The sequence below is a fragment of the Massilia timonae CCUG 45783 genome (assembly GCF_000315425.1).
In the GTDB taxonomy this organism is placed as follows: Bacteria; Pseudomonadota; Gammaproteobacteria; order Burkholderiales; family Burkholderiaceae_D; genus Telluria; species Telluria timonae.
On the sequence record NZ_JH992922.1, the window covers coordinates 839438 to 894123 of the forward strand.

Sequence of the window (54686 nt, forward strand, 5' to 3'; positions counted from 1 at the left end):
GTTGCGATTTCTTTGGCAGAAGCGGTCTGGAATAATCGCAGGCGTTCCTCTGTCAGAAAAACGCTTTGCGAAAGAACATCTCCTGCAATACCGTCATAAACGACACGTTCTCGCGCGCGAATATTGGATACCGTCTCCAGATACCAGGCATGCTCATCGGTGCAATAACTGGTCAACAGATTTTTCGCCGCTTCCGCTGTGTAAAATGAGCCGGATTGCGGAATAATGTCATGCTTCAACCCGAATTCTTGCGTAAGCATGGTGGCAATGCGCGCATCTTCGTTTCCCCGTGGTGGGAAGTGGAGCGCAGTAATGCAGCGACCAGGCTTATGCCCTTGGCGGAGCAGTTCGAACAAGATATGTCGTGAATCGCGTCCTCCGCTCAATGGCACAGCGAAATTCGCATCGGAGGGAGCCCGCCGGGTCATCGAACGGCGGAAAAGTTCGTTATAGGTGTCGAGCGCAGATGTGCGAGATTCGCCACGGCTGGGGGCGCCACGGGCCCTGGTCGCGCGTTCAAGACGTAGTTCACCATCCCAACTCAGTGTCGCCGCCGGCGGCAGGGCGCGGATGTGGCGGAAAGGTGTATCGTCGCCGATAAAAAAGCCGAGCCTGAAGAATACGGATAGCGCCGTTTCATCCAGTTCGGGACTGGCACCGGCATTGAGAAGCTGATCAATGGACGACGATATCGCGAATTCCCCGTCGCGCGAGTAATAAAAAACCGGGAACATCCCGTAGCGGTCGTTGCGCGCAGTTAAGCACTTCCCATCCCAATTCCATTCGACGTAGATGCCATCGGGATTACCCGATTCTCGTGCGATCTGGTGCCCAAGGGCACAATGCGCTTTTCCCCGAACATCAAACCCTTCAGTCAGCCGTTTGACGTGGAAAAATGATTCGTTCATTCCAATATCCAATTCATGAAAAGATTGATGCACAAGTTCTATATCACAATCCGTTCAATGATCCAGTCTTGCGATGCCCGGTTGAGCCCGCTAAAGCAAGCTCATTGTTTCCGCGATGCTGCGTTTTTCAGATCATGTGCCTGATGCAAGAATCCACGCGTGTGATGGTAGTGGAAGCGCGCCTTGAACTTGGCTTCACTATCGCCACGCAACGTTGCCAAGGCAATTTGCAGTGCATGACGCATTTTTTTCGTATATAGCCAGCGCGGTACGCCAAATAATGTGGGGAAGTGCGTCATGTCGCCCGTTTCCAGACAAGTACCGCGTCCTCCTCGGAAAGCGCGGCCCAGGCAAAACTCCTCAGTTAACTGATGTGGACGAATAAAATGGTTGACTCGCGGATTGTTCGAGAACCAGGCTTTATGGCCTGCGGCGACGACACGTTTATTGAATTCCGTCTCGCTACCCATGATATAGTTACCGCGGTTTGGTCCTACATTCGGGTTGAACCGGTGCCCGGCTTCGAACACCCGGCGGCGAACTGCCATATTCGGTCCCCATATGGCGCCGGGCTGAATCGGGCCGTCGCTGAAGTTGGTGATCGCGAACGCCAGCCCAAGTGGAACGTGACGCAGCACCCAGTCAGGAGGTGGGGCGCCCCAATCGGGCAATATTGCACCACCAAACAGGTCATAGTCGGCGTTCTCCAGCATGCAAGCCTGCATCGCAACAAGCCAATCGGGCTCAGGCGTGGCGTCATCGTCTGTCATCACGAACAACTCGACGGCCGGACGACGTTGCAGCGCCAGCTCAACGCCACGGTTGAGTGCTGCGTTCTTGCCGCTTCGCTCCTGATGAACGTATTCGATCGGCAATAATTTTGCGTAAGATTCGACGATTGAACGGGTTTCGTCATCGCTCCCATCATCTACCACGATGGCCGACCACCCACCTACGGGTTGTGCGAGGTTCGCATATCCTTCAAACACTTTTGGCAACGTCTTGGCCCCGTTGCACGTTGCCATAATAATTATCATGGACAAGATTTATCTCCTATAGTCACCTAAATCTTCGCGAGTGTGTTGGCTGACCTGATAACAGTCAGCTACAAGTGTATCGAGGAGGGGCTGTTCGGCTTCAAGTCCAGAATGCGGCAAGTCTGTACATGTCAGGTAACAGGCAGCGCCGTGGTTGACTGCTACCCGTGGAACCTGCCAGTACTTCATGCAATACGCTTTTGCCTTACTCTCACGAAATTCATGGCGCCAGGCATATACAGTTTGGCATGACCATACACACAGGGTTCCCCTGACCATCGGTAAAAAATTGTCAACAATCTTAGCATTTTTCTGCCATGTCATCTTTCCAGGAGAAAATCATGACACCTGGCCACTCGTCTGCCCGATATCAAGTGAGCCCCTGTGATCGTGGTGCGGGACCGCCATGGCCACGCATGCGGACTGCCGGCAGGCTGCAACATAGCAGAATGACAATCGTACACTGAGATATACAGTTCCAGATCCGTACATCAATGGCGGCGGTCTCCTCAGATCTCGATCTGCGTGCCCAGCTCGATCACCCGGTTGCTGCGGATCTGGTAATAGTCGGCCGCGCTGCGCGCATTGCGCGACATCGCCACGTACAGGTGCTCGCGCCATGGCGCCATGCCGCCGCCCGGGCCCGAGATCACGGTCTGGCGCGCGATGAAGAACGAGGTTTCCATCATCTCGAACGACAGGCCGAGCGCGCCGCAGCGGTCGAGGATGTCCGGAATGTCGGCCTCGTCCTTGAAGCCATAGTGGATGTTCAGCTGGTAGCAGTTGTGGCCCAGGTCGACGATGTCGATCTGTTCCTCGAACGGCACCCATGGCTCCTCGCGCATGTGCACGGTCAGGAACACCACCCGTTCGTGCAGCACCTTGTTGTGCGACAGGTTGTGCAGCATCGCGTGCGGCACGCCGTCGCTTTCGCCGCGCAGGAAGATGGCGGTGCCCGGCACCCGCGTCGGCGGCGCCACGAACAGCGATTCCATGAAGGCTTCCAGCGGTATCGCATGCTTCTGCAGGTTCTCGAACACCAGAGCGCGTCCGCGCTTCCAGGTCAGCATCAGGGTCAGCAGCACGCCGCCCATCAGCAGCGGGAACCAGCCGCCGTGGAAGACCTTGGTGGTGGTGGCCGAGAACAGCAGCACATCGATGATCAGGAAGAAGCCGGTCGCGCCCAGGCAGACCCACAGCGGCATGCGCCAGCGGTAGCGGGTCACGAAGAAGGTCAGCACGGTGGTCATCATCATGGTCGCCGTGACCGCGATGCCGTAGGCGCCGGCCAGCTCGTCCGACGAGCCGAAGCCGACCACGGCGATCAGCACCACCGCCAGCTGCAGCCAGTTGACGGCCGGAATGTAGATCTGGCCGATCTCGCTTTCCGAGGTGTGCAGGATGCGCATGCGCGGCAGCAGGCCGAGCGCGATCGCCTGCTTGGTCATCGAATAGGTGCCGCTGATCGTGGCCTGCGAGGCGATCACCGCCGCCATGGTCGACAGGATCACCAGCGGGATCACGCTCCAGGTGCCGAGCTGGTGGTAGAACGGGTTTTCCACCGCGCCGGGATCGGCGATCAGCAGGCCGCCTTGCCCCAGGTAGTTCAGGGTCAGCGCCGGATAGGCGATCAGGAACCAGGCCATGCGGATCGGCTTGGCGCCGAAGTGCCCCATGTCGGCATACAGGGCCTCGGCGCCGGTGATCGCCAGCACCACCGCGCCCAGCGCGATAAAGGCCAGCAATTTATTGTCCAGCATGAAGTGCGCCGCATGCCAGGGGTTGAGCGCGTTCAGGATCTCGGGCGACTGGACGATGTTGACGATGCCCATCGCGGCCAGGGCCAGGAACCACACCAGCATCACCGGACCGAAGAAGCGGCCGATGCCGGCCGTGCCATGACGCTGCACGCTGTACAGGACCACCAGCACCACCACCGCCAGCGGCACTACGTAGTGCGACATGCCGGGCGCCGCCACCTCGAGGCCCTCGATCGCGCCGAGCACCGAAATCGCCGGCGTGATCACGCTGTCGCCATAGAACATGGTGGCGCCGATGACGCCGATGGCCAGCAGCGGGAAACTCCAGCGCGAGTGGCGCGGCACCGAGTTGGTCGCCAGCGCCATCAGGGCCATGATACCGCCCTCGCCGCGGTTGTGCGCGCGCAGCACCAGGCTCACGTACTTGAGCGAAACGATGACCGTGAGCGCCCAGAAGATCAGGGAGATGACGCCGAGGATGTTGGGAGTATTGAGAGGCAGGCCGTGGGTGTCGTCGAACACCGCGCGCAGCGTGTAGAGGGGGCTGGTGCCGATGTCGCCGTAGACGATGCCGACCGCAGCCAGGGTGAGTGCCGCCAGGCTGCTTTTCTTGCTATCTGATGTCAAGATTACACCATCGCTTTTGTATTGGTGCGGCGCACCATAAAATAGTGGCTGAAAAAAAGCAAGAATATTTCGTGGTGCATCATACACCCCTGCAAAAAGAGGCACCCTCCAGCAGCTGCGTACATATTCAGGGATAATGTCATCCCTGCAATCCAGCCCCCACTTCCATGCGTTCCGGAATCATCTACGCGGCCCTGGCCTTTCTCTGCTGGGGCCTGTTCCCCATTTATTTCCACGCGCTGGACGGCGTGCCGCCGCTGCAGATCCTGGCGCACCGCATGCTGTGGTCGCTCGGCTTCCTGCTGATCGTGCTGGTGCTGCGGCGTCAATGGAAATGGCTGAACGTGGTGCGCCAGCCGCGCGTGTTCTTCAGCTTCGTGCTGTCCGCCCTGCTGCTCAGCGCCAACTGGCTGGTGTATATCTGGTCGGTCACCAACCACCACGTGATCGAAGCCAGCCTCGGCTATTTCATCAATCCGCTGGTCAATATCATGCTGGGCTACCTGATCCTGAAGGAGCGCCTGCGCGCCGTCCAGTGGGTGGCGATCGCGATTGCCGCGCTGGGTGTGGCCTGGCTGACCTGGCAGACCGGCACGGTGCCCTGGATCGCGCTGTTCCTGGCATTCTCCTTCGGCGGCTACGGCCTGCTGCGCAAGACGGCGGCGCTCGGCGCGCTCGAGGGACTGTCGTTCGAGACCATCGTGCTGTTCCCGCTGGCGGCCGCCTACGTCATCTGGCTGACCGTGAATGGCCAGAACGTGTTCATCAATACCGACTCCGACACCACGCGCGTGCTGCTGGTGATGGCCGGCCCGCTCACCGCGATCCCGCTGCTGCTGTTCGCCAGCGGCGCGCGCAAGATCCCGCTGTCGGTCCTGGGCCTGCTGCAATACCTGTCGCCGACCCTGCAATTCCTGCTCGGCGTGTGGCTGTTCAAGGAAGCGTTTACCGCCGATCGCCTGGTCGGCTTCGTGCTGATCTGGAGCGCGCTGATCCTGTTCGCCGGCGAAGGCCTGCTGCGCCGGCCGCCGGCGCCGGCCAAGGGCTGATCCGGCGCAGTTCCTCGCAGTTCCTGTTATTAACCCGCAGGATTTCACCGGCATCGGCCAAGAAATCCTGTGTCGGGCACGGGGTTCTGTCGTATCCTGTGCACCTTAAACAACACCAGAGTTAAAGCATGGCCAATTACGTCTATACGATGAACCGCGTGGGCAAGATCGTCCCGCCGAAACGTCAAATTCTCAAGGACATCTCGCTGTCCTTCTTCCCGGGCGCCAAGATCGGCGTGCTGGGCCTGAACGGCTCGGGCAAGTCGACCCTGCTCAAGATCATGGCCGGCATCGACACCGACATCCAGGGCGAAGCACGCCCGATGCCGGGCCTGAACATCGGCTACCTGCCGCAGGAACCGCAGCTCGACCCGGAAAAAACCGTGCGTCAAGAAGTGGAATCCGGCCTCGGCGAAGCCTTCGAGGCGCAAGCCAAGCTCGAAGCCGTGTACGCCGCCTACGCCGACGAGGATGCCGACTTCGACGCCCTGGCCAAGGAACAGGAACGCCTGGAATCGATCATCGCCGCGGCCGACGGCGGCAACCTGAACCTGCAAATGGAAATGGCCGCCGACGCGCTGCGCCTGCCGCCATGGGACCAGAAAATCGGCGTGCTGTCGGGTGGCGAGAAGCGCCGCGTGGCGCTGTGCAAGCTGCTGCTGTCGAAACCCGACATGCTGCTGCTCGACGAACCGACCAACCACCTGGACGCCGAATCGGTCGAGTGGCTGGAGCAATTCCTGCTGCGCTTCCCGGGCACCGTGGTCGGCATCACCCACGACCGCTACTTCCTCGACAACGCCGCCGAATGGATCCTGGAACTGGACCGCGGCCATGGCATCCCATGGAAGGGCAATTACTCGTCGTGGCTCGACCAGAAGCAGGCGCGCCTGAAACAGGAAGAAGCGACCGAATCGGCGCGCCAGAAGGCGCTGCAGAAGGAACTCGAATGGTCGCGCCAGAATCCGAAGGCGCGCCAGGCCAAGTCGAAAGCCCGCCTGGCCCGCTTCAACGAACTCTCCGAATACGAATACCAGAAGCGCAACGAGACGCAGGAGATCTTCATCCCCGTGGCCGAGCGCCTGGGCAATGAAGTCATCGAGTTCAAGAACGTCTCGAAAGCCTTCGGCGACCGTCTGTTGATTGATAATTTGTCGTTCACCATCCCGCCAGGCGCGATCGTCGGCATCATCGGCCCCAACGGCGCCGGTAAGTCGACCCTGTTCAAGATGATCGCCGGCAAAGAGCAGCCGGACAGCGGCGAAGTCGTGATCGGCAAGACCGCCAAGGTGTCGCTGGTCGACCAGAGCCGCGACGAACTGGCCAACAACAAGACCGTGTTCGAAGACGTCTCCGGCGGCGCCGACATGCTCAGCGTGGGCCGCTTCGAAATGCCGTCGCGCGCCTACCTGGGCCGCTTCAACTTCAAGGGTTCTGACCAGCAAAAAGTCGTGGGCAATCTGTCGGGCGGTGAACGCGGCCGTCTGCACCTGGCCAAGACCCTGCTGCAAGGCGGCAACGTCCTGCTGCTGGACGAACCGTCGAACGACCTGGACGTCGAAACCCTGCGCGCACTGGAAGATGCACTGCTCGAGTTCGCCGGCAGCGTGATGGTGATCTCCCACGATCGCTGGTTCCTGGACCGCATCGCGACCCATATCCTGGCCTTCGAAGGCGATTCGCAGGTTACCTTCTTCGATGGCAACTATCAGGAATACGAAGCCGACAAGAAGAAACGCCTGGGCGAAGAAGGCGCCAAGCCGAAGCGTATCCGCTACAAGCCGCTGACCACCTGATCCGTGGACAGAATGCAAGCGCTTGTTTCGTAAGGGAAAATCCCGCCTTGGCGACCGTCATTGGCGGGCTTTTTACTAGCGGAAATGGAACGGGGTCCGAATGCAAAATATGTAAAACTGTTTGCGATGAGGACTACCGGAAGCTCGTCGACCGCAGCCGCTTCATACGCGCGGCGTCGGCCAGACCATGCTCGATTACCCTAACAGTTACCGCAATCTTTACCGCGATAACCGCGTCCCCGGCGGGACCTTCTTTTTCACGGTGCGCCTGCTCGACCGCGGCAGTCACCTGTTGACCGAACATATCTCCGCGTTCGGGGAAGCCATGCGGCTGGCGCGTACGCGCCGTCCTTTCCACGTCGATGCCTGGGCGGTCCTGCCCGATCACGCCCACGCCATCTGGACCCTGCCACCGGGCGACCACGACTGTTCCAGCCGCTGGCGGGCGGTCAAGATCGCCTTTTCCAAAGCGCTGCGCAAGACCGGCCAGCCCGGGGTGGACGACGGCGCGGTCTGGGAACGCCACTACCGCCACTACCGGGTCGGCCTGGACGACGATTACGCGGCGCTGGTCGACTATGTCCATACCGACGCCGTGCGCCATGGCCATTGCCTCGAGGCGCGTGAATGGCCGTGGTCGTCGCTGCACCGTTTCATCTCGGCCGGGCATGCGGCGCCCGAACCGTCGATCATCGTGCCGCCATGGGTGCAGCGGCCGCAGGGCCTGGCGCTGGCGCGGCTGTAATCGCCACGCCGCTTGCCCGGATGATTCGACCATGAAAAAAGGCCCCGAAGGGCCTTTTTGCTTGTGAAACGCTCGGCTTAGAACGAGTATTTCGCGCCGATGGTCAGTGCGTTCGGACGCACGCCGAAGTCGCGGGTGCCGCCGAAGCGTTCGTATTCGGCGATCACTGCCACGTCCTGGTTGATGTTGTACTGCACACCCAGGGCGCCGTAAGCGTTGTTGTCGCTGTCGCGACGGTTCAGCGAGGCGTTGACCGCTGCCAGTTCGTTCACGTCATGCGACACGCCCAGCTTGGCGTAGCCGACCAGCTTCTCGGTCAGCGGCGAGCTGAACTTGGCGGCGACGTAGGTCGAACGGCCATCGACCTGACCGCTGGCAGCCACTGGGCCCAGGGTGTAGTAGATGTCGGCGCTGCGGTAGTCGGTGTGGCCGACTTCGACTGCCCAGTTCGGGGTGAACTCGTAGCCGCCGAACAGCTTGGCCGATGCCTTGATGGTATCGATGTCGGCGGTGGTTGCACCTGGGACGCGGCTTTCATAATCGGTAGCCACCGCACCGACGCCGACGTAGGCGCGTGGGGTGAATTCTTGTGCCTGGACAGCCGAGACAGCGGCGGTGGTAGCGAGCAGTGCAACGATCAGCTTTTTCATCTCAATTCCTCTTCTTGTTCATCTGGCTCGCGATTCCCAACGAATCGCGATGTGACCAAGATAGCACTGCCGAAAGAGCAAGTCCGTGCCGATTCCGTAAGAACTGTAAGAAAGTGTAACTTAATGACCCGCCGGTTATTAATATTTCCGAGTGGATCGATGAGATTGCAGTCAGTTTAAACGATTTTCCTGAAAGTTAGGTTGACCCGCGCTTGTAACGCGCGTGTCATCTTATTGATGCCATGCAACCAATATTTCTGGGTTTCACCGCGCATCAGCAACAGACTGCCATCGGTCAATTCCAATCGGACAGTCTTTTTGTTGTATTTATGCTTCAGGATGAAGGTGCGGGCAGCGCCCAGGCTGAGCGAGGCGATGACCGGTTGCGGTCCCAGTTCCGGCTCGTCGTCGCTGTGCATGCCCATGCTGTCGCGCTCGTTACGGTAGAGATTCAGCAGGACGCTGTTGAAGCGGTGTCCACTCGCTGCCTCGACGGCCTGGCGCAATGTGTCGAGCAGGGGCGTGAACGGCGCCGGCTGCAGGCGCAGTCCGGAGTAGGTATAGGCCGCGTCGCCGTACCAGGCGCTCAGGCGCGGCTGCAGGTGACGCTTGCCGTACACCACTACCGTTTCCTCGCGCCAGTCGGTCTCGCGCAGCAGGCGCGCCATGACCTCGGCATTGGTCCAGGGCAGTGGCAGCTGGGGCATCCAGGCGAGCTCGCCGTCCTCGAGCGGGATAGGAGTCGGGACGGAGTCGGCAGCGAATAAATCCATCGTCAATATGTGCGCGAAATTCACGGTTATGATGGTGAGCTTTCCACCACGGCGCATTCTCGCATGGACAAACGCCATTTCCTCGGCGCCGCCGTCGTGGCTGGCGCAGCGCCGGCCTTCGCCAGCCGCAGTACGGGCACGGCCCCGGGGCCGACCGCAGGGCCGACACTGCTGACCATCACCGGCGCAATCACGCGCAGCAACCGCGGCGCCCTCGATCCGGCGCTCGACCAGATGATGGCCAAGCAGAAGCTGGCGTTCGACCGTGCCTATGCCCTCGATTTCGCAGCCCTGGCCGCCCTGCCGGCGCGCACCATCCGCCCGACCCTGGAATACGACGGCAAGCCGCACACCTTGCGCGGACCGCTGCTGCTCGAGGTGCTGGCCCAGGCCGGCGCGGAGCCGCGCGATGCCGCCAAGGTGCTGATGCGGGCGGTCGACGGCTATGCCGCCGTGCTGGAAATGCGACAGCTGCGAGCGTGGAATGTCATCGTCGCCACCCACCTGGATGGCAAGCCGATGCCGCTGGGCGGGCTGGGGCCGCTATGGGCCGTGTATGACGCCGACCGGGTGCCGGAGATGGCGGCGCTCCCGCTGGCGCAGCGTTTCGGCGCCTGCCCCTGGGCCCTGTATCACCTGGAAGTGATGGCCTGAGCGAGACGCCAGGGTGTCAGGCGTAGGCTTCGGCCAGGCTCATCACGCGCGGCGCCACCTTGATGCCGACATTGCCGAACAGGGCGTCGATGGCGGCCAGGTTGGCGCTGCATTCCTCCGCCTTCCAACCCTTGAACATATCGGTGCCGTCCTTCTGGAAATGCAGGTCGAGCACCTTGCCCTTGTCGCGGTGAACATAGTTTTGTTGATGGACATTCTGGAAACCCAGTTCGGCCAGGCCGGCAAGCACGGTGTGCGGCGGGTTTTCCGGGTCGGTGGCCAGGAAGACGCCAAAGGTTTTACCCGGCGGCTTGGCTGCGACGTCGACCTCATAGATCCCTGGCGCCTTGGTTACACTCGTGCTCTTCAGAAACAACATATTGTTCTCCTGGCGCGCCAGTGACCATCAGGACGAGACGCGCGATGCTAATTAGTAGTCAGTACTCAAGCATATTTCCATACGGGAACTTTGTCGATCTTTGTATTCGCTTTTTTCGCTTTAGCGCATCAATAAGCCGAAAACTGTGGCGCCGATTAACGCAGCGCAAGCCAGCATGCCCAGAATGAAGCCCGCTTCGCGCTTGGCCGGGTCGCGGTAGTAGCCGAGCGCATACATGATGCGGCCCAGGCACCACAGCAGGCCGCCAGCCGCCGCCCACAGGTCGCCCAGGAAGGTGGCGCACAGCCACAGCGGCACCAGCACCAGCGGCAGCATTTCCAGGGTGTTCATCTGAACGCGGTGGGCGCGCTGGAATGCCTCGGGACCCTCCATCGATGGCGCCGGCACCTTGTAGCGCACGCGGGCGTAGCCGGCGACGCCCCAGGTCCAGAAATAGACACCCAGCACGGCGAGTGTGGCCCAGGCGGTAAAGAACATCGCGTTTTCCTTATTGTGTCGAAGTCATGCAGCAGCGTGCTTGCGCCGCGCCAGATCCGCCGTCAATGGCACCAGCGCCTCGTACAGCCTGCCGGTCGCCTCGTCCCACTCGAGCAAGGCCTGCTGCTGGCGCGCCACGGTCGCGTGGTCGCCGCGCGCCACCGGCCCGCTCAGGGCCGCCGCTGGGCCGAGGCGGAATACGTTGGCCATGGTCTCGCTGGCGAGCGGACGCGCCAGTTCGCGCGCGATCGCCTCCGGCACCCCGGCCGCCTGCCAGGCGCGCAGCGCGGCGTCGAGCACCGTGGTCAGGTAATTCGACGCGAACACCGCCGCCGCATGGTAGACCGTCTTGGCCGCGGCATCGATGGGCACGAGGCGCGCGCCGATCGCCTCGAACGCCGGCGCCAGACGCGCCAGCGCTTTGGCCTCGCCCTCGATGCCGCAAAAGGTGCCGGCGAAGTCGCGCGCCACGGCGTCGGGATCGGCGAAGCTGCGGATCGGATGCACGCTGGCCACCAGCGCCCCCTGGTCCGCGAGCGCCTGCAATTCGCCCGACGCCTTGGCGCCGCTGCAGTGGAACACGACCGCGCCGCGGACGTCATGCGCCTGCGCCAGCGCCGCGGCCATCGGCGCGATCTGGTCGTCGTTCACGGCCAGCAGCCAGACGTCGGCAGGACGCAGCGCCGTCAGGTCGGCGCAAGCGCGGCCGGCTCCGATGAAACCGAGCGCCGCCCGGGCGCTGGCCGGCGAGCGGGTCAGCACGTCCTGCACCACGTGCGCGCCGCTGGCCGACAGCAGGCGTCCCAGCACCTTGCCGACATGGCCGGCGCCGACCAGGTTGAGGGTCGAGGCCACGTCAGAAACCCGCACCCGGCTTGGCCAGGTAGTCGAGTTCTTCGGGCGTCGAGGCGCGGCCCAGGATCGGGTTGCGGTGCGGGAAGCGGCCGAAGCGCGCGATCACGCCGCGGTGGCGGTGCGCATAGTCGAGCGACTGGCTGAAGCCTTCATGGCTGGCGGCCAGGTCGGTGAACAGCGCGACCGACTGCTCCTGGGTGCGCGCGTCTTCCGCGTGCTCGAACGGCATGTAGGCGAAGGAACGCTCCCACGGGCTCAGGGCCAGGTGCGCGCCCGACGCCACCAGCTGGCGCGCGGCGTTCAGCGCCAGCACGTCGCCGGCGAATGATTCCGGCGTGCCGCGGTAGGCGTTGCGGGTGAACTGGTCGAGCACCAGGATGCGCGCCAGCACGCCGCGCGGACCCTCCTCGTCCCATTCGCGCAGACCGCCGGCGATCGCGTGGTTGATCGCGGCGCCGAAGCGCTCGCGGATGACGGCGTCGAAGGCGTCGTCCTTGCGGAACCATGCGGCGCGCTGCTGGCCGTGGCCCGGGTCGGAAGACGGCAGGAACCAGAAATCGAGAACTTCTTGTGCGTCCATTGGAAAACCCCGTTTGGCATTGTTATTGGTGTTGCCTGAAGATGAAGATGCGTGGCGCTTCAATTGCGCGCGTGCGACAGCTGGAACGAATCGACGCCGTCGAAGGCGGCCAGTTCGCGCGCCAGTTCGGACAGCGGCGCGCCGGTCTTGCGCGACAGCGCCAGCGCCACGAAGCGCCATTCCTGGCGCCCTTCGTCGCTGCTGATGGTCAGCGAGCTGCCGGCGATCTCGTAGCCGCGCTCGAGCGCCACCTTGCGGATCGCGTCTTCGCGCGGCATGAATTCGGGCCGGAAGCGCATCCGCACCGCCACCGCGTGGCGCGACGGCAGGAAGGTCTCCAGGCGGTTCAGGTAGATCATGATCATCGCCGACAGGAAGGCCAGGCCCATCGCGGCGAGGTAGAAGCCGATGCCGATCAGGATGCCGATCGCCGACGAGGCCCAGATCGAGGCCGCCGTGGTCAGGCCGCTGATATTGAAGCCGTCGCGCATGATGACGCCGGCGCCGAGGAAGCCGATGCCGGTGACCACGCCCTGGATGATGCGGGTCGGATCGATCGGCGCCAGCAGGCCCGCATGGCCGCCGTACCACAGGTCCGGATAGCCGGCCAGGATGGTCAGCGCGGCCGAGGCCATGCACACCAGGCCATAGGTGCGCATGCCGGCGGCGCGCCCGTGATAGGCGCGCTCGTAGCCGACCAGGAGGCCGAGCAGCAGGGCCCCGACCAGGTGCAACAGGATCAGGCCATTGGTGAACAGCTCGTTCTTGGACCAGTAGGCCGCGAACAGGTTGGCTTCCGTCATGCGCGCATCGTGTTCATGGTCGGCCGGCGGTCAGGGTTTTTTCTTGACCAGCTGCTTCTCGAACGCCAGGTCGTTCTTGCTGATGCGCGGCTGCTCCTGCGGACCGAGACCCTTGACGAAGTTGACGAAATCGTCGAGCTCCATCGGCGGGCACAGCGGCGGGCTGCCGGGCGCCTCGGACAGGTAAAAATGGCCGTCGCCGGTGCGCGCCATCGAGTACAGATTGTTCCCGGTGCGCTGCTTCAGGCGCTCGACGGCGGTGCTGGCGCGGGTGGAACGCGAGCTGGCCATCAGATCGCCTCCGTGCGCAGCATCAGCCACTCGAATGCCGGGCCTTCGACGTGCGGCGTCAGGCGCGCGCGCACGGTCGCGTGGTAGTCGTTCAGCCACGCGATTTCGTCGGCGCGCAGCAGGCTGCGATCGATGGGGCGCGTATCGATCGGGCACAAGGTCAGGGTCTCGAAGCCAAGATATTCGCCGAACTCGGACGTCTCGACGTGCTGGTTCAGCACCAGGTTCTCGATGCGGATGCCCCAGCGTCCCGGACGATAGATGCCCGGCTCGATCGAGGTGATCATGCCCGGCTCCATCGCGGTATGCGGTTCCGGCGGCACCGCCGGCGAAATCGTCTGCGGGCCTTCGTGCACATTGAGGAAGTAGCCGACGCCGTGGCCGGTGCCGTGGCCGTAGTCGATGCCGGCGGCCCAGATCGGGGCGCGCGCGATCGCGTCCAGCATCGGCGCGCGGGTGCCGCGCGGGAAGCGCGCGGCCGACAGGTTGATCAGGCCTTTCAGCACCAGCGTGTAGTCGCGCTTCTGCGCGGCGCTTGGCGCGCCGACCGGGATCACGCGCGTGATGTCGGTGGTGCCGCCCAGGTACTGGCCGCCCGAATCGATCAGCAGCAGGCCGTCGCCTTCGATGACGGCGCAGGTGGCTTGTTCGGCGCGGTAGTGCATGATCGCGCCATTGCTGTTGAAGCCGGCGATGGTCGAGAAGCTGGCGCTCACGAAATGAGGACGGCGCGCGCGCGCGGCGGTGATGCGGGTGTCGATGTCGACTTCATTTAACGGCGCGCGGTTCGGGTCGGCCAGCAGCGGCTCGAGCGCGGCGAAGAATTCGCACAGCGCGGCGCCATCCTGTTCCATCGCGGCGCGCACGTTCACCGCCTCGCTTTCCAGCTTGCGCGACTTGGCGAAGGTGGTCGGGTTGATCGCCTCGACCACGTTCACGCCCTGCGCCACGGCGGCGCGCATGCCGGCGGTGACGCGGCGCGGATCGAGCAGCAGGGTCGCGCCTTCCGGCAGAGACTCAAGCGCGTGCACGGCATTGGCGTACGGCGCCAGGTGCACGTCGTCGGCTTCCAGGCGGGCGCGCACATCTTGCGGCACCTTGCCCTCGAGGACGAACAGGGTCGCGTCGCCGCGGCCGATCAGCGCATGCGCCAGGAACACCGGGTTGAAGCTGACGTCGGCGCCGCGCAGGTTGAACAGGTAGGCGATGTCGTCCAGCGTCGAGATGAAATGGAAGCCCGCGCCATGCGCTTCCATCGCGGCGCGCGTGGCGTGCAGCTTGTCGGCGCGGCTGACGGTGGCGTAGGGCGCGACGTGTTCGAACACGGGTTCGAGCGGCAGCGATGGACGCTCGCTCCAGACTTCGTCGAGCAGGTCGATGTCGGTGCGCAGGGTCACGCCCCTGGCGGCCAGGGCATCTTTCAACAGGCGCGCGCCGGCCAGGCCCAGCACGCGCGCATCGACGGCGGCGGTCTGGCCCGCGGCCAGGTTGGCGGCCAGCCAGTCGACGTGCAGCTGGCTCGCGGCGCCCGGGATCTTCATCAGCGCGATTTCGGAGCCGGCCAGCTCGGTCTCGGCCTGCGTGAAGTAGCGGCCATCGGTCCAGACGCCGGCGAAATTGGCGGTGGCGATGAAGGTGCCGACCGAGCCGGTGAAGCCGGACAGCCATTCGCGGCCCTTCCAGTGGCCGGGCAGGTATTCCGACAGATGCGGATCGCTCGACGGGACGATGTAGGCGTCGATGCCGTGGCGCGCCATGGCGGCGCGCAGTTGCGCGAGGCGGCCTGCACGTGCGGCCTGGAATTCGTTATGGGACATGGATAAGTGCGTCGGTCTGGTTTTCCAAGCCACGTATCATACGCCGCAATGCCGCCGAATGGCATTTCCGGGCCATGCATGCCAAGAGGAACGACCCTCCGCACCGGGATGGCGCATAATGGTCCGGCGTTTAATTGACTGTGATGACCATGCACGACTTCCACCACGAGCGCGCCCGCGCGCTATTGGCGAATGCCACCCAGATCGTCGAACCCGTCGAAGTGAATGCCGCCGTGCGGCGCGTCGCCGACGAACTCAATGCCCGTTTCAACGCCGAGGGCGCGGCCGAATTCCCGCTGGTGCTGGGCGTGATGGGCGGCGCGGTGGTGTTTACCGGCCACCTGCTGCCGCAACTGACCTTCCCGCTCGACTTCGACTACATCCACGTCAGCCGCTATGGCGACGAAGACCGCGGCGGCGAGATCGTGTGGAAGGTGATCCCGCGCCAGAACGTGGTCGGCCGCAAGATCGTGGTGGTCGACGACATCCTGGACGAAGGCGAGACCCTGGCCCACGTCAAGCAGCGCCTGCTCGACATGGGCGCCGCCGAAGTCATCGTCGTGGTGTTCGCCGACAAGGACCTGGGCCGCGCCAAGCCGATCCAGGCCGACCTGGTGGGCTTGACCCTGCCCAACAAGTTCGTGGTCGGCTTCGGCATGGACGTGTATGGCTACTGGCGCAACCTGCCGGGCCTGTGGACCATTCGTCAGGAAGACCTGAAGCAGGCGGATTGAGTCTTACAGCGCCAGCCGCGCCCGCGCGGCGTCGTACTCGCGCTTGAGCCGCCCGACCATCTCGGCCACCGTCGGCACGTCGTCCATCAGGCCTACGCCCTGGCCTGCGCCCCAGATGTCGCGCCAGGCCTTGGCCGCGCCCGAGCCGAAGCTCATCTTGCTCTTGTCCGATTGCGGCAGGTTGTCCGGATCCAGCCCGGCCGCCACGATCGATTTTTTCAGGTAGTTGCCGTGCACGCCGGTGAACAGGTTGGTGTACACCACGTCCGCCGCGCTCGATTCGACGATCGCGTCGCGGTAGCCGTCGCTGACGTTCGACTCCTTCGTGGCCAGCCAGCGCGAACCGATGTAGGCGAAGTCGGCGCCCATCGCCTGCGCCGCCAGGATCGCGTCGCCGGTCGCGATCGATCCGGACAGGGCAATCGGCCCCTTGAAGAACTTGCGCACCTCTCCCACCAGCGCGAACGGCGACAGCGCGCCGGCATGGCCGCCGGCGCCGGCCGCCACCAGGATCAGGCCATCGACGCCCGCCTCCAGCGCCTTCTCGGCGTGCCGGATCGAGACCACGTCGTGCAGCACGATGCCGCCATACGAGTGCACCGCATCCATCATCTCGCGCGGCGGCGCGCGCAGCGACGAAATGATGATCGGCACCTGGTGCTTGACGCACACCTCGACGTCGTGCGCCAGGCGGTCGTTCGATTGATGGACGATCTGGTTGACCGCGATCGGGCCCACTTTCGCGCCCGGATTGGCGGCCGCGTAGTCGGCCAGCTCGCGCTGCAGGTCGGTCAGCCAGGTGTCGAGCAATTCGGCCGGACGCGCGTTCAGGGCCGGGAAGGAACCGACGATGCCGGCCTTGCACTGGGCCGCCACCAGGGCGGGACCGCTGGCGATGAACATCGGCGAGGCGATGACGGGAAGGGACAGGTCTTGCAACGCGGCGGGCATCGGCATGAAAGGACTCTCGGTGTTGGGTATCGGGCCATTATAGCCCCAGAAAAAGAACGACCGTGCTAGATTTCTTCCTCTAAAGATCGAGCAACATCTCCCCCTCGATGCGCGCCGCGCCGGCGCGCACCAGCGCTGCGGCTGCCCATTGCGCCAACGCATCGGCATCCAGTCCGAGCACGGTCGGCCGCACCCGCTCGACCAGCGGAATCGATGCGAGCAGGCGCGGCAGCGTGGCCACGGCAATCTTCCCACGCTCCAGCAACAGGAACTTGAGCAGCACCTTGACCGCGTTGCGTGCATTGCGTGTCGGATCGGCCGCCAGGTAGTCGAGGCGCGCCCTGGCCCGCACCAGGGCCGCATCGACGTCGCCGAACACGGGCCCATGTCCGGGAATGACCACGCGCGGCGCCAGGCTGCCGATCAGCTCGAGCGTGGCCCCGACCTCGTCGAAGCCGGGCTCCCCGGCCAGCTCGGGGAAGATCACGCCGAAGCCGTCCTGCCACAGCGCGTCGCCGGACACCAGCACGCCTTCGTCTGCACAAAAGATGAGCAGCGCATGCGGATCATGGCCAGGCGCGGCCAATACCTGCCAGCGCAGGCCGCCCAACGATAAGGTGTCGCCCGGCGCCAGCACGCCGTCGAAGCCGAAACGCGGGCATTGCTGGCCGGTGGCGCGAAAACTCAGCGCCGCTTCGTCCCAGCGCGCGACCTTGTCGGCTTCCGGCGCGGGGATCGCGGTGTGGCAGCCGTAGGCGGCCTGCAGGGCCGCGTTGCCGCCGCAGTGGTCGGAGTGCAGGTGGGTGTTGAGCAGGCGGTCGAGCGGACGGCCGCGCAGCAGGTGGCGCACCAGCGCCAGCGTCTGCGGCGCATGGGTGACGTAGCCGCTGTCGATCAGGGCCGTGTCGTCAGGCCCGATCAACAGGACATTATTCGACGACAGCCAGTTGCGCTCGAGCACATGAATCGACGGCGGCAAACGCAGGTCCATGGCGCGCCCTTACTCGTCGAACAGCCCGGCTTCGCGGCGCCGGATCTCGGCCCAGATCGCGCGCTTCTCGTCCTCGCTGGCATTGCGCCAGGCGCGGATCTCGTCGATCGTGCGCATGCAGCCCTCGCACAAGCCGGTTGCCGGCACCATCTTGCAGATATTGATGCAGGGCGAAGGGACGGGAGTGTGCAGTTCTGGAGCCATTGCCTGATGCCTGAGCGGATATGTGTCGGAGGCGGCATTATCGCGCGTCCGGCAGTCCAGCGCCGTTTTTGCTTGTGAGTCACTATACTCGTCAATACGCACTGTCTTTGGAACAGTGTCGCATTGATTCATGTTGCTGCACGAGGTGACCCATGAACATTCGTTTCATCATCGCGAGCGCCCTGTTGGGCGTGTCCGCCACGGCGTCGAGCCAGGTGTTGTCGCCCGATGGCTACGGCAAGATCGGGTTCGGCCAGCGGCTCGACCAGGTCGAACGCACGCTGGGCCAGCGCGCCACGCCGCGGCCGCTCGATCCCTCCTGCCCCATCGTCCGCTTCAAGCGTTATCAACAGGTGAGCTTCATGGTCGAGAACGGGGTGATCGTGCGCGCCGACGCCAGGATGGTGGTGCGCAACAGTGCCGGCGTCACGTCGCGCATGTCGGCCAAGGATGCGTTGCGCCATGCTCCCGGGCTGCGCAGCGAACGCCACAAATACGACGAACAGGGCCAGTACCTTGTCTTGCCCAAAGGCGAGAACAAGGCGCTGATCTTCGAAGCCAGCAAGGGGAAACTGACGACCATGCGCGCCGGCATCAAGCCGGCTGTCGACTACGTGGAGATGTGTGGGTAAACAGTCGCAGAAATACTGCAACAACAGCCGCTCGGCAACGTTTGACAGGTTGGTGTAAGCTCGTGGCGTGAAATTGTGCACTGCACAAAAGGAATACCATGAAACTCAACCGACTACTGATGAGGCAGCTAAGCGGGGCCGTCCGATCGCTGTTGCGATCGGGACCGGCCACGCCTGGCGCCGCCGTGCAGCAGGCCATGAAGAACGCGGCAGCCGTGCAGCGCGTGGCCGAGCGCCAGATGCGCGACTTCGTCATGCCTGCCCCTGCCCCTGCCCGTGCCCCTGCTCCCGCTCCTGCGCCGCCGGCGCGCGAGCCATTGACCGGCAGGTTCGAGGACGGCCATCACATGAACGCCGCCGGCCGCCGCGAGTACAAGCTGTATGTGCCTGGCAGCTATACCGGTACGCCGGCGCCGCTGGTGGTGATGCTGCACGGCTGCACCCAGGACCCGGAAGATTTCGCCACCGGCACCCAGATGAACGTGCTGGCCGAAGAGATCGGCTGCCTGGTGCTGTATCCGGCCCAGAGCAAGGGCGCGAACCTGTCGCGCTGCTGGAACTGGTTCAATGCGGTCGACCAGCGCCGCGACGAAGGCGAGCCATCGATCATCGCCGGCATGACGCGGGCCATCATGGCCAGCCATGCGGTGGACCCAAGCCAGGTGTATGTGGCCGGCCTGTCCGCCGGCGGCGCGATGGCGACCATCATGGGCACGCTCTATCCCGACCTGTATGCGGCGGTGGGCGTGCATTCCGGCCTGCCCTTTGCCTCGGCCAACAGCCTGTCGTCGGCGCTGGCGGCGATGAAGGGCGACTTCCGCCGCAGCACGACGAGCGCACAGCCCTTGCCGATCATCGTCTTCCACGGCGACCGCGACACCACCGTGCATCCGGCCAATGGCGAGGAAGTGGTCGCGCAAGGCGCGCGCCATCTGGCGCAGCCGGGCACCGCCGAACCGGGCCGCGTGCCCGACGGCCATGCCTACACGCGCACCTTGTATCCGGACGAGGACGGCATGGTGCAGGCCGAACACTGGCTGGTGCATGGCGCCGGCCATGCCTGGTTCGGCGGCAATGCGCGCGGCAGCTATACCGACGGCAAGGGACCGGATGCGAGCCGCGAGATGATGCGTTTCTTCCGCACGCGGCGCTGAGCTGTCAGTCGGCCGCTGGCGCGACTGGCAATGGGTGCGCGGCAATATGCGCGCGCAGGCACGCCGGGCACCAGCAGCCGGCCGCCTCCTGCGGCACGGCCACCGCCGGCGGCAAGGCCGTGCACCAGCAAGCTTCGGTGGCGCCGTCGGCCATTGCACATCCGAATTCGGCGCCGCAGCGCGTGCAAATACTCATAACTGATAAAGTACCGATTGCTGCCATAAAATACAACAGGACACCGCCCTTTCCCCACAAGGTTTACGCTGTTTTTACGGCATTTGCCTGTAAAATCTCGCGACATTTATTTCGGACCCTCCATGAACGCTCAAGTGACCAGCCTGAAGACCGACGACCAACCTGACGACTTGACTGCCGTGTCGACGGCGCTGAAGGCGCAGATCCTGGCCGAGGCGCTTCCCTACATCCGCAACTTCCACGGCAAGACCATCGTCATCAAATACGGCGGCAATGCCATGACCGACGAACGCCTGAAACACGGCTTCGCGCGCGACGTCATCCTGCTCAAGCTGGTGGGCATGAACCCGGTCGTGGTCCACGGCGGCGGCCCGCAGATCGACAATGCGCTGAAGAAGATCGGCAAGCAGGGCACTTTCGTGCAGGGCATGCGCATCACCGACGAAGAGACCATGGAAGTGGTGGAGTGGGTGCTGGGCGGCGAAGTTCAGCAAGACATCGTGATGCTGATTAACCACTACGGTGGCCAGGCAGTCGGCCTGACCGGCAAGGACGGCGGCCTGATCCGCGCACGCCGCATGGCGATGCCCGACAAGGAAAAACCGGGCGAGTTCCTCGACATCGGTTTCGTTGGCGAGATCGAGGCCATCAACCCGGCCGTCGTGAAAGCGCTGCAGGACGACGCCTTCATCCCGATCATCTCGCCGATCGGTTTCGGCCAGGACGGCCAGGCCTACAACATCAACGCCGACGTGGTCGCCGGCAAGATCGCGGAAATCCTGAAAGCCGAAAAGCTGATCATGATGACCAATATCGCCGGCGTGCAGGATAAGGCGGGCAATCTGGTGACCGACCTGTCGGCGCGCGAGATCGACGAAATGTTCGCGGACGGCACGATCTCGGGCGGCATGCTGCCGAAGATCTCGTCGGCGCTGGACGCCGCGAAGTCGGGCGTGAACACCGTGCACATCATCGATGGCCGCATCGAGCACTCATTGTTGCTCGAAGTCTTGACCGAACAGGCTTTTGGCACTATGATCCGGTCTCACTAAATTTTTTGTGACGGGGAAACCCCCACAGAAAATGTCGTTACGGTGGGCATTGCCCACCGCATCTACCCGCCCTTGTAGCTCAGTGGTAGAGCACTCCCTTGGTAAGGGAGAGGCCACGTGTTCAATCCACGTCAAGGGCACCATCTCCCATCCCCTGTTTTACCCCGCTCCATGACGTCGTCAGGCGCCGCTGGCATAATCGCGTGTTGCATCTTTTGCGAGCCGATTACCCGTGTCTACTTCTTCCCTCCAAGCCCCAGTCTGGCTGTTCGACCTCGATAACACCCTGCACGACGCCTCGCACGCGATCTTCCCGGCGATCAGCGCCAATATGAACACGTATATCGCGCGCGTGCTGAGCAGCGACGGCGTGCCGGCCACGCAAGAGATGGTCGATGCCGCGCGCCTGGGCTACTGGCAGCGCTACGGCGCCACCCTGCTCGGCATGATGCGCCACCACCAGGTGTGCGCCAGGGATTTCCTGCACCAGACCCACGACATCGGCCCGCTCGACGCCCTGCTGCGCGCCGAGCGCGGCCTGGCGCGCCTGCTGCGTCGCCTGCCTGGCCGCAAGATCTTGCTGACCAATGCGCCGAACAGCTATTCGACCGAGATCGTGCGCCGCCTGAAGCTGCACAACCATTTTTCGCACCATGTGGCAATCGAGCACATGCACGTGCACGGGCAGTTGCGGCCGAAACCGTCGAAGCTGATGTTGCGCCGCCTGCTGCGCAAGCACGGCATCGCGGCCCAGCGCTGCATCCTGGTCGAAGACACGCTGGCCAATCTGCGCACCGCGCGCCAGCTGGGCCTGCGCACCGTCTGGGTCACCCAATACCTGCGTCACACCGCCCGGATGAGCGATCCGATTGGAAAAGCGCCCCTCCCGAGGACCCTGAAATGCCCCGGTTACGTCAATGTCAAAGTAAAATCCGTGCGGCAACTTCCGACGCGGCTCTCCGGGCTGCGCCGCTCCAATAACAACTCCTAGGGATCCCATGGCAAGCACGAAGCCAGGCCAGCGCAAGCTGCAAATCCTCCAGGCCCTGGCCTCGATGCTCGAGCAGCCCAAGGGCGAGAAAATCACCACCGCCGCGCTCGCGGCGCGCCTGTCGGTGTCCGAAGCGGCGCTGTACCGCCACTTCGCCAGCAAGGCGCAGATGTACGAGGGACTGATCGAGTTCATCGAGTCGTCGGTATTCGGCGTGATCAACCAGATCACCGAGAAAGAAGACAGCGGCCTGTCGCAGGCGCACGCGATGCTGCAGATGCTGCTCGGCTTCGCGGCCAACAACCCGGGCATGACGCGCGTGCTGATCGGCGATGCGCTGGTGAATGAAGACGAGCGCCTGCAACTGCGCATGAACCAGTTCTACGACAAGGTCGAACTGGCCTTCAAGGGCGCCCTGCGCCTGGCCGTCACCCAGGGACACGGCCAGGAAGCCGACGTCGCCGCGCGCGCCAGCCTGCTGGTGAACTATGTCACCGGCCGCTGGCACCGCTTCGCGAAGACGGGCTTCAAGCTCAATCCAACCGAAGGCACGTCGCTCCAGCTGTCCCTGCTGCTGGCGGCGTAGAATCGGAGCATGGATACCGGCGAAGTCTTCGCGCTGCTGGACGATGCCCGCGCCACGCAGGAGGCCCGCTCGCGCCTGTACAGCGGGCATGCGGGCACGCTGACCTGTGAGGACGCGGCTGGCTGGCCGCGACTGGTGGCGGCGCTGTCGCAGGCGCTGCAAAGCGGCCTGCACGCGGTGCCGCTGCTGAGCTATGAACTGGGCGCGCACCTGGAGGGCCTGCCGGCCCGCCCGCTCGACGGCCCGCTGGCGCAGGTGCTGCTGTTTACCCGCTGCGAACGCATGACCGGCGAGCAGGTGGCCTCGTGGCTGGCAACGCGCAGCATGGACCTTGCGCCGGCCGGCGTCGCCGGTATTACCGCGAATGTCGATGAGGCGCGGTTCACCGAGGCGATCGGCCGCATCCGCGACTACATCGCGGCCGGCGACACCTACCAGGTCAACTACACCTGGCGGCTGCGCTTCGAAGCCTTCGGTTCGCTGCTCGCCCTGTACACGCGCCTGCGCGCGCGCCAGCCGGTGCCGTATGGCGCGCTGGTGACGCTGCCTGGCGGCGGCGCCGTGCTGTCGTTCTCGCCCGAGCTGTTCGTGCGCCACGAGGCGGGCATGCTGGTGGCGCGGCCGATGAAGGGCACGGCGCCGGCCAGCGGCGATGCGGATGTCGACGCCGCGCGCGCTGCAAGCCTGGCGCAGGACAGCAAGAACCGCGCCGAAAACCTGATGATCGTCGACCTGCTGCGCAATGACCTGGGCCGCGTGGCGCAGACCGGCAGCGTCGAGACGCCGGCCCTGTTCGAGGTGCAGCGCTACGGCGCCGTGCTGCAGATGACCTCCACCGTGCAGGCGCGCCTGCGCGCGGATGCGGGGCTGGAAGAGATCTTCAAGGCCTTGTATCCATGCGGCTCGATCACCGGCGCGCCGAAGCGGCGCACGATGGAGATCATCCACGAACTCGAACCCGATGCACGCGGCATCTATACCGGCGCCATCGGCTGGTTCGATCCGGCGCCCCCGGGTCGCGCCTTCGGCGACTTCTGCCTGTCGGTGCCGATCCGGACGCTGGCGCTCGGTCCATCGATCGATGGAGCAAGACGCGGCGAACTGGGCGTCGGCGCCGGCATCGTGTACGACAGCGATGCGCAATCCGAATACGCCGAGTGCCAATTGAAGGCGGGTTTTCTTACCGGCCTGCCCAACGAGTTCGAGATCTTCGAGACCATCCGCGCCTCGCGCGAACACGGCTGCCGCCACCTGGAGCAGCATCTCGACCGCATGGAAGCATCGTGCGCCTGGTTCGGCTTTGCCTTCGACCGCGGCGCGGCCCATATCGCGCTGCTGGAAGCCAGCCTGGCCCTGCCCTCCGATGCGCTGCACCGCCTGCGCCTGGCCGTCTCCCACGACGGCGCGCTGACGCTCACATCCGGCGAGCTGACGCCCTTGCATGAGCCGGTGACCTTGCTGCTGGCCCAGGAGCCGACGCACAGCGGCGACGTCTTCCTGCGCCACAAGACGAGCGTCCGCGGCCGCTACGACGCGGCGTGGAAGGCGGCCGAGGCGCAAGGCGCCTTCGATATGCTGTTCTTTAACGAGCGCGGAGAATTGACGGAAGGAGGGCGCTGCAGCGTGTTCCTGCGCTTCGGCGAGGAGTGGCTCACGCCGCCCTTGTCCTGCGGCGTGCTGCCGGGCGTGATGCGCGGCGTGCTGCTGGCCGCGCCCGCCTGGCGTGCGCGCGAAGCCGTGATCACGCGCGCCATGCTCGAACAGGCCGACGACATCGTCGTCTGCAACGCGCTGCGCGGGCCGCTGCGCGCCGTGCTTGCGGCGTAATCGCAGGGCAGAATGAAGGCGTGGGTCGCGCCCCGCCCTTTCCCATGTTTGATGCTTTTGCTGGAAGCTCGCCCATGGAAGACGGGCAGGACGCGATCACGCACAAGCTGTCAGAAGCGGTAGCCGACACCCAGCCCGAACAGGACCGGATCGACCTTCAGGTGGCTGGCGTTGGCGCCGCCGACGTACACGTCGCTGCGCAGCTTGACCTTCTTGACGTCGGCGTTGATCGACCAGTGTTCGTTGAGGCGGAAGTCGACGCCGGCCTGCAGCGACAGGCCCCAGCTATCGTTTTCCAGGTCGCCGGCGCCATCGAGCAGCTTGACGCTCGATATGCGGGTGTAGTTCACGCCGGCGCCGATGTAGGGGCTGATGGCCGCGCCGGGGGCGAAGTGGTATTGCAGGTTCAGGGTCGGCGGCAGGTGCTTGAAGGTGCCGATCTCGGCGCCGTCCAGGCGGACCTTGTGCTTCTGTGGATAAGTCAGGATCAGTTCGGCCGCGATATGCGAGGTGAAGAAGTAGCTGATGTCCAGCTCGGGAATGGTCTTCGTGCTCACTTCGAGGCGGTCCGCCGCGCCGACGCCGGCGATCGGGGTCGACTTGTTGTCCGGGTCGACGTACACGGCGCGGGCGCGCACCAGCCATGGGGATTCCTGCGCCAGCGCCTGGGCGGACGCCATGGCGATCAGGGCCACCAGCACGGTCTTCATCGGCGTTTTCATCTTTTTCTTACCTTTCTTCGTTTTTATGTCATCTGCGACGAAGGTAAGCTTATTGATGTGAAGCAAAACAAACTATGATCTACATCAAAATGACCATGCTATTAATGTGGTTTATAAAACGCCTATCTCCCAGCTTATATCTTTGATCGCCAGAGAATGCCCTTACAGGGCCGCTTCGATCTTCCCGGTCAGCTGAGGATCTTCCGGCGTGACCTTGCTCGGGAAGTAGTCGAGCACCTTGTCGTCACGGCCGATCAGGTATTTGGTGAAGTTCCACTTCGGTTCCTGGCCGGTGGCCTTGATCAGCTGCGCATGCAGCGGGTTGGCTTGCGGGCCTTTCACCGAGCTCTTGGCGAACATCGGGAACTTGACGCCATAGGTGTTGAAGCACAGGTCGGCGATTTCCTTGGCGCTGCCCGGTTCCTGCTGGCCGAAGTCGTTCGACGGGAAGCCCAGGATCACGAAGCCGCGGCCACCGTACTTGGCGTAGATCTTTTCCAGGCCTTCGTACTGCTTGGTGAAGCCGCAGTAGCTGGCCGTGTTCACCACCAGCACCACCTTGCCGGCATATTGGCAGAGGTCTTGCGGCGCTTCGTCCTGCAGGCGCTTGAAGCTGTGCTTGAGCACGGCCGGGCATGCGGCCGGGCTCTTGGTCAGCGCGGCGACCGGCGCGGCCTGCGCGCGTGCCGGCTGGGTGACGCTGGCGGCGGCCGTGGCGGCGAGCAGCAGGGCGATGGTCTTGATCATGGCGTGGTATTGACGGGGTTGAAATGCGTCGATTGTAGCGCAAGCGGCAACCCCGGCGGCCAACGCTTTTTTCTCATCCCTCCAGGCTGCGGTGCTCGATCTTGATGCAGTGGTTCATGACCACGTCCAGCCCGGCGGCGCGCGCCAGGTCGGCGGCGGCCTGGTTCTCGATATCGAGCTGCATCCACAGGCAGCTGGCGCGCACGGCGATGGCGTCGCGCGCGATCGGGCCGATGTCTTCGGATTTGCGGAAGCAGTCGACGATGTCGATACGTTGGCCGCTGCCGGCGATGGCATCGGCGGCCTCTTGCAGGCTGGCGTAGACCGTCTCGCCATGGATGGTCTGGCCGGCATAGCTCGGGTTGACGGGCAGGATGCGGTAGCCGTTGTGCTGCAAGTAGGCGCCCACTTCGTTGCTGGCGCGGTCTTCCTTGTTCGACATGCCGACGATGGCGATAATCTTGCTGTCGCGGAGGATCTGGGTGATGGTTCGCATGGTGTGCTCTGCTGTTGTTATCGTTGGAATCAGCTTATCAGGTTTGCATATGCTGGCGCTGCACGGTCAAACGTGGAAAGATGATGGCTCATCCATGTTGGATATTCTGCCATGATCCCTGCATCTGTTTCACGCGCATCTGTTTCACATATTGGCGCCGCAATTGCGCTGGCGTTCTCGATCGGCGGCGCGCACGGCGCCGAGTCCCTGCCCGACCTCGAACGCGCCATCGTGCCGGTCGCCAGCTGGGGCGGCACGCCGGCCGACGCGACGAAGGCGCGGCGCCACCGGATCACCCACATCACCTTGCACCACCAGGGCGAACCGTTCAAGCCGGGCGCCGACCCGCAAGCCTACCTGCGCCGCCTGCAGGCCTGGTCGCGTGCCGAGAAAGGCTGGCTCGACATCCCCTACCACTACGTGATCGACCTCGATGGCCGCATCTACGGCGCGCGCGACCTCGCCTATGCGGGCGACACCAATACCGACTACGACCCCAAGGGACATGCGCTGATCGAGGTGGTCGGCAATTTCGAAGAAGTGGAGCCGAACCAGCCGCAGCTCGATGCGGTGGTGGGCCTGATGGCCATGCTCGCCGCGAAGCACCAGGTCTCGCTGGACGACATTCAGAGCCACCGCGATTATTCGGACAAGACGGTGTGCCCGGGCGAAAACCTGTACCGCTACGTGAAGGACGATTATTTCAGGCACAAGGTGGCCTTGCGGCTGGCGCAGGAGCAGGCCGCGAAATAAGCCGCGGCCAGCTCATTCAGTACTCTTGGTGAGTGCTTACTGCAGCCGTTTGCCGGGCGTGGCCTGGCCGTTCTGGTGCAATACGACCACCGGCGCGCCATCCGCGCCCTTCTCGAACCTGAGTTCGGCATTCACGTCGCGCGAGAAGAACACGTCCTCACTGGCCGGGAAGATCTCGATCTTGCGCTGTCCGGTCGCCTGCGCATAATAGCGTTCGCCCTCCCGGCTCAGCGTGATCGTGAACTGCGGCGCGAGCTGGTAGGCGCCGGCGCGCGCATCGAAGCCGGCGTTGTCGATCTTCACCGCCTCCCGTTCGGCAGGCGCATCGCCGACGCGTTCGTTGCGCGTCCGCTCGCCTGCGTTGTCGACCGTGACGTGGGTGACCTTGCCTTGCGCATCGCGTCCGAACTCGAAGCGCGCCAGCGTCCCCGGGAAGAAGAAGCCGTCCTTCGAATAAGGCGTCAGGGCGGCCGGCGAGCGGTCGCCGCGGGCCATCATGAGATTGCCGTCGCGGCTCGTGAAGATGCGCTTTTCCTTGCCGTCGATGTCATATACGCCTGTGAACCCGTCGAGGGCCTTGGCATCGAGCTTGAATGCCTTCGGCTCCATGAACGGCTTGCCCATCGCCAGCGCCGCCGCCTTCTTGGCCAGCACCTCCGGGTTGGCGCTGCCGCTGTCGGCATTGCCCAGCACCGCGACGAAGATCTTTTTTTCCGGCAGGCGCAGCGCATAGGTGCTGAAACCATTGATGCCGCCGCCATGCTCGATGACCGGCGTGCCCTGCAGGGTGCCGACGCCCCAGCCATAACCATAACCGGTCGACTTCTCGGGAGTCAGCTGGTAGGGCGTGAAGGCCATCTTCCAGCTCGCGGGTTTGAGCAGCTTGCCGGACGCGATGGCGGCATCCCATTTCGCCAGGTCGTCCACGGTGGAGACCAGCGCGCCGGCCGCATACGGCTGGCTCATGGACAGGGGCTGCGCCGGCGCGAACCCCTTCTCCTGCGCGCTGTAGCCGATCGCGCGCGGCGCGTTCGAACGCTCGACGCCTTCATACGCGGTGTCCTTCATGCCCAGCGGCGTGAAGATGCGCTGCTCGAGGAAGCTGGCGTAGCTCGTGCCCGAAACCCGCTCGATGATCGCGCCGAGCAGGAAGTAGCCGCTGTTGTTGTAGCGGAACTGGGTGCCGGGCTCGAACTCGAGCGGATCGTTCCTGAAGCCGTCGATCATCTGGGCCACGGTGAAGTCTTTCGCCATCGTCGACACATAGCCCGACTTGCCGGTGTAGCTGACGATGCCCGAGGTATGGGTCAGCAGGTGCTCGACGGTGATGACCTTGCCGCCGGTCGGATAGTCGGGGAAGAAGCGCGTAATGGGATCGTTCAGGGCCAGCTTGCCCTCCTCGGCCAGCATCAGGATCGCCACCGCCGTGAACTGCTTGGTGATCGAGCCGAGGCGCAGCACGGTACCGGGCGTCAGCGGCGTCTTGGCGGCCACGTCGGCGGCGCCATAGGCCTTCCTGAACACCGTCTTGCCGTCCTTGACCACGATGACCGTGGCGCCGGGGTCTTCCGCCTTGTACTGGGGTTTGAATAGCGCATCGAGCTTGGTGGCCAGGGATTGCGCCGAGGCGGCCCTGGTGGCTGGTTGCTGCGCTTGCGCGAGCATCGGGTTCGACAGCAGGACGACAGCAACGGCGACGGCGGAGAGTTTCAGCATGACGGCTACCCTTCTTGACGAGTTGTGATCTTGCTACTGTAACTCTGCCGTATCACAAATGGTAAATAATCCGATGAAGTGCTGAAAAGACCGGATAAAAGCCTGCGCGATGGGTGCGAGAGGGTCCTGTCGCCTGTCGCGCCGAGGCGCCAGGTTCGATCTATACCCAGAGCTGATCTCGGTCCCAGCCTTGGCCAAAACCCATCTGCGCCGGATTGATCATCGGATACGAATGGAACAGATATCGCAAGCCGTCCGAAAAGAACGGGTTCCCATCAATAGCCGTGGTCATGATGCGGATGACCGCAGCACGAGAATAGAAGCGGGACGGATGGGCGAAGTGCGCCGAATAACGTGGATGCGATTGTGGATCGAACGGCAGAGAACGATTCCAGATTCGTCCATGGTGCGCACAGGCATTACGTAGGTTGTTCAAGCTGTGGAGCCAGGATTCGAGCACTGGAGCCGACAGGCCAAACATATTTGCGATCGCACTCTTGCCATGCGCGAGCTCCTTGTAGAGCGTCGACCATTTACCGAACGAAAGGCACTCGGCTACCGCCCAAGAAGGCGGCAAACGCGGGTTGGTATATTTCGCGTGGTAATGAGCAATAAACTTTTGCTTTTCAGACCGCTGTACTTCCCTGGCTACCTCGCCAAACCACTTTGCCTGGTCTGATGCATTCTTGAATACGACTTTCGTAAAGTCGAGATACCAATGCGTACCGAAGTGGGTGTTCAATTCCTGAAGAATGGCAGTGCGAACGGCAACTTCGATCCTGTCGATCTGTTCCATCACAAGCGACCTGAGCGCGCGATCGAACTCGTAGATCTGCCGTATGTCATCGAAAGTGGTGCCGGGTTTAAATTGCCTGTTCCCATACAAGAACCCGACAGGCGCCTGCTGCATAAAAGGCAAGGCATAGCCGCGGAACCGGAAGTAGCCCACTGCACGCAGAAAGCGTTCTGCGTCCGCGTCATTCGCCACTACCAAGCCCTTGTTCTTGAGACGTACAACGCTGTCAGCGACAGACAGTACAGGCTTAGCGTATTGCATTTTGTACCGACAAAAAAAACCCGCCATTTTTACACTGCTCTTGGTAGAGCGCGTGGCGGCGGGTGTTGTTGGAGGTAGTTTACCTTAGCGCGCAAAATTGATCAAATTTGGCGATGCGACTTCGTCGACTAACAATGCTATGCACGATCCTGAAGAGCGTCAATCGCTGTATCGATACGGCCATACTGATCGCGAACAAAAAAAAGGCAGCCCGCAGGCTGCCCCTTCTATTGCCGAGCTATGAAGCTCAACGGCCTTTCGACCGCAGCTTCTGGATCGCCGCCAGCTGCGCGACCGCCGCGGCCATCTCGGCCTGGGCTTTCGCGTAGTCGATGTTCGAATCCTTGTTCAGCATCAGCTCTTCGGCCTGCTTCTTGGCCGCGGTTGCTTTCGCTTCGTCCAGGTCGCCACCGCGGATCGCGGTGTCGGCCAGCACGGTCACGCCGTTCGGCTGCACTTCGAGGATACCGCCGGCTACGAAGACGAACTCTTCGCCGCCGCCGGCCACCTGGATGCGCACGGCGCCCGGGCGGATGCGCGTGATCAAGGGGGTGTGCTTCGGGTAGATACCCAGCTCACCCGCTTCACCCGGCAACGCGACGAATTCGGCCTGGCCGGAGAAGATCTGTTCTTCGGCCGAGACTACGTCAACGAGAAATGTGTTTGCCATGTGTGTCCTTCAGTTTGAATGAAGAAGCCGACTTAGGCAGCCAGTTTCTTGGCTTTCTCGATTGCCTCTTCGATCGTGCCGACCATGTAGAACGCTTGCTCCGGCAGGTGATCCAGTTCGCCCGATGCGATCATCTTGAAGCCCTTGATCGTGTCTTTCAGCGAAACGTACTTGCCTGGGGCGCCGGTGAAGACTTCAGCGACGTGGAACGGCTGCGACAGGAAACGCTGCATCTTACGTGCACGAGCGACGACCAGCTTGTCTTCCGGCGCCAGTTCGTCCATGCCCAGAATCGCGATGATGTCACGCAGTTCCTTGTAGCGCTGCAGGGTGCCCTGCACGGCGCGCGCGGTCGAGTAGTGCTCTTCGCCGACGACCAGCGGGTCCAGCTGGCGCGAGGTCGAATCGAGTGGGTCGACCGCAGGGTAGATACCCAGCGATGCGATGTCACGCGACAGAACGACGGTCGAGTCCAGGTGGGCGAAGGTGGTTGCAGGCGACGGGTCGGTCAAGTCATCCGCAGGGACGTAGACGGCCTGGATCGAGGTGATCGAACCGGTCTTGGTCGAGGTGATGCGCTCTTGCAGACGGCCCATCTCTTCGGCCAGGGTCGGCTGGTAGCCCACTGCCGATGGCATACGGCCCAGCAGTGCCGAGACTTCGGTACCGGCCAGGGTGTAGCGGTAGATGTTGTCGACGAAGAACAGGACGTCCTTGCCTTCGTCACGGAACGCTTCCGCCATGGTCAGGCCGGTCAGCGCGACGCGCAGACGGTTGCCTGGTGGTTCGTTCATCTGACCGTAGACCATCGCCACTTTCGAGTTGGCTGGGTTTTCCAGGTCGACGACTTTTGCATCGGCCATTTCGTGGTAGAAGTCGTTACCTTCACGGGTACGCTCACCCACGCCGGCGAACACGGACAGACCCGAGTGTGCCTTGGCGATGTTGTTGATCAGTTCCATCATGTTGACGGTCTTGCCGACGCCGGCGCCGCCGAACAGGCCGACTTTACCGCCCTTGGCGAACGGGCAGACCAGGTCGATGACCTTGATGCCGGTTTCCAGCAGGTCGGTCGACGGCGACAGCTCGTCGTAGGCCGGCGCATCGCGGTGGATCGATGCCATGCGCTCATGGCTGACCGGGCCGCATTCGTCGATCGGGTTGCCCAGCACGTCCATGATACGGCCCAGGGTCGGCACGCCGACTGGCACCATGATCGGATTGCCGGTGTTCTGGATCATCATGCCGCGACGCAGGCCTTCCGAGCTGCCCAGAGCAATGGTACGGACCACGCCGTCGCCCAGCTGCTGCTGGACTTCCAGGGTCAGTTCGGAGCCTTCCATTTTCAGTGCGTCGTACACTTTCGGCATGGCGTTACGTGGGAATTCCACGTCAACCACGGCGCCGATACACTGAACGATTTTGCCATCAGCCATGTTCGTTCCTTCAGATATATAGTTAGATTCTTTTACTTGATCGCTGGGCGCGGCCTTAGACGGCTGCGGCACCCGACACGATCTCGGAGAGTTCTTTGGTAATCGCAGCCTGGCGGGTCTTGTTGTAGACCAGCTTCAGGTCGCTGATGACACTGCCGGCGTTATCGCTCGCGGCCTTCATCGCGACCATGCGCGCCGATTGTTCCGACGCCAGGTTTTCCGCCACTGCCTGGTACACCAGCGCTTCCACATAACGCACCAGCAGCTCGTCGATGACGACTTGCGCTTCCGGTTCGTAGATGTAGTCCCAGCTGTGGGCGCCTGCATCGGCTTCCAGCGCTTTGGCTGGCAGCGGGAGCAGTTGCTCGACCATCGTTTCCTGCTTCATCGTGTTGATGAACTTGGTGTAGCACAGGTAGACGGCATCGAGCTTGCCTTCCTGGTACGCGTCCAGCATCACTTTGACCGGTCCGATCAGCTTGTCCAGTTGCGGGGCATCGCCCAGCTGGGTCGCTTGCGACACCAGCTTCATGCCGACGCGGTTCAGGAAGCCCAGGCCCTTGTTGCCGATGGCGACTGCCTCGACACGGTTGCCCAGCTGCTCCTGCTCACGCGCCTTCTGCGTTACCTGGCGCAGGATGTTGGTGTTCATGCCGCCGCACAGACCCTTGTCGGTCGTGATGACGATGAAACCCACTGCCTTTGCCGACACGCCCTTGGCTTGCGCCATGAATGCGTGCGTGTACTCCGGGTTTGCGTTGGCCAGATTGGCGGTGATGTTACGAACCTTGTCACTGTAGGGACGGGCGGCGCGCATGCGATCCTGCGCCTTGCGCATTTTCGATGCGGCGACCATTTCCATCGCCTTGGTGATCTTCTTCGTATTCTCTACGCTCTTGATCTTGCCACGAATCTCTTTGCCTGCTGCCATGAGTCCTTACTCCTTCCGGGCACCGGCGCCGCTATTCAAGCGGCGCCGGTCCATCAATTAATATGCGCCGGATTTCTTGAAATCAGCAATGGCGGCGGCCAGCGCAGCTTCGCCGTCCTTGTCCAGTTGCTTGGTTTCGTCGATCTTCGACAGCAGGGCGGCGTGGCCCGACTTCAGGAAGCCGTGCAGACCCTGCTCGAACGGCAGCACTTTCTTGACCTCGATGTCGTCCAGGTAGCCCTTGTTGACGGCGAACAGCGATGCGGCCATCAGCGAGGTCGACAGCGGCGAGAACTGCGGCTGCTTCAGCAGCTCGGTCACGCGCGCGCCGCGGTCCAGCTGCTTGCGGGTCGACTCGTCCAGGTCCGATGCGAACTGCGCGAACGCAGCCAGTTCACGGTACTGCGCCAGGTCGGTACGGATACCGCCCGACAGGCCCTTGATGACCTTGGTCTGGGCGGCGCCACCGACGCGCGACACCGAGATACCGGCGTTGATCGCAGGACGGATACCGGCGTTGAACAGCGAGGTCTCCAGGAAGATCTGGCCGTCGGTAATCGAAATCACGTTGGTCGGCACGAAGGCCGAGACGTCGCCAGCCTGGGTTTCGATGATCGGCAGTGCGGTCAGCGAACCGGTCTTGCCGGTGACGGCGCCGTTGGTGAACTTCTCGACGTAGTCGGCGTTCACGCGGGCTGCGCGCTCGAGCAGACGGCTGTGCAGGTAGAACACGTCGCCTGGGTATGCTTCGCGGCCTGGTGGGCGGCGCAGCAGCAGCGAAATTTGACGATAAGCGACAGCTTGCTTCGACAGGTCGTCATAGACGATCAGCGCGTCTTCGCCGCGGTCGCGGAAGTATTCGCCCATTGCGCAGCCCGAGTAGGCCGAGATGTACTGCATGGCGGCCGATTCCGACGCCGATGCCGCGACAACAATGGTGTATTCCATCGCGCCGTGCTGTTCCAGCGAACGCACGATGTTCTTGATGGTCGATGCCTTCTGGCCGATCGCGACGTACACGCAGGTGACGCCTTGACCTTTCTGGTTGATGATCGCGTCGACTGCGACAGCCGATTTACCGGTCTGGCGGTCGCCGATGATCAGCTCACGCTGGCCACGGCCGATCGGCACCATCGCGTCGATCGACTTGATGCCGGTCTGCATAGGCTGCGACACCGATTCACGCGCGATGACGCCTGGCGCGATCTTTTCGATCGGGGCGGTCAGCGTGGTGGCGATCGGACCCTTGCCGTCGATCGGCTGGCCCAGTGCGTTGACCACGCGGCCACGCAGTTCAGGACCGATCGGCACTTCCAGGATGCGGCCGGTGGTCTTGACGGTATCGCCTTCCGAGATGTGCTCGTAAGCACCCAGGATGACGGCGCCGACCGAGTCGCGCTCCAGGTTCATCGCCAGGCCGAAGGTGTTGCCTGGGAATTCCAGCATCTCGCCCTGCATCACGTCCGACAGACCGTGGATGCGGCAGATACCGTCGGCGACCGAGATCACGGTGCCTTGGTTGCGGACGTCTGCAGAGCCTTCCAGGCCCTGGATCCGGCTCTTGATCAGCTCGCTGATTTCAGATGGGTTAAGTTGCATGCTAGCTAACTCCAATTATAGTTTCTTGATGCGTAGGGCAAGGGCGGGACGTCGGCCGATGCGAGTGCACACTATCGATTACGACGCCAGCGCAACGTGCATCCGTTGCAGCTTGGCGCGGACCGAGGTATCGAGCACTTCGTCGCCGACGACCACGCGCACACCACCGATCAGCGAGGGATCCACTGTCACCGTTGGGTTCAGCTTGCGGCCAAATTTCTTTTCCAGCGTGGCGACCAGCTGCGACAGCTGGTCGGCCGAAATCTCGAACGCGCTGAAGATCGTCGCGTCGGCTGCGCCTTCGTTCGCGTTCTTCAGGATCGCGAACTGGGTGCTGATCTCGGGCAGCAGGTTGATGCGGCCGTTTTCGGCCAGCATCGCGATAAAGTTCTTCGCTTCAGCATTCAGCGGAGCCTTGACCAGCGACGCAATCGTGTCCGCCAGTTGTGCCTGCGTGACGTTCGGGTTGCTGGCGAAGGCCTGCACATCGGGAATGGCGCCGATCTGGCCCAGTTCCGACGCGATGGCCGACCACGCGTTCATGTCGCCGGATTGGGCGACACGGAACAGCGCTTCGGCGTAAGGGCGGGCGACGGTTGCGAGTTCAGCCATGATCAGAGCTCGGTCGACAGTTTCGACAGCAGGTCGGCGTGAGCCGCTGCGTTCACTTCGCGCTTCAGGATCTGCTCGGCGCCGGCAACCGCGAGGGTTGCAACCTGGCCACGCAGTTCTTCGCGCGCGCGGGTCACTTGCTGCTCGGCGTCGGCCTTGGCAGCGGCGACGATGCGTGCGCCTTCTTCGGCGGCGGTTTTCTTCGCTTCTTCGATGATCGCTGCAGCGCGCTTTTCGGCGTCGGCGATACGCTTCTGTACTTCGTCACGGGCGCCAGCCAGTTCGGTCTGGACGCGCTTTTCTGCGGCGGCCAGGTCGGCCTTGCCGCGATCGGCAGCGGCCAGGCCACTCGCGATCTTCGCAGCGCGCTCGTCGAGCGCCTTCATCAGCGGCGGCCACACGAATTTCATCGTGAACAGCGCCAGGATGAAGAACACCACCAGCTGTGCAACCAAGGTGAAATTAAGGTTCACGGGTTTATCCTTCTTAGAAACACGGATGCCGAACCAGAAACTGGTTCGGCCCTTCAAGACCTCGAGAGGCGAGTCTTAGACTGGAACGAACGGGTTAGCGAACGCGAACAGCATGGCGATACCAACGCCGATCAGGAATGCCGCGTCGATCAGACCAGCCAGCAGGAACATCTTGGTCTGCAGGGTGTTCATCAGTTCTGGCTGACGTGCAGAAGCTTCCAGGTATTTACCGCCCATCAGAGCGATACCGATACAAGCGCCGATTGCGCCCAGACCGATGATCAAACCGCAAGCCAGTGCAACAAAAGAAAGGTCAGTCATGAAAAACTCCAAAAGTTAAATTAAAAACTAAATTAAAAACTACAACTTCTTTACAACCACATTCACTCGATGCTTGCGGCTTCGATCAGTGGCCTTCGTGAGCCTGACCGAGGTAAACCAGCGTCAGCATCATGAAGATGAATGCCTGCAGGATCACGATCAGGATGTGGAAGATCGCCCAGATGGAACCGGCAATCACGTGGCCGATGAAACCGAACATCGTCGCGGTCCCGCCCAGCAGTGCGATCAAGAGGAACAGCAGTTCGCCGGCAAACATGTTGCCGAACAGTCGCATACCGAGCGACACCATTTTTGCTGCGTATTCGATGAGGTTCAGGAGCAGGTTGAACGGCGCCATCCAGATGCCGAACGGTGCTGCGAACAATTCGTGGAGCCAGCCGCCGAAGCCCTTGATCTTGATGCCGTAGTAGACCATCAGCAGCAGCACGCCCAGCGACATGCCGATCGGCGCATTCAGGTCGGCGGTCGGGACCACGCGGTGATACGGGAAGATGTGCTCGACGCCGAAGGCGGCGAACAGCCACGACCACATGTCGACCGGCAGCAAGTCCAGTGCGTTCATCAGGACGATCCAGACGAACACGGTCAATGCCAGCGGAGCGATGAAGCTGCGGTCGCCGTGCACGATGGTCTTGGCCTGGTCGTCGACCATTTCGAACATCATTTCGACGAAGGCCTGGAAACGGCCGGGAACGCCCGACGTCGCCTTGCGCGCGGCGGCCCACATCAGCAGGCAGGCGGTCAGGCCCATCGCGATCGACCAGAACAGGGTATCGTAGTGGATGACCGAAAAGTCGACCGGACCCACCTGATACTGGTTCTTCAGGTGGCCCAGGTGGTGAACGATGTATTCTGAAGCGGTGGGCGCGTGCGCTGCGCCGTCTACTGGAGTCGCCATGTTGTCATTGCCTAAATAATAAGATGATGTAACTTTTCAGTGCCACGATGATCCCAGCAACCAGTGCCAGCCAATTTAGATCGTGATACAGCCACGCAGTTGCGCCTAAAAGCGCCAGCGTTAATGCAATCTTTACAAATTCCCAGATGAAAAATGTCGCGGGAGTTGCCGTTCCAGACGCGGACGCGGCGAACAAGCGCACTGCCATGATCCCGTTGGGCACGACACAACACAAACCGCCCAGTACAGCCGAAAACATCGCAGCCCATCCCCCCAGTAGTGCGGCGATCAGGCCGACGACTACCGTTGCTATCAACTGCAGGGAAACGATGCGTAGCATATTCTTTTAGCTCTTGCGCTAGCGCATTTTGGACGTACTACGAGGTGATAATTACAAGAATCGCCGGAATTATAAGTGGTTATACGGACGTGAGTCAAACGATTCCACACTTATAACTGGGACGAATAGTTGGCGAAAATGTGACACGATGCCGACTGATAGCGCAATATTTTCAGCTACTTACGCTCAAATGGTGTATATGGGGTGATGTGACAATTGCGCTGTTGTACGTAGCCGCTGGAGCGGACCGGACGGCACGAGAGTTGGTAGCGCTAACGCGCACAAGGTGGCCAACGCGATAGCGGCCGGCGAGGTCGCCGGCCCCTGCGACGCCACCCCATGCGTCCAGGTGGCGTCCCTGTTTTTTCACGCGCGCAGACGCGCGAGCACACCTTCCAGGATATCCAGGTCGGCGAAGTCGATGATCATCTGGCCCCTGCCCTTGGCGCCCATCTTGAACAACACCGGCGTCGCCAGCTTGTCGGACAGTTCTTCTTCGAGGCGCACGATGTCGCCCGGCTTGTCCCTGGCGCGCGCCGGCTGGGCCGGAGCGTCCTGCTCTTCGAGCGCGCGCGCGACCAGCTTCTCGGTCTCGCGCACCGACAGGCGCTTGGCGATCACGTGGTTGGCCAGCGCGATCTGGTTCGCGCTGTCGACCGCCAGCAGGGCCCTGGCATGGCCCATGTCGATATCCCCCGCCATCAGCATGGTCTGCACCGGCTGCGCCAGGTTGATCAGGCGCAGCAGGTTCGACACCGCGCTGCGCGAGCGGCCGACGGCGCCGGCCGCCTGCTCGTGCGTGAAATTGAAATCCGAGATCAGGCGCTGGATGCCCTGCGCTTCTTCCAGCGGGTTCAGGTCTTCGCGCTGCATGTTCTCGATCAGGGCCATGGCCGCGGCGGCCTGGTCGTCGACGTCGCGCACCAGCACCGGGATCTCTTCGAGGCCCGCCATCTGCGCCGCGCGGAAGCGCCGCTCGCCGGCGATGATCTCGTACGGCGTGCTGGATCCCGCCGGCAGCGGACGCACCAGCACCGGCTGCATGATGCCCTGGGTTTTAATGGAGGCGGCCAGCTCGGACAGGCTTACTTCATCCATGCGGGTACGCGGTTGGTACTTGCCAGCCTGGATCTGGGTGACCGCCAGGACCGAAGGCAGATTGCTTGCGGCGGGCGCGGCGTCCATGTCGCCGCCGAGCAGGGCGTCGAGCCCGCGGCCCAGTCCCTTGAGTTTTTTGGTTGCCATTGTTGTGTCAGCTCTTCTGGTGATTACATGGTCTTGATGCGCTGGACCATCTCCGCGCCGAAGGCGATGTACGCCTGCGCGCCTTTCGACGAAGGATCGAAGGTCACGCCCGGGATGCCGTAGGACGGCGCTTCGGCCAGGCGGACGTTGCGCGGGATGATGGTCTTGAACACCTTGTCGCCGAAGTGCTGCTCGAGCTGGTTCGAGACCTGCTGCGACAAGGTCATGCGCGGGTCGAACATCACCCGCAGCAGGCCGATGATCTTGAGGTCGGTGTTCAGGTTGGCGTGCACCTTCTTGATCGTGTTGACCAGGTCGGACAGGCCCTCGAGCGCGTAGTACTCGCACTGCATCGGGATGATCACGCCATGCGCGGCGCACAGGCCGTTGAGCGTGAGCAGCGACAGCGCGGGCGGGCAGTCGACCAGGATGAAGTCGTAGTCGGCGTCGACCGCGGCCAGCGCATCCTTCAGGCGACGTTCGCGGTTTTCGAGCGACACCATCTCGACTTCGGCGCCGGCCAGCTCGCGGTTGGCGGGCAGCACGTCGAAGCGCCCCGCCTCGGAGCGCACCCGGGCCCCGGCCACGTCCGACTCGCCCAGCAGCACCTGGTAGATCGACGACTCGAGCGCGGCCTTGTTGATGCCCGCGCCCATGGTCGCATTGCCCTGCGGGTCGAGGTCGACCAGCAGCACGCGCTGGTCCAGCTTTGCCAGGCCCGCCGACAGGTTGACGGTGGTGGTGGTCTTGCCTACCCCACCCTTCTGGTTCGCAACGCAAAAAATCTTCGCCATCTATTCTCTTTCCTGAAAGCGGCTACAAGACGCCATACCGTTCATACCGTACAAACCGTTTAAATGATTCATACTGAATAAACGATATAAACGGTTTATACAGTTAATATTGTTTACTAAGTTCGCTCGATGAAGACGAGGTGCCGCTCTGCGCCCAGCCTTGGCACCTGCAGCGGCTGCAAACCCGTCACTTTCCAGTCCTGGGGCAGCCGTTCGCGTTCCTCGCTTGGCGCCACCCCTTTCAGGGCGATGAATTTGCCGCCCTCTTGCAACAGGTGTCCCGACCAGTTGACGAAGTCGGACAGGTCCGCGAAAGCGCGCGAGGTGATGACGTCAAATTTGTCGCTCACGGCCAAGTCTTGCACCTTCATCGTGTGCACGGTCACGTTGGCCAGGCCCAGTTCGGCCTTCACTTGCGTGAGGAAGGCGGTTTTCTTGTGCACGGTGTCGATCATCGCCACTTTCATGTCGGGCCGGGTAATGGCCAGCACGATGCCCGGCAATCCGCCCCCTGCGCCCACGTCCAGCACATTGCGCGCATCGGCAAATGCCGGCACCGCGGCCAGCGAATCGAGCAGGTGATGGGTCACCATCTGCATCGGGTCGCGCAGCGAGGTCAGGTTGTACACCGCATTCCACTTGTGCATCAGCTGCAGGTAGGCCATCAGCTTGCCCTGCTGGGCCAAACTCACGTCGAGGCCCATTTCGGCGATGCCATCGGCCAGCACCCTGGCCAGCGCATCGCGGTCGAACGCATATTTCATTGCGCCGCCTCCGAGGTGGTCGGGGCAAAGCCCTTGACGCCGCGTTTCTTGAGGTGCACCAGCAGCAGCGAGATCGCCGCCGGGGTCACGCCAGAGATGCGCGAAGCCTGGCCCAGGGTTTCGGGACGCTGTTTATCGAGCTTCTGGCGCACCTCGAACGACAGCGCGGCGATCTCGAGGTAATTCAGGTTCTCGGGCAGCTTCAGGTTTTCGTAATGGTCATGACGCTCGACTTCACGCGCCTGGCGATCGATGTAGCCCGAATACTTGAGCTGGATTTCCACCTGCTCCTTTACCGCCGGGTCGTCGACGCCGGGGCCGGCCAGCGGCTGGCCCTCGTTCCCCTGCATCGTCATCAGGGTGTCGTACTCGACGCCCGGCCTTCTCAGCAGGTCGGCAAGGTTGTATTCGCGCTCGAGCGCCTGGCCCACCACGCGCTCCGATTCGGCGGCGGCCAGGATGCGCGGGTTGACCCAGGTCGATTTCAGGCGCTCCAGTTCGCGGGCGACGGATTCACGCTTGGTCTCGAACGCTTGCCAGCGCGCGTCGTCGACGATGCCCAGCTGGCGGCCGATTTCGGTCAGGCGCATGTCGGCGTTGTCTTCGCGCAGCGACAGGCGGTACTCGGCGCGGCTGGTGAACATGCGGTAGGGCTCGGCCACCCCTTGCGTGGTGAGGTCGTCGACCAGCACACCAAGGTAGGCTTCGGAGCGGCCCGGCGTCCAGGCATCCTTGCCCTGGGTTTGCAGCGCGGCGTTCAGGCCGGCCAGCAGGCCCTGGGCCGCGGCTTCTTCGTAGCCGGTGGTGCCGTTGATCTGGCCGGCAAAGAACAGGCCCTTGATCGCCTTCGTTTCCAGCGACGCCTTCAGGCCGCGCGGGTCGAAGTAATCGTATTCGATCGCATAGCCGGGACGCAGGATGAAGGCGTTCTCCATGCCGCGCATCGAGCGCACCAGCTCCAGCTGGACGTCGAACGGCAGGCTGGTCGAGATCCCGTTCGGGTAGAACTCGTTGGTGGTCAAGCCTTCCGGCTCGAGGAAGATCTGGTGCGACTCTTTCGATGCGAAGCGGTGGATCTTGTCCTCGATCGACGGGCAGTAGCGCGGGCCGACGCCTTCGATCACGCCGGTGTACATCGGGCTGCGATCCAGGCCGGCGCGAATGATGTCGTGGGTGCGCTCATTGGTATGCGTCACCCAGCACGGCACCTGGCGCGGATGCATCGCCACATTGCCCATGTACGAGAACACCGGCACCGGATCGAGGTCGCCCGGCTGTTCGGTCAGCACCGAGAAGTCGATGCTGCGGCCATCGATGCGCGGCGGCGTGCCCGTCTTGAGGCGGCCCTGCGGCAGCTTGAGTTCCTTCAGGCGCGCCGACAGCGAGGTGGCCGGCGGGTCGCCCGCGCGGCCGCCCGAATAGTTCTGCAGGCCGACGTGGATTTTCCCGTCCAGGAAAGTGCCGGCGGTGAGCACCACGGCGCGGGCACGGAACTTCAGGCCCACCTGGGTCACGGCGCCAACCACGCGGTCGCCCTCCACCATCAGGTCATCGACCGCCTGCTGGAACAGCCACAAGTTCGGCTGGTTTTCCAGGCGTGCGCGGATCGCCGCCTTGTACAGCACGCGGTCGGCCTGGGCGCGGGTGGCGCGCACGGCCGGGCCCTTGGACGAATTCAGGATGCGGAACTGGATGCCCGCCTCGTCGGTCGCGATGGCCATGGCGCCGCCAAGGGCGTCGACTTCCTTGACCAGGTGACCCTTGCCGATGCCGCCGATCGACGGATTGCAAGACATGGCGCCGAGGGTTTCGATATTGTGGGTCAGCAGCAGGGTCTTTTGACCGGTGCGTGCGGACGCGAGTGCGGCCTCGGTTCCGGCATGGCCGCCGCCGACGACGATGACGTCGAATTCAGTAGGAAATAGCATGATGGGGTGTGGAGCGAGGAGACTAATGCGCGATTATAGATTCTTTTTTCCTGCTGGACTCTGCAAGGGTCTGAAAACGACAGATTTTGTTTCACGTGAAACCTTGTTCTTCAGTTCTTACTGGCATGTTTCACGTGGAACAGTGAACGAAAAAAAGCCGGGTAGAAACCCGGCTTTGATGTTTCACGTGGAACAGGACTTACCAGCCCAGCTTTGTGAACGAGTCGTAGGCTGTCTTTACAATCAGCGCCGACACGACCAGCAGGAACAGCTTGCGCACGAACCCACTGCCGTGCTTCAAGGCCAGCCTGGTGCCGATCAAGGAACCGACGATCTGGCATCCCGCCATCAGCAAGCCCAGTTGCCACAGCAAATGGCCGCTATAGCCGAACCACATCAGCGCCGACAGATTGCAGGCGACATTGACGACCTTGGCCGCAGCCGAGGCGCTCAGGAAATCGAAGCCGAAGAAGCGTACGAACAGGAACAGCAGGAAGCTGCCGGTGCCCGGTCCAAAGAAGCCATCATAAAAACCGATGGCGGCGCCGATGCCGACGGCCCAGTAACGCTCGGCCATCCCGCTGTGCAGTGGGGCGTGCACCGCGCCGAGATCCTTCTTCATGAAGGTATACACGGCGACCGCCACCAGGACGAAGGGCAGCAGCGCACGCACGAAATCGGCCGGCACCCGCGTCACGGTCCAGGCGCCGACGAAGGATAGGGCAAACGCGGCGATGGCGGCCGGCGCGGCGGTGCTCCACGCGACCCGCACCCGACGCGCGTAGCTGACGGCGGCCGAACTGGTGCCGAAGATCGCTGCGAGTTTATTGGTGCCGAGGATGGTTGCCGGCGCTTCTTTCGGCAACAGGGAGAACATGGCGGGAAGCTGGATCAGGCCGCCGCCGCCGACAACGGCGTCGACCAGGCCGGCGGCGAAGGCGGCGCCGCCGAGCCAGACTACATCGATCATGGGAGACTTTCAGGGGAAGCGCAGAGCCAATATTGTACGGCAAGCAAGCCGTACTGACACGCCGCCGCCCTTCCCCGCACAAGCTATGCCGGCGTGACCGCCGCCTGCGATCTTGCGAAATCGATGAGCAGCCCGTTGAGCCGGTCGGCGCCCGACAGCTGCAGCCAATGGCCCACGCCGTCGATCCGCGCGTACTCGAAACCGGCGCGGCATTGTTGGCGCGTGTCCAGCATCTGTTGCTCGCGCAATGCGGGATCGTGCTCGCTCCAGACGCCCAGCACCGGCACGTCGACCGGCTTCCACCGCTTGCCGCCGGAAGCCTTCAGATTGGCGCGATAGTAATTCAGGGCCGCAGTCAGCCGGCCTTGCGGCGCCAGCGCATCGATCCAGAGTTGCTGCTGTTCGCGGCTGCGATTCATCGCGCGCAGCGCCGCCCAATCACCTGCCCTCAACAGCGTCTCGGCCAGGACCGGCGTCATGAACACCGCCATGTACCAGAAGCGCAGTTTTTGCGTGAGGCCTGACTTTGCGAGCGACTTCGGGTGGCCGACCGACAGCGCCGCATAGCGGCTGACACGCTGCGGCGCATGCATGGCCAGGTGCCAGCCGATCTGCGCGCCCCAGTCGTGACCGACCACCGTCGCCTCGGCGATACCCAGTGCATCCATGAGCTGCAGCACGTCATCGGCCACGAATTCGACTGCGTAGGCGCTGACGTCGGGCGGCATATCGGTCTTGCCGTAGCCGCGCAGGTCGGGAGCGATGACCTGGAAACCAGCCGCGGCCAGGGCCGGGATCTGACGTCGCCACACCGCATGGGTATCCGGAAAGCCATGCAGGAGCAGGACTGGCGGGCCCTCACCGGCAGTCACGTAATGCATGCTCAAACCATTGACCCTGGCGTACCGCGACACGACATCCATGCGTTTCCCTGTACCTCAGTTCGATGGGAAACAGCTTACCAGAACGTAAACGCCTGTCCAGACCCCTTCTGTGGATAAGCTACTTGATATCCACAGGTATCGTTTGTGTAAAACTCAGCTTTTTTGCACAGGCAAAAATCTTGTCCAGATTTGCCACCAAGCAGTTTGCTCAGCAGTGCACGGACTTATCCGTGACATAAATCCCTGATTTCTCGTTCTTTAATCGGGTTGTCCACAGAAACCTGCGACCGTTAACCACTACTATCAGCGTTGTATACAGATATTGGTTGTAAACCTGGTGAGCCCGCGAAAAAAAAAAATTTTCGTCGAGTGTGGCAAATCCGGGAAGCGATATCACGCCAGTCGACGCAGTTGGCCATCCCGACTGCAGGCGCTCGCACCTTGCTCGCCAGGGCCATCAACACCGGCACAAAGCCGGCCTCTGTGGAAAACCGAATGAATATCCACAGGATGGAATGTGCAGAAACCCCTGCTTGTCCAGGCGAGCAATTTCTATCCAACTTTCCTACAGCGCCGGCACAAGCGTTTTCCAGCGGGTTAACACGACCGTAAACCCCTGATGTTGTGGAAAAAATCGCTTTTATCCACAAAGCGGCCGGCGTTTACTACTACTACCATTTTGTATACAAGCTTTTGGCTATAACAATCTAAGGAAACGCCATCGCAGCTGGCTCTGCACCACCCAAAAAGCTGCAACCAATGTATGGCGTACAAAAAACGCCGTGGTAACGCACTGGTCCCCGGTCATGGAAGATGCACCTGTACCGTCAACGATGCCTGCCGAACAGCAGTGACAAAGATCCGGCTGTGGAAAAGCCGCTGCATATCCACAGCATCAGATGTGCAGAACAGCTGCTTTTTCCTACCGCCGATTTGTTGTCCAAGAACCGTGCAAGCCGAACGCAAGCTTTTTCCAGCGCGTAAACGGCGTCGTAAACCGTTGATACTGTGGAGTAAACCTGTCTTATCCACAGAGAACGTCGCGTTTACCTACTACTATCAACCTTGTATACATATCTCTTAATTAAATAAGCAAACACAGCGCAGGCAAAAAAGCGTCTTCCAGAAAAGGTCGTTCACCTCTTCCAGCAAGAACCACGATCGTTGCAATTCAAGGACTGCATGCGGTGGAAGCTGTGTACAATCCGTCCCTTATGCACAGTTGCCGATCTGAACGGCCACCAGGGTGCACGACATCTCTACACACTCACTCATCAAGAAAACATGCGTCTAGGGATCATCAGCGCCTTGCACGAAGAACAGGCAGGCCTCGTGGAAGCCATGGAAGGGCCCGCCAAGCTCATCCACGGCAAACGCGAGTTCTGGGTCGGACGGCTGTGGGAAATCGACGCTGTGTGCGTTTTATCGCGGATTGGCAAGGTTGCCGCTGCGATGACGGCGACAACGCTTGTGGAAAAGTTCGGAGTTACGCACATCCTCTTCACGGGCGTTGCCGGCGCCGGGGATAAAACGATCCGTGTCGGCGACATCGTGGTGGCCGAATCGCTGGTCCAGCACGATATGGATGCCAGCCCCCTGTTTCCGCGTTTCGAGGTGCCGCTCACGGGCCAGACGCATTTCCAACCAGACCAGCAGCTGTCGCTGCGCCTGTCCGGCGCCGCCCACGCCTTCCTGGAATGCGACTTTCTGGACACGATCTCCGAGACCGAGAGACAGGCCTTCGGCCTGACGCAGCCGCGCGTGCATCGCGGCCTGATCGCCAGCGGCGACCAATTCGTCAACGACCGCCTGCGCATCGATGCCTTGAATGGCGCCCTGCCCGGGCTGGTGGCGGTGGAGATGGAAGGCGCCGCGGTGGCGCAGGTATGTCACGAACTGGATGTGCCGTTCGCCGTCATCCGCGCGGTGTCGGACAACGCCAATGAAAACGCGGCCCACGACTTCATGCGCTTCGTGAAGTCGGTGGCCGCGCAATATGCTTTCCACATCACCCGGCGCCTGTGCCGGCATCTGGTGGAAGCGCCGCTTCAGCCCAGGAGCGAGTCGGCGGGGATGTAATCGTAGCCCAAAGCCTGGGCGACGGCCTCGAAGGTCACCTTGCCCTGGCAGACGTTCAGGCCATGACGCAGGTGGACGTCGTCCGCCAGCGCGCGCCGCCAGCCCTTGTTCGCCAGCGCCAGGGCATGGCCGATGGTGGCGTTGTTCAGGGCGAAGGTCGAGGTGCACGCCACCGCGCCCGGCATGTTCGCGACGCAGTAGTGGACCACGCCATCGACCAGGAAGGTCGGATCGGCGTGCGTCGTTGGGCGCGAGGTCTCGAAACAGCCGCCCTGGTCGATCGCCACGTCGACCACCACCGCGCCCTTCTTCATGCGCGCCACCATGGCGCGCGTGACCAGCTTCGGCGCCGCGGCGCCCGGCACCAGCACGCCGCCGATCACCAGGTCGGCATTCACGACCGCTTCCTCGAGCGCATGGGCATTCGAATACAGGGTCGAGATGCGGTTGCCGAACACCAGGTCGAGCTGGCGTAGCCGGTCGACGTTCTTGTCGAGCACCGTGACGCGCGCGCCGGTGCCGACCGCCATTTGAAGCGCGTTGGCGCCGACGACACCGGCGCCGATGATGACCACGTGGCCGGCCGCCACGCCGGGCACGCCGCCCAGCAGCAGGCCCATGCCGCCACGGGATTTTTCGAGGTGGGCGGCGCCGGCCTGGATCGCCATGCGTCCCGCGACTTCGCTCATCGGCGCAAGCAGGGGCAAGCCGCCGCCCGGGCCGGTGATGGTTTCATAGGCAATGCAGACGGCGCCCGATTTGACCAGGGCCGCGGTTTGCTCCGGATCCGGAGCCAGGTGGAGGTAGGTGTAGAGTATCTGGCCTTCGCGCAGCATGGTGCATTCAGCCGGTTGCGGCTCCTTGACCTTGACGATCATGTCGGCGCGCGCGAAGACTTCGTGGGCGCTGTCGGCGATGGTGGCGCCGGCTGCGGTGTAGTGCGCATCGCTCAGGCCGATCTCGCTGCCAGCGTCTTGCTGGACGATCACCTGGTGGCCGTGCGCGACCAGTTCGTGCACGGAGGGTGGCGTGAGGCCGACGCGGTACTCGTGGTTCTTGATTTCCTTTGGAACGCCTACAAGCATGGTTGTCTCCTGTTGTGGTGTGGTGCTGCTGACTCTCCTGCTGTTTGATTGGTTGTTGGATGCGTGGGCGGGAAACCCGCCCACCCCACATGATGGCTATTCTTACAGGCCCAGGGTCATCAGGCTTGCGTTGCCGCCAGCGGCCGTCGTGTTGACGCAGACGGCGCGCTCGGCGACCAGGCGCCACAGGTCCACCGGCACCAGGGCGTCGGTGTCGACGATGCCGACGATCGCGCCCGGACGCGCCGCCAGCTGCGTGCGCAGCAGGCCGGCCAGGCCGGTTTCGACCAGCGCGATCGCGACGTCGGCCGCGTCGATTTCTTCCTTGCCCACGAAGCGCACGCGTTCCTTCACCGCCGCCGGCAGGTTGGCGGGAATCGACTCAGGCGTCGGCGCCAGCACCAGCGCGCGATTGCCGGTGGCCAGGGCCGCCGCCAGTTGATTGAGCAGGCCGGCCGGGGTGGCTGGCGCGCACAGCACGGCGCCGCGCGGCGTGAACGACAGGCGGTTGCTCTCTCCGGTCGGGCCGGGCAGGTCCATCGAGACGCCATTGAGCGAAGTGCGCGCGTAACCTTCGGCCAGCGCGGCCACCGGCTGCTGGCCATTGGCGCGCAGCCAGCTGGTCAGGGCTTCCAATGCCGCTTCAGGCTGGCGCACGTGTTCCATCAAGGGCGCCGCGCCGCGCTGCAGGCGTTTCAGGTAAAGCGGGCCGCCGGCCTTCGGACCGGTGCCCGACTTGCCTTCGCCACCGAACGGCTGCACGCCGACCACCGCGCCGACGATGTTGCGGTTGACGTAGATATTGCCGACGTGGGCGCGGTTGACGATGGTGTTGATGGTTTCATCGATGCGCGAATGCACGCCCAGGGTCAGGCCATAGCCGGTGGCGTTGATCGCATCGATCACCGCAGGCAGCTCGGCGCGGCGATAGCGCACGATGTGCAGCACCGGGCCGAAGACCTCTTGCTTGAGTTCCGCCAGCGAGGCGATTTCGAGCACGGTCGGCGGCACGAAGGTGCCGGCAGCGACGACCGAGGCCGGCAGCTCGAGCGCGAAGTGGCTGCGCGCCGTGGCCCTGGTGCGCTCGATGTGGGCCAGCAGGTTGCGCTGGGCCTCGGCGTCGATCACCGGGCCGATATCGGTCGCCAGGCGGTCCGGGCTGCCCACGCGCAGTTCCTGCATCGCGCCCTTGAGCATCTTGATGGTCTTGTCGGCGATGTCCTCTTGCAGGAACAGCACGCGCAGCGCCGAGCAGCGCTGGCCGGCCGAGTCGAAGGCCGAGCTCAGGACGTCCTGCACCACCTGTTCCGGCAGCGCCGAGGAATCGACGATCAGCGCGTTCTGGCCGCCGGTTTCCGCCACCAGCGGGATGTCGATGCCTTCCTGTTCGGCGCGCTTGGCCAGCGTGCGGTTGATCAGCTGGGCGACTTCGGTCGAGCCGGTGAAGATCACGCCCTTGATGCGGCTATCGGCCGTCAGGGCGGCGCCGACCACTTCGCCGCGGCCCGGCAGCAGCTGCAGCGCGGCGCGCGGGGTGCCCGCCTCGAGGAACAGCTCCACCGCGCGGCAGGCGATCAATGGGGTCTGCTCGGCCGGCTTGGCCAGCACCACGTTGCCGGCCGCGAGGGCGGCCGCCACCTGGCCGGTGAAGATCGCCAGAGGGAAGTTCCAGGGGCTGATGCAGCTGACCGGGCCCAGTGCCTCGGCTTTGCTTGAACTGCGGATCTGCACCGCGTAATAGCGCAGGAAGTCGACCGCTTCGCGCAATTCGGCGATCGCGTTCGGCAGCGATTTGCCGGCTTCGCGCACGGCCAGGGCCATCAGCTCGACGCCGTTCTGCTCGAACAGGTCGGCGGTGCGCTCGAGGATCGCAGCGCGTTCATGGGTGGCGGTGGCGGCCCATTCGGCGGCGAAGGCGCTGGCCGCGGCCAGGGCGGTTTCGACGTCGGTGCGCGAGGCTTCGCTTACCTGGCCGACGATATCGCTCGACATCGCGGGGTTGATCACGTTGGCCGGAGCGCCGGCATCGACCGAACCTGCAATCAGCGGACCGGCGACGTGCTGGCGCTGCTGCGCGAGGCCAAGCGCCACCTTGGCCAGGACGTCTTCGTTGACCAGGTCCATGCCGTTCGAATTCTTGCGCTCGGCGCCGAACATGTCGAGCGGCAGCGCGATCGCCGGATGCGGTTTGCCGCCGCTGGCGCGCGCGACGTCGAACGGATCGGTGAGCAGCGTGTCGATCGCCACGTTCTCGTCGACGATCTGGTTCACGAACGAGGAGTTGGCGCCGTTTTCCAGCAGGCGGCGCACCAGGTAGGCCAGCAGGGTTTCGTGCGAGCCGACCGGCGCATAGATGCGGCAAGCCTTGTCCAGGTTCTTGCTGCCCACGACCTGGTCGTACAGCGTCTCGCCCATGCCGTGCAGGCACTGGAATTCGTAGTTGCTGACGTTGTCCTGCTTGGCCCAGGTATAGATCACCGACAGCGTGTGCGCGTTGTGGGTGGCGAACTGCGGATACAGCACGTCGGCCGCCGCCAGGAGCTTGCGCGCGCAGGTGAGATAAGAGACGTCGGTGTACACCTTGCGCGTATAGACTGGATAGCCGGGCATGCCGTCGACCTGGGCGCGCTTGATCTCGGCGTCCCAGTAGGCGCCCTTCACCAGGCGCACCATGAACTTGCGGCCGCTCCGCTTGGCCAGGTCGACCAGGTAATCGATCACGAACGGGCAGCGTTTTTGATATGCCTGCACCACCAGGCCGATGCCTTCGAAGCCGGCCAGGTCGGCGTCGAACGCGAGCGCTTCGAGCATGTCGAGCGAGATCTCGAGGCGGTCGGCTTCCTCGGCGTCGATATTGATGCCGATGTTGTAGGTCTTGGCCAGCAGGACCAGGCTGCGTACGCGCGGCAGCAGCTCTCCCATCACGCGCGCATACTGCGCACGGCTGTAGCGCGGATGCAGCGCCGACAGCTTGATCGAGATGCCGGGGCCATCCTTGATGCCGCGGCCATTGGAGGCCTTGCCGATCGCGTGGATGGCGGCTTCGTACGAGGCGTAGTAGTTCCTGGCGTCGCTTTCGGTCAGCGCCGCCTCGCCCAGCATGTCATAAGAGTAGCGGTAGCCGCGCGTCTCGTTGTCGCGACTGTTCTTCAGCGCTTCGTCGATCGTCTGGCCGGTGACGAACTGGTTGCCCAGCATGCGCATCGCCATGTCGACGCCCTTGCGGATCAGCGGTTCGCCGCCCTTCGCGATCAGGCGCGTGAGCGCCGAGCCGAGACCCTGCTCGCTATTGGTCGAGACCAGCTTGCCGGTGATGAGCAGGCCCCAGGTTGCGGCATTGACGAACAGCGACGGCGATTCGCCCAGGTGCTTGCGCCAGTCGCCGCGGCTGATCTTGTCGGCGATGAGGCGATCGGCGGTCTCGCTGTCCGGAATGCGCAGCAGCGCTTCGGCCAGGCACATCAAGGCCACGCCTTCTTCCGACGACAGCGAGAACTCGTGCATCAACGCATCGACGCCCGAGGCGCGGGTGCGCTTTTCGCGCACGCTCGACACCAGGAGATGCGCCAGCGGCTGGGCATCCGCGCTCGGCGTGGCGCCTTGCGCGAGCAGCCATTGCACGGCCTCGGTTTCGTCGCGGCGGTAGGCGGCGGTGATGGCGGCGCGCAGGGGCGTTTGCTCGCTTTTGGTTTCAGCGTGGAGGGCGTCGAAGGGAACGAAGGTGGAGGCCGGGGAAGCAGCGATCTGCATGGCTATCTAGTCAAAAGAAAAAGTCACAACGAAGGGCACCGCACAGCAAAAGCGCCGTCCCACAAATGGTGGTCGGCGCGGTTTGTACGTCGGTGGAAATGATTCGATTGTAGAAGGATTTCTTCTGGATTAATTCTGCTTTTAATCGATACTAGCAATAGATAGTTTTTGATGCGACAATCTGACCGAATAAAATTAACGGGAGACACCCGATGTTGGACAAGATCAGCAAAAAGATCCTCGCCGAGCTGCAGAATGACGGCCGCATCAGCAATGTGGAGCTGGCGGCGCGCGTGAACCTGTCGCCGGCGGCCTGCCTCGAGCGTGTGCGCAAACTGCACGAGTCGGGCTATATCATGGGCTACACGGCCCAGCTCAATCCGCAGCTGCTCGATGTGTCGCTGCTGGTCTTCATCGAGGTCGTGCTCGATCGTACCACTCCCGAAGTGTTCGATGCGTTCAAGCAGAGCGTGCAGATGATTCCCGAGGTGCTGGAATGCCATATGGTGGCCGGCGGCTTCGACTACCTCGTCAAGGCGCGCGTGAAAGACATGGCGGCCTACCGCGAATTCCTGGGCAAGACGTTGCTGCAGAAGGGCGTGCGCGAGACGCACACCTATGCGGTGATGGAAGAAGTCAAGAATACGACCAAGCTGCCGATCCGCTGAGCACAAGCCGGCGCATCAATAAAACGGCCAGGCATTTGCCTGGCCGTTTTTGTTTCACGTGAAGCATTTTGCTTCGTCGAGGTTCGTGCTGGCGCTGTCAGACGACCTTGCGCACGCCGGTCTTGGAGGCGCTTTCGGCCATCGATTCCAGGTTCTTGCGCAGCCAGCGGTGGGCCGGGCTGCGGCCGTCGCGCTCATGCCATAGCATGTCCAGGTGGACGGCCGGCAACTGCAACGGCAGTTCCTTCCAGATCAGCACGTCGGTCATGCCGGTCGAGACCATCAAGTGCTTCGGCAGCACGGTGATCAGGTCGGAGTTCGCCACCACCCTGCCCGCCGTGAAGAACTGGTTCACGGTCAACAGGATGCGGCGCTCGCGGCCGAGCTGGGCCAGCGCCTCGTCGACCAGGCCGTGGGCCCGGCCGGAGAAGCTCACCAGCAAGTGGTTGGCCTTGCAATAGGTGTCGAGATCGAGCTTTTCCTTGGCCAGCGGATGGTCCTTGCGCATCACGCACACATAGACGCCGGAATACAGGCGCTCGTGGCGGATCGGCGAACCGGTTTCGTACGACAGCTGGGCCGCGACGCCGGGGAAGAAGCCGACCGCCAGGTCGATGTCTCCGCGCAACAGCATGGGACGCGGTTCGCGCGTTGTCAGCGGCACCATGCGGATGTTCACGCCCGGCGCCTCGCGTTCGATCGAACGCATCAGGGAAGGCAGCCACAGCGCGGCGGTGGCGTCGGCCATCGCCATGCGGAAGGTCGCCTGCGCCTTGGAGACGTCGAAGGTTTCCGGCATCACCGCCGCTTCCAGCGCCGCCAGGGCCTGGCGCACGGCCGGCCATAAGGCTTCGGCGCGCGGGGTCGGTTTGACGCCATAGGCGGTGCGGATCAGGAGCTCGTCACCCAGGCTTTCTCGTAGTCGCTTGATCGCATTCGACACCGCGGGCTGGGTCATGGCCAGGTGGCCGGCGGCGCGGGTCAGGTTTTGCTCGGTCATCACCGCGTCGAATACGCGCAGCAGATTCAGGTCAAGCGTCAGAAAGCTCATGGGATCAAGGAGAAAACTGTTGTGAAGACAGGGGTACGCGTAGTGTACTCCAAATCATTCACAAACAGTATAAGTGCCATCAGTGAACGGAATTAGATTTATATGTTGCGACGCACTATAGTTCTCAACAATAACAGAACGAGCCTATCATGTCTTCTACTGCCACCCTAGTCCAAGCTGCCGCCGCCGTGCCCTACGGCCAGGTGTTCAGCACCACCGTGTATCTTGCCTTGCTGGCTGGCTTCGTCCTGTTTTTCCGCCCACTGCTGGTCGGCATCGGCCGCGCCCTGTACCTGACCGTGCGTCCACGCCGCAGCAAGGCCGAACAGGCCGCGCGCCGTGCGCTGGACGAGGCGCTGGCGCTCAAGCGCAAGCTGGCCAGCCTGGATCCGGTGGACGCCGCCGAAGTGCGTGCGATGGGCATCCGCCACTGATCATTACCTGATTCCCCCTGACGCGGTCTCCGGCAACGGACACCGCGTTTTTTTTCGTCCCTGCCCTCCGTCGTACGCCGCCACGGCGACACATCTTCTTTTCCCCTGAAAAACGCCCGGATGTCGCTTCACGCCCGGTGACTTTGCGTTACCGGGCTTTTCTCGTCCTTTTTATTTAACAAAGTTCACAAAGAGTCAAATAGTCGGGTTTAGAATGAGATCCATGAAAAGTGAATTGATAGAATGATGAGTATATTATGACGTGTATTGGATGCATGTTGAATGAATATGGATGAGTAGTGTGTCGCTCTCGATTGAAACGAAAATTTTCCAGTATTGCGTGAAATTGGCAGCGGTTTAATGTAATTTGGTTGATAAATCCTGCAGGTTCAACAAAGTTCACATTCTAGATTATATAAAATGATACTTACGGTAATGCGACGGACAAGCGAAAACAGCAGACCAACAAGCGCGAAAAAGCGCCGATGAAATTTGACCGGGAGTAGTAGTTCAGGACGGACGAGTAGCGCTGGATGAGAGGATGGCGTTCATGGACGTGCGGACGCCACATGCCGGACTAGCCGGTATGCGGTCAGGAAAATCGAGGCGGGGAAACAAAAAAGCCGGCAGAGTCGCCGGCTTGGGGGGAATCAGGCCGTGACCTTGTCTGCCGTCAGGCGTTCGTACTTGATGAGGAGTTCTTCGCGCGATTCGCGCCATTCCGGATTGAGCGGAATGCAGGCAACCGGGCACAGCTGCACGCATTGCGGTTCATCGAAATGGCCGACGCACTCGGTGCACTTGTGCGGATCGATCTGGTAATACTCTTCGCCCATCGAAATGGCATCGTTGGGGCATTCGGGTTCGCAGACGTCGCAGTTGATGCAGTCGTCGGTAATCAATAAAGCCATGATACGTCCTGGGGAATCAGGCCTTCGGCGCTTGCGCCATGCTGGCGATTTTCTGCTGCAGCCAGCGGTCGACCGAAGGGAAAACGAATTTGGACACGTCGCCGCCCAGCATGGCGATCTCGCGCACGATGGTGCCCGAGATGAACTGGTACTGGTCGGACGGGGTCAGGAACATGGTTTCGACGTCGGGCAGCAGGTAGCGGTTCATGCCCGCCATCTGGAACTCGTACTCGAAATCGGACACCGCGCGCAGGCCGCGCACGATCACGCGGGCATCGTGCTTGCGCACGAAGTCCTTGAGCAGGCCCGAGAAACTCTCGACCTGCACGTTGGGGTAATGGCCAAGCACTTCGTTGGCGATATCCAGGCGTTCTTCGAGCGTGAAGAACGGACGTTTGTTGCGGCTGTCGGCGACGCCGACCACCAGTCGGTCGAACAGCCCGGATGCGCGACGTACCAAATCCTCGTGGCCGCGGGTCAGCGGATCGAACGTACCTGGATAAACGGCTACAACCATTGCGGCTCCCTGAAAATGAACACCCTATTGGAACGCGCATTATGCCTGAAAATACGGCATCCGCCCCAGGCCGGGGCATGGTTTGCCCAATGGTTGTGCGGTTTCCAGGCCCCTGGCGGGACTCAGGCCGCCTTTTCTTGCAGCTTCAGCAAATGGTAATACACCATGCCCGCCTTGTCGGCGCGCACCACTTCCCAGCCAATCAGCCAGTCGGGGACGTCGTCGCCCCCGGTCGGCAACGGCGCCTCGGCTTCGGCATACACCATGCCGCCTT

57 protein-coding genes and 1 tRNA gene (2 of these 58 running past the window's edge) are annotated in these 54686 nt (G+C 62.9%); 16 read left to right on the forward strand and 42 right to left on the reverse strand.

Annotation, left to right across the window (positions count from 1 at the left end):
• The 3 genes from HMPREF9710_RS27660 to HMPREF9710_RS03535 all read right to left on the reverse strand — a co-directional run.
• Window positions 1-908 carry the 5' portion of an asparagine synthase-related protein gene (locus HMPREF9710_RS27660; RefSeq protein ID WP_005663965.1) on the reverse strand. It extends 580 nt beyond the left edge of the window, so only the first 908 of its 1488 coding nucleotides appear in the window; it begins with the start codon at window positions 906-908; the stop codon falls past the left edge of the window.
• 101 nt (window positions 909-1009) lie between these two features.
• The gene (locus HMPREF9710_RS26900; RefSeq protein WP_081589838.1) at window positions 1010-1945 is read right to left on the reverse strand and encodes a glycosyltransferase; all 936 of its coding nucleotides are present in this window, start codon (window positions 1943-1945) and stop codon (window positions 1010-1012) included.
• Between the two features lie 509 nt (window positions 1946-2454).
• Window positions 2455-4332: a potassium transporter Kup gene (locus HMPREF9710_RS03535; protein ID WP_005663967.1), complete on the reverse strand. Its 1878-nt coding sequence runs from the start codon at window positions 4330-4332 to the stop codon at window positions 2455-2457.
• 167 nt (window positions 4333-4499) lie between these two features.
• Here HMPREF9710_RS03535 and rarD point away from each other — a divergent pair, with 167 nt between their 5' ends.
• From rarD to HMPREF9710_RS03550, 3 genes are all read left to right on the forward strand, one after another.
• Window positions 4500-5381, forward strand: a complete 882-nt coding sequence (gene rarD, locus HMPREF9710_RS03540; protein WP_005663969.1) for an EamA family transporter RarD — start codon at window positions 4500-4502, stop codon at window positions 5379-5381.
• 128 nt (window positions 5382-5509) lie between these two features.
• Complete coding sequence (gene ettA, locus HMPREF9710_RS03545) at window positions 5510-7177, forward strand: energy-dependent translational throttle protein EttA (RefSeq protein WP_005663971.1); 1668 nt, start codon at window positions 5510-5512, stop codon at window positions 7175-7177.
• A gap of 187 nt (window positions 7178-7364) precedes the next feature.
• Complete coding sequence (locus HMPREF9710_RS03550) at window positions 7365-7922, forward strand: REP-associated tyrosine transposase (RefSeq protein WP_005663973.1); 558 nt, start codon at window positions 7365-7367, stop codon at window positions 7920-7922.
• Window positions 7923-7999: 77 nt separating this feature from the next.
• On the opposite strand, the gene HMPREF9710_RS03555 is transcribed toward HMPREF9710_RS03550, so the two are convergent.
• Together HMPREF9710_RS03555 and HMPREF9710_RS03560 are read right to left on the reverse strand one after the other, a co-directional pair.
• Window positions 8000-8572, reverse strand: a complete 573-nt coding sequence (locus HMPREF9710_RS03555; protein ID WP_005663975.1) for a porin family protein — start codon at window positions 8570-8572, stop codon at window positions 8000-8002.
• Between the two features lie 176 nt (window positions 8573-8748).
• Window positions 8749-9345, reverse strand: a complete 597-nt coding sequence (locus HMPREF9710_RS03560; RefSeq protein WP_005663977.1) for an alpha-ketoglutarate-dependent dioxygenase AlkB family protein — start codon at window positions 9343-9345, stop codon at window positions 8749-8751.
• Between the two features lie 63 nt (window positions 9346-9408).
• On the opposite strand from HMPREF9710_RS03560, the gene HMPREF9710_RS03565 reads away from it, so the two are divergent.
• Window positions 9409-9999 carry a hypothetical protein gene (locus HMPREF9710_RS03565; RefSeq protein WP_005663979.1) on the forward strand — a complete coding sequence of 197 codons (591 nt, stop codon included), beginning with the start codon at window positions 9409-9411 and terminating at the stop codon, window positions 9997-9999.
• Window positions 10000-10015: 16 nt separating this feature from the next.
• Here the strand turns inward: HMPREF9710_RS03565 and HMPREF9710_RS03570 are convergent, their stop codons facing one another.
• The 7 genes from HMPREF9710_RS03570 to HMPREF9710_RS03600 all read right to left on the reverse strand — a co-directional run bounded on the left by HMPREF9710_RS03570 (window position 10016) and on the right by HMPREF9710_RS03600 (window position 15222).
• Window positions 10016-10378, reverse strand: coding sequence for a hypothetical protein (locus HMPREF9710_RS03570; protein ID WP_005663981.1), 363 nt, complete (start codon window positions 10376-10378; stop codon window positions 10016-10018).
• Window positions 10379-10498: 120 nt separating this feature from the next.
• Window positions 10499-10876, reverse strand: coding sequence for an MAPEG family protein (locus HMPREF9710_RS03575; protein WP_005663983.1), 378 nt, complete (start codon window positions 10874-10876; stop codon window positions 10499-10501).
• Between the two features lie 24 nt (window positions 10877-10900).
• Window positions 10901-11731 carry a Rossmann-like and DUF2520 domain-containing protein gene (locus tag HMPREF9710_RS03580; protein ID WP_005663985.1) on the reverse strand — a complete coding sequence of 277 codons (831 nt, stop codon included), beginning with the start codon at window positions 11729-11731 and terminating at the stop codon, window positions 10901-10903.
• 1 nt (window position 11732) lies between these two features.
• Entirely contained in the window at window positions 11733-12311 is a 579-nt protein-coding gene (locus tag HMPREF9710_RS03585) for a DUF924 family protein (protein ID WP_005663987.1), read from the reverse strand.
• 59 nt (window positions 12312-12370) lie between these two features.
• The gene (locus HMPREF9710_RS03590; protein WP_005663989.1) at window positions 12371-13114 is read right to left on the reverse strand and encodes an MgtC/SapB family protein; all 744 of its coding nucleotides are present in this window, start codon (window positions 13112-13114) and stop codon (window positions 12371-12373) included.
• Window positions 13115-13144: 30 nt separating this feature from the next.
• Window positions 13145-13405, reverse strand: coding sequence for a hypothetical protein (locus HMPREF9710_RS03595; protein ID WP_005663992.1), 261 nt, complete (start codon window positions 13403-13405; stop codon window positions 13145-13147).
• The gene (locus HMPREF9710_RS03600; protein ID WP_005663994.1) at window positions 13405-15222 is read right to left on the reverse strand and encodes an aminopeptidase P family protein; all 1818 of its coding nucleotides are present in this window, start codon (window positions 15220-15222) and stop codon (window positions 13405-13407) included. Before HMPREF9710_RS03600 ends, HMPREF9710_RS03595 begins: the two co-directional genes overlap by 1 nt.
• 149 nt (window positions 15223-15371) lie before the next feature.
• Between HMPREF9710_RS03600 and HMPREF9710_RS03605 the strand changes: the two genes are divergently transcribed.
• Window positions 15372-15956, forward strand: a complete 585-nt coding sequence (locus HMPREF9710_RS03605) for a hypoxanthine-guanine phosphoribosyltransferase (RefSeq protein ID WP_005663996.1) — start codon at window positions 15372-15374, stop codon at window positions 15954-15956.
• A 3-nt stretch (window positions 15957-15959) separates the two neighbouring features.
• Here the strand turns inward: HMPREF9710_RS03605 and HMPREF9710_RS03610 are convergent, their stop codons facing one another.
• The 3 genes from HMPREF9710_RS03610 to HMPREF9710_RS03620 all read right to left on the reverse strand — a co-directional run bounded on the left by HMPREF9710_RS03610 (window position 15960) and on the right by HMPREF9710_RS03620 (window position 18102).
• On the reverse strand, window positions 15960-16913 hold the full coding sequence (locus HMPREF9710_RS03610; protein ID WP_005663998.1) for an NAD(P)H-dependent flavin oxidoreductase: 954 nt from the start codon (window positions 16911-16913) through the stop codon (window positions 15960-15962).
• A gap of 73 nt (window positions 16914-16986) precedes the next feature.
• Complete coding sequence (locus HMPREF9710_RS03615; protein WP_005664001.1) at window positions 16987-17898, reverse strand: MBL fold metallo-hydrolase; 912 nt, start codon at window positions 17896-17898, stop codon at window positions 16987-16989.
• A gap of 9 nt (window positions 17899-17907) precedes the next feature.
• Window positions 17908-18102, reverse strand: a complete 195-nt coding sequence (locus HMPREF9710_RS03620) for a DUF1289 domain-containing protein (RefSeq protein WP_005664003.1) — start codon at window positions 18100-18102, stop codon at window positions 17908-17910.
• Between the two features lie 152 nt (window positions 18103-18254).
• Between HMPREF9710_RS03620 and HMPREF9710_RS03625 the strand changes: the two genes are divergently transcribed.
• Window positions 18255-18734, forward strand: coding sequence for a hypothetical protein (locus tag HMPREF9710_RS03625; protein ID WP_005664005.1), 480 nt, complete (start codon window positions 18255-18257; stop codon window positions 18732-18734).
• 98 nt (window positions 18735-18832) lie between these two features.
• Window positions 18833-19888, forward strand: coding sequence for an extracellular catalytic domain type 1 short-chain-length polyhydroxyalkanoate depolymerase (locus HMPREF9710_RS03630; RefSeq protein WP_005664007.1), 1056 nt, complete (start codon window positions 18833-18835; stop codon window positions 19886-19888).
• A 4-nt stretch (window positions 19889-19892) separates the two neighbouring features.
• On the opposite strand, the gene HMPREF9710_RS03635 is transcribed toward HMPREF9710_RS03630, so the two are convergent.
• Window positions 19893-20111, reverse strand: coding sequence for a cysteine-rich CWC family protein (locus tag HMPREF9710_RS03635; RefSeq protein WP_307160177.1), 219 nt, complete (start codon window positions 20109-20111; stop codon window positions 19893-19895).
• 95 nt (window positions 20112-20206) lie between these two features.
• On the opposite strand from HMPREF9710_RS03635, the gene argB reads away from it, so the two are divergent.
• The 5 genes from argB (at window position 20207) to pabB (ending at window position 24540) form a co-directional block, all read left to right on the forward strand.
• The gene (argB, locus tag HMPREF9710_RS03640) at window positions 20207-21136 is read left to right on the forward strand and encodes an acetylglutamate kinase (protein ID WP_005664009.1); all 930 of its coding nucleotides are present in this window, start codon (window positions 20207-20209) and stop codon (window positions 21134-21136) included.
• Window positions 21137-21204: 68 nt separating this feature from the next.
• A tRNA-Thr gene (locus tag HMPREF9710_RS03645) sits at window positions 21205-21279 on the forward strand.
• 89 nt (window positions 21280-21368) lie between these two features.
• Window positions 21369-22127: a pyrimidine 5'-nucleotidase gene (locus HMPREF9710_RS03650; RefSeq protein WP_005664011.1), complete on the forward strand. Its 759-nt coding sequence runs from the start codon at window positions 21369-21371 to the stop codon at window positions 22125-22127.
• Between the two features lie 7 nt (window positions 22128-22134).
• Complete coding sequence (gene slmA, locus HMPREF9710_RS03655) at window positions 22135-22713, forward strand: nucleoid occlusion factor SlmA (protein WP_005664013.1); 579 nt, start codon at window positions 22135-22137, stop codon at window positions 22711-22713.
• Between the two features lie 9 nt (window positions 22714-22722).
• Window positions 22723-24540, forward strand: coding sequence for an aminodeoxychorismate synthase component I (pabB, locus tag HMPREF9710_RS03660; protein ID WP_005664015.1), 1818 nt, complete (start codon window positions 22723-22725; stop codon window positions 24538-24540).
• 110 nt (window positions 24541-24650) lie between these two features.
• Here pabB and HMPREF9710_RS03665 read toward each other — a convergent pair whose 3' ends face one another.
• From HMPREF9710_RS03665 to HMPREF9710_RS03675, 3 genes are all read right to left on the reverse strand, one after another.
• The gene (locus HMPREF9710_RS03665; RefSeq protein WP_005664017.1) at window positions 24651-25262 is read right to left on the reverse strand and encodes an OmpW/AlkL family protein; all 612 of its coding nucleotides are present in this window, start codon (window positions 25260-25262) and stop codon (window positions 24651-24653) included.
• A gap of 162 nt (window positions 25263-25424) precedes the next feature.
• Window positions 25425-26009, reverse strand: a complete 585-nt coding sequence (locus HMPREF9710_RS03670) for a glutathione peroxidase (RefSeq protein WP_005664019.1) — start codon at window positions 26007-26009, stop codon at window positions 25425-25427.
• A 73-nt stretch (window positions 26010-26082) separates the two neighbouring features.
• Complete coding sequence (locus HMPREF9710_RS03675) at window positions 26083-26505, reverse strand: CoA-binding protein (protein ID WP_005664020.1); 423 nt, start codon at window positions 26503-26505, stop codon at window positions 26083-26085.
• A 111-nt stretch (window positions 26506-26616) separates the two neighbouring features.
• Here HMPREF9710_RS03675 and HMPREF9710_RS03680 point away from each other — a divergent pair, with 111 nt between their 5' ends.
• The gene (locus HMPREF9710_RS03680) at window positions 26617-27258 is read left to right on the forward strand and encodes a peptidoglycan recognition protein family protein (protein WP_005664022.1); all 642 of its coding nucleotides are present in this window, start codon (window positions 26617-26619) and stop codon (window positions 27256-27258) included.
• 36 nt (window positions 27259-27294) lie between these two features.
• Here HMPREF9710_RS03680 and HMPREF9710_RS03685 read toward each other — a convergent pair whose 3' ends face one another.
• The 17 genes from HMPREF9710_RS03685 to HMPREF9710_RS03765 form a co-directional block, all read right to left on the reverse strand.
• A complete protein-coding gene (locus tag HMPREF9710_RS03685; protein WP_005664024.1) occupies window positions 27295-28974 on the reverse strand; it encodes a serine hydrolase in 1680 nt (559 codons plus the stop codon).
• 160 nt (window positions 28975-29134) lie between these two features.
• Entirely contained in the window at window positions 29135-30031 is an 897-nt protein-coding gene (locus HMPREF9710_RS03690; protein WP_051205009.1) for an Abi family protein, read from the reverse strand.
• 247 nt (window positions 30032-30278) lie between these two features.
• A complete protein-coding gene (locus tag HMPREF9710_RS03695) occupies window positions 30279-30701 on the reverse strand; it encodes a F0F1 ATP synthase subunit epsilon (protein ID WP_005664028.1) in 423 nt (140 codons plus the stop codon).
• Between the two features lie 32 nt (window positions 30702-30733).
• On the reverse strand, window positions 30734-32137 hold the full coding sequence (gene atpD, locus HMPREF9710_RS03700) for a F0F1 ATP synthase subunit beta (protein WP_005664031.1): 1404 nt from the start codon (window positions 32135-32137) through the stop codon (window positions 30734-30736).
• 55 nt (window positions 32138-32192) lie between these two features.
• A complete protein-coding gene (gene atpG / locus HMPREF9710_RS03705) occupies window positions 32193-33068 on the reverse strand; it encodes a F0F1 ATP synthase subunit gamma (RefSeq protein WP_005664033.1) in 876 nt (291 codons plus the stop codon).
• Window positions 33069-33125: 57 nt separating this feature from the next.
• On the reverse strand, window positions 33126-34667 hold the full coding sequence (atpA, locus tag HMPREF9710_RS03710) for a F0F1 ATP synthase subunit alpha (protein ID WP_005664034.1): 1542 nt from the start codon (window positions 34665-34667) through the stop codon (window positions 33126-33128).
• Window positions 34668-34745: 78 nt separating this feature from the next.
• Complete coding sequence (locus HMPREF9710_RS03715; RefSeq protein ID WP_005664037.1) at window positions 34746-35279, reverse strand: F0F1 ATP synthase subunit delta; 534 nt, start codon at window positions 35277-35279, stop codon at window positions 34746-34748.
• A gap of 2 nt (window positions 35280-35281) precedes the next feature.
• Complete coding sequence (locus tag HMPREF9710_RS03720; protein ID WP_005664039.1) at window positions 35282-35752, reverse strand: F0F1 ATP synthase subunit B; 471 nt, start codon at window positions 35750-35752, stop codon at window positions 35282-35284.
• Between the two features lie 75 nt (window positions 35753-35827).
• Window positions 35828-36073 (reverse strand): F0F1 ATP synthase subunit C, encoded by a 246-nt coding sequence (atpE, locus tag HMPREF9710_RS03725; protein WP_005664041.1) that lies wholly within the window; start codon window positions 36071-36073, stop codon window positions 35828-35830.
• A gap of 85 nt (window positions 36074-36158) precedes the next feature.
• A complete protein-coding gene (gene atpB, locus HMPREF9710_RS03730) occupies window positions 36159-36992 on the reverse strand; it encodes a F0F1 ATP synthase subunit A (protein WP_005664043.1) in 834 nt (277 codons plus the stop codon).
• Between the two features lie 4 nt (window positions 36993-36996).
• Window positions 36997-37332, reverse strand: coding sequence for an ATP synthase subunit I (locus HMPREF9710_RS03735; protein ID WP_040774964.1), 336 nt, complete (start codon window positions 37330-37332; stop codon window positions 36997-36999).
• Between the two features lie 366 nt (window positions 37333-37698).
• A complete protein-coding gene (locus tag HMPREF9710_RS03740) occupies window positions 37699-38577 on the reverse strand; it encodes a ParB/RepB/Spo0J family partition protein (protein WP_005664045.1) in 879 nt (292 codons plus the stop codon).
• Window positions 38578-38600: 23 nt separating this feature from the next.
• Window positions 38601-39371, reverse strand: a complete 771-nt coding sequence (locus HMPREF9710_RS03745) for a ParA family protein (protein ID WP_005664046.1) — start codon at window positions 39369-39371, stop codon at window positions 38601-38603.
• Between the two features lie 116 nt (window positions 39372-39487).
• Window positions 39488-40135 (reverse strand): 16S rRNA (guanine(527)-N(7))-methyltransferase RsmG, encoded by a 648-nt coding sequence (gene rsmG, locus HMPREF9710_RS03750; protein WP_005664048.1) that lies wholly within the window; start codon window positions 40133-40135, stop codon window positions 39488-39490.
• A complete protein-coding gene (gene mnmG / locus HMPREF9710_RS03755; protein ID WP_005664050.1) occupies window positions 40132-42063 on the reverse strand; it encodes a tRNA uridine-5-carboxymethylaminomethyl(34) synthesis enzyme MnmG in 1932 nt (643 codons plus the stop codon). Before mnmG ends, rsmG begins: the two co-directional genes overlap by 4 nt.
• 199 nt (window positions 42064-42262) lie before the next feature.
• Window positions 42263-43033, reverse strand: a complete 771-nt coding sequence (locus HMPREF9710_RS03760) for a sulfite exporter TauE/SafE family protein (RefSeq protein ID WP_005664052.1) — start codon at window positions 43031-43033, stop codon at window positions 42263-42265.
• A gap of 83 nt (window positions 43034-43116) precedes the next feature.
• Window positions 43117-43956 (reverse strand): alpha/beta fold hydrolase, encoded by an 840-nt coding sequence (locus HMPREF9710_RS03765; RefSeq protein WP_005664054.1) that lies wholly within the window; start codon window positions 43954-43956, stop codon window positions 43117-43119.
• Window positions 43957-45201: 1245 nt separating this feature from the next.
• Here HMPREF9710_RS03765 and HMPREF9710_RS03770 point away from each other — a divergent pair.
• Window positions 45202-45996 carry a 5'-methylthioadenosine/adenosylhomocysteine nucleosidase gene (locus HMPREF9710_RS03770; protein WP_005664058.1) on the forward strand — a complete coding sequence of 265 codons (795 nt, stop codon included), beginning with the start codon at window positions 45202-45204 and terminating at the stop codon, window positions 45994-45996.
• Here the strand turns inward: HMPREF9710_RS03770 and ald are convergent.
• A complete protein-coding gene (ald, locus tag HMPREF9710_RS03775) occupies window positions 45966-47081 on the reverse strand; it encodes an alanine dehydrogenase (protein WP_005664061.1) in 1116 nt (371 codons plus the stop codon). The genes HMPREF9710_RS03770 and ald overlap by 31 nt on opposite strands.
• Window positions 47082-47183: 102 nt before the next feature.
• Complete coding sequence (gene putA / locus HMPREF9710_RS03780; RefSeq protein ID WP_005664062.1) at window positions 47184-50831, reverse strand: trifunctional transcriptional regulator/proline dehydrogenase/L-glutamate gamma-semialdehyde dehydrogenase; 3648 nt, start codon at window positions 50829-50831, stop codon at window positions 47184-47186.
• A 212-nt stretch (window positions 50832-51043) separates the two neighbouring features.
• Here putA and HMPREF9710_RS03785 point away from each other — a divergent pair, with 212 nt between their 5' ends.
• Window positions 51044-51499 carry an Lrp/AsnC ligand binding domain-containing protein gene (locus tag HMPREF9710_RS03785; protein ID WP_005664065.1) on the forward strand — a complete coding sequence of 152 codons (456 nt, stop codon included), beginning with the start codon at window positions 51044-51046 and terminating at the stop codon, window positions 51497-51499.
• A gap of 97 nt (window positions 51500-51596) precedes the next feature.
• Here the strand turns inward: HMPREF9710_RS03785 and HMPREF9710_RS03790 are convergent, their stop codons facing one another.
• Complete coding sequence (locus HMPREF9710_RS03790; protein WP_005664067.1) at window positions 51597-52550, reverse strand: LysR family transcriptional regulator; 954 nt, start codon at window positions 52548-52550, stop codon at window positions 51597-51599.
• 149 nt (window positions 52551-52699) lie between these two features.
• Between HMPREF9710_RS03790 and HMPREF9710_RS03795 the strand changes: the two genes are divergently transcribed.
• Window positions 52700-52984 carry a hypothetical protein gene (locus HMPREF9710_RS03795; protein ID WP_005664069.1) on the forward strand — a complete coding sequence of 95 codons (285 nt, stop codon included), beginning with the start codon at window positions 52700-52702 and terminating at the stop codon, window positions 52982-52984.
• 650 nt (window positions 52985-53634) lie between these two features.
• On the opposite strand, the gene HMPREF9710_RS03800 is transcribed toward HMPREF9710_RS03795, so the two are convergent.
• The 3 genes from HMPREF9710_RS03800 to rsmD form a co-directional block, all read right to left on the reverse strand.
• Complete coding sequence (locus tag HMPREF9710_RS03800) at window positions 53635-53895, reverse strand: YfhL family 4Fe-4S dicluster ferredoxin (protein WP_005664071.1); 261 nt, start codon at window positions 53893-53895, stop codon at window positions 53635-53637.
• Between the two features lie 16 nt (window positions 53896-53911).
• The gene (gene coaD, locus HMPREF9710_RS03805; protein ID WP_005664073.1) at window positions 53912-54412 is read right to left on the reverse strand and encodes a pantetheine-phosphate adenylyltransferase; all 501 of its coding nucleotides are present in this window, start codon (window positions 54410-54412) and stop codon (window positions 53912-53914) included.
• 122 nt (window positions 54413-54534) lie between these two features.
• A protein-coding gene (rsmD, locus tag HMPREF9710_RS03810) for a 16S rRNA (guanine(966)-N(2))-methyltransferase RsmD (RefSeq protein ID WP_229409718.1) crosses the window boundary here: on the reverse strand, window positions 54535-54686 show its end. 490 nt of this gene lie beyond the right edge of the window; only the last 152 of its 642 coding nucleotides appear in the window; the start codon falls outside the window, past its right edge; it ends in the stop codon at window positions 54535-54537.

What these genes read in the sequence shown, in the direction of transcription:
- HMPREF9710_RS26900 (WP_081589838.1), bottom strand. Translation starts at nt 1,945, where the DNA reads ATGATAATTATTATGGCAACGTGCAACGGGGCCAAGACGTTGCCAAAA.
- rarD (WP_005663969.1), top strand. Translation starts at nt 4,500, where the DNA reads ATGCGTTCCGGAATCATCTACGCGGCCCTGGCCTTTCTCTGCTGGGGC.
- ettA (WP_005663971.1), top strand. Translation starts at nt 5,510, where the DNA reads ATGGCCAATTACGTCTATACGATGAACCGCGTGGGCAAGATCGTCCCG.
- HMPREF9710_RS03550 (WP_005663973.1), top strand. Translation starts at nt 7,365, where the DNA reads ATGCTCGATTACCCTAACAGTTACCGCAATCTTTACCGCGATAACCGC.
- HMPREF9710_RS03555 (WP_005663975.1), bottom strand. Translation starts at nt 8,572, where the DNA reads ATGAAAAAGCTGATCGTTGCACTGCTCGCTACCACCGCCGCTGTCTCG.
- HMPREF9710_RS03560 (WP_005663977.1), bottom strand. Translation starts at nt 9,345, where the DNA reads ATGGATTTATTCGCTGCCGACTCCGTCCCGACTCCTATCCCGCTCGAG.
- HMPREF9710_RS03565 (WP_005663979.1), top strand. Translation starts at nt 9,409, where the DNA reads ATGGACAAACGCCATTTCCTCGGCGCCGCCGTCGTGGCTGGCGCAGCG.
- HMPREF9710_RS03570 (WP_005663981.1), bottom strand. Translation starts at nt 10,378, where the DNA reads ATGTTGTTTCTGAAGAGCACGAGTGTAACCAAGGCGCCAGGGATCTAT.
- HMPREF9710_RS03575 (WP_005663983.1), bottom strand. Translation starts at nt 10,876, where the DNA reads ATGTTCTTTACCGCCTGGGCCACACTCGCCGTGCTGGGTGTCTATTTC.
- HMPREF9710_RS03585 (WP_005663987.1), bottom strand. Translation starts at nt 12,311, where the DNA reads ATGGACGCACAAGAAGTTCTCGATTTCTGGTTCCTGCCGTCTTCCGAC.
- HMPREF9710_RS03590 (WP_005663989.1), bottom strand. Translation starts at nt 13,114, where the DNA reads ATGACGGAAGCCAACCTGTTCGCGGCCTACTGGTCCAAGAACGAGCTG.
- HMPREF9710_RS03595 (WP_005663992.1), bottom strand. Translation starts at nt 13,405, where the DNA reads ATGGCCAGCTCGCGTTCCACCCGCGCCAGCACCGCCGTCGAGCGCCTG.
- HMPREF9710_RS03600 (WP_005663994.1), bottom strand. Translation starts at nt 15,222, where the DNA reads ATGTCCCATAACGAATTCCAGGCCGCACGTGCAGGCCGCCTCGCGCAA.
- HMPREF9710_RS03605 (WP_005663996.1), top strand. Translation starts at nt 15,372, where the DNA reads ATGCACGACTTCCACCACGAGCGCGCCCGCGCGCTATTGGCGAATGCC.
- HMPREF9710_RS03610 (WP_005663998.1), bottom strand. Translation starts at nt 16,913, where the DNA reads ATGCCGATGCCCGCCGCGTTGCAAGACCTGTCCCTTCCCGTCATCGCC.
- HMPREF9710_RS03615 (WP_005664001.1), bottom strand. Translation starts at nt 17,898, where the DNA reads ATGGACCTGCGTTTGCCGCCGTCGATTCATGTGCTCGAGCGCAACTGG.
- HMPREF9710_RS03620 (WP_005664003.1), bottom strand. Translation starts at nt 18,102, where the DNA reads ATGGCTCCAGAACTGCACACTCCCGTCCCTTCGCCCTGCATCAATATC.
- HMPREF9710_RS03625 (WP_005664005.1), top strand. Translation starts at nt 18,255, where the DNA reads ATGAACATTCGTTTCATCATCGCGAGCGCCCTGTTGGGCGTGTCCGCC.
- HMPREF9710_RS03630 (WP_005664007.1), top strand. Translation starts at nt 18,833, where the DNA reads ATGAAACTCAACCGACTACTGATGAGGCAGCTAAGCGGGGCCGTCCGA.
- HMPREF9710_RS03635 (WP_307160177.1), bottom strand. Translation starts at nt 20,111, where the DNA reads ATGGCAGCAATCGGTACTTTATCAGTTATGAGTATTTGCACGCGCTGC.
- argB (WP_005664009.1), top strand. Translation starts at nt 20,207, where the DNA reads ATGAACGCTCAAGTGACCAGCCTGAAGACCGACGACCAACCTGACGAC.
- slmA (WP_005664013.1), top strand. Translation starts at nt 22,135, where the DNA reads ATGGCAAGCACGAAGCCAGGCCAGCGCAAGCTGCAAATCCTCCAGGCC.
- pabB (WP_005664015.1), top strand. Translation starts at nt 22,723, where the DNA reads ATGGATACCGGCGAAGTCTTCGCGCTGCTGGACGATGCCCGCGCCACG.
- HMPREF9710_RS03665 (WP_005664017.1), bottom strand. Translation starts at nt 25,262, where the DNA reads ATGAAAACGCCGATGAAGACCGTGCTGGTGGCCCTGATCGCCATGGCG.
- HMPREF9710_RS03670 (WP_005664019.1), bottom strand. Translation starts at nt 26,009, where the DNA reads ATGATCAAGACCATCGCCCTGCTGCTCGCCGCCACGGCCGCCGCCAGC.
- HMPREF9710_RS03675 (WP_005664020.1), bottom strand. Translation starts at nt 26,505, where the DNA reads ATGCGAACCATCACCCAGATCCTCCGCGACAGCAAGATTATCGCCATC.
- HMPREF9710_RS03680 (WP_005664022.1), top strand. Translation starts at nt 26,617, where the DNA reads ATGATCCCTGCATCTGTTTCACGCGCATCTGTTTCACATATTGGCGCC.
- HMPREF9710_RS03685 (WP_005664024.1), bottom strand. Translation starts at nt 28,974, where the DNA reads ATGCTGAAACTCTCCGCCGTCGCCGTTGCTGTCGTCCTGCTGTCGAAC.
- HMPREF9710_RS03690 (WP_051205009.1), bottom strand. Translation starts at nt 30,031, where the DNA reads ATGCAATACGCTAAGCCTGTACTGTCTGTCGCTGACAGCGTTGTACGT.
- HMPREF9710_RS03695 (WP_005664028.1), bottom strand. Translation starts at nt 30,701, where the DNA reads ATGGCAAACACATTTCTCGTTGACGTAGTCTCGGCCGAAGAACAGATC.
- atpD (WP_005664031.1), bottom strand. Translation starts at nt 32,137, where the DNA reads ATGGCTGATGGCAAAATCGTTCAGTGTATCGGCGCCGTGGTTGACGTG.
- atpG (WP_005664033.1), bottom strand. Translation starts at nt 33,068, where the DNA reads ATGGCAGCAGGCAAAGAGATTCGTGGCAAGATCAAGAGCGTAGAGAAT.
- atpA (WP_005664034.1), bottom strand. Translation starts at nt 34,667, where the DNA reads ATGCAACTTAACCCATCTGAAATCAGCGAGCTGATCAAGAGCCGGATC.
- HMPREF9710_RS03715 (WP_005664037.1), bottom strand. Translation starts at nt 35,279, where the DNA reads ATGGCTGAACTCGCAACCGTCGCCCGCCCTTACGCCGAAGCGCTGTTC.
- atpE (WP_005664041.1), bottom strand. Translation starts at nt 36,073, where the DNA reads ATGACTGACCTTTCTTTTGTTGCACTGGCTTGCGGTTTGATCATCGGT.
- atpB (WP_005664043.1), bottom strand. Translation starts at nt 36,992, where the DNA reads ATGGCGACTCCAGTAGACGGCGCAGCGCACGCGCCCACCGCTTCAGAA.
- HMPREF9710_RS03735 (WP_040774964.1), bottom strand. Translation starts at nt 37,332, where the DNA reads ATGCTACGCATCGTTTCCCTGCAGTTGATAGCAACGGTAGTCGTCGGC.
- HMPREF9710_RS03740 (WP_005664045.1), bottom strand. Translation starts at nt 38,577, where the DNA reads ATGGCAACCAAAAAACTCAAGGGACTGGGCCGCGGGCTCGACGCCCTG.
- HMPREF9710_RS03745 (WP_005664046.1), bottom strand. Translation starts at nt 39,371, where the DNA reads ATGGCGAAGATTTTTTGCGTTGCGAACCAGAAGGGTGGGGTAGGCAAG.
- rsmG (WP_005664048.1), bottom strand. Translation starts at nt 40,135, where the DNA reads ATGAAATATGCGTTCGACCGCGATGCGCTGGCCAGGGTGCTGGCCGAT.
- mnmG (WP_005664050.1), bottom strand. Translation starts at nt 42,063, where the DNA reads ATGCTATTTCCTACTGAATTCGACGTCATCGTCGTCGGCGGCGGCCAT.
- HMPREF9710_RS03760 (WP_005664052.1), bottom strand. Translation starts at nt 43,033, where the DNA reads ATGATCGATGTAGTCTGGCTCGGCGGCGCCGCCTTCGCCGCCGGCCTG.
- HMPREF9710_RS03765 (WP_005664054.1), bottom strand. Translation starts at nt 43,956, where the DNA reads ATGGATGTCGTGTCGCGGTACGCCAGGGTCAATGGTTTGAGCATGCAT.
- HMPREF9710_RS03770 (WP_005664058.1), top strand. Translation starts at nt 45,202, where the DNA reads ATGCGTCTAGGGATCATCAGCGCCTTGCACGAAGAACAGGCAGGCCTC.
- ald (WP_005664061.1), bottom strand. Translation starts at nt 47,081, where the DNA reads ATGCTTGTAGGCGTTCCAAAGGAAATCAAGAACCACGAGTACCGCGTC.
- putA (WP_005664062.1), bottom strand. Translation starts at nt 50,831, where the DNA reads ATGCAGATCGCTGCTTCCCCGGCCTCCACCTTCGTTCCCTTCGACGCC.
- HMPREF9710_RS03785 (WP_005664065.1), top strand. Translation starts at nt 51,044, where the DNA reads ATGTTGGACAAGATCAGCAAAAAGATCCTCGCCGAGCTGCAGAATGAC.
- HMPREF9710_RS03790 (WP_005664067.1), bottom strand. Translation starts at nt 52,550, where the DNA reads ATGAGCTTTCTGACGCTTGACCTGAATCTGCTGCGCGTATTCGACGCG.
- HMPREF9710_RS03795 (WP_005664069.1), top strand. Translation starts at nt 52,700, where the DNA reads ATGTCTTCTACTGCCACCCTAGTCCAAGCTGCCGCCGCCGTGCCCTAC.
- HMPREF9710_RS03800 (WP_005664071.1), bottom strand. Translation starts at nt 53,895, where the DNA reads ATGGCTTTATTGATTACCGACGACTGCATCAACTGCGACGTCTGCGAA.
- coaD (WP_005664073.1), bottom strand. Translation starts at nt 54,412, where the DNA reads ATGGTTGTAGCCGTTTATCCAGGTACGTTCGATCCGCTGACCCGCGGC.